The sequence below is a fragment of the Streptomyces sp. NPDC006430 genome (assembly GCF_040612395.1).
Classification (GTDB): Bacteria; Actinomycetota; Actinomycetes; order Streptomycetales; family Streptomycetaceae; genus Streptomyces.
This window is the reverse complement of the sequence record NZ_JBEXQA010000011.1, coordinates 1-46,969: the sequence shown is the minus strand read 5'-3', so window position 1 is coordinate 46,969 and position 46,969 is coordinate 1. Positions and strand designations below refer to the sequence as shown.

Below are 46,969 nucleotides of genomic sequence, written 5' to 3'. Positions count from 1 at the left end.
GCGCATGACGAGGCGGCCACGCAGTACATACCGCCCGTCACCGACGGGTTCGACGCCCTCTTCCGTGAGGACGCCGCCGACGCCGGTCACACGCAGCAGTTGCCTCCGGTACAGGAGCCGGTGCTGCGGCAGCCGCCGCCGCGGGGGTATCCGCCCCGCGGGCAGCGGCCCGTACCGGGCCAGGCGCAGCCCCAGCCCCAACAGTTCCAGCCGCACCTGCAGTACGCACCGCCGCCGCCCCCGCCCGAGACTCCGCGGCGGGTGCCGCCCGGCGTGATCGCCGCCGTCGTCATCGGCCTGGCCGTCGTCGGGCTCGGCGTCGGTGCCCTGCTCAGCGACGGCAAGGCGCAGAACAACGACCCCGCCGCCGTCGCCGCCACCCCCAGCGCCGGGAGTTCGGCCGCGGCCGGCGGCGAGGCTCCGGTGGATCCGGCCCGGTCCCAGGCCGTCCAGCTGGACAAGCTCCTCGCGGACAGCAACGACAGTCGCGCCTCCGTGATCCGTGCCGTCGACGACATCAAGGGCTGCCGCAACCTCGGCCAGGCGGCCAGCGATCTGCGCGACGCGGCCCGCCAGCGCGAGGAGCTCGTCACCCGCCTCCAGGACCTCAAGATGGACCAGCTTCCGGACAACGCGAAGTTGGCTGCCGCCCTCACCAAGGCCTGGCAGTCGTCCGCGGCGGCCGACAACAGCTACGCGTCCTGGGCGGACGACGTGGCTGGCGAGAAGAAGGGCTGCAAGGACGGGCAGGCCAAGTCCACCGGCAACGCGTCCGACGGCAACAAGGCGAGCGGCGAGGCGACCCGGGCGAAGGAGTCGGCCGCGACCATGTGGAACACGATCGCGGCCAAGTACGGCCTCACCAAGCGGGACAAGTCCCAGCTCTAGAAGGGGTAGGTACGGGGGCGGGGGTCATGCCGCGCGAGGGGCCTGTTCCAGGGTCTGGGTCATGTCCATCGACTGCTCGCCCTGCTGGGCGACGAGCCGGCCCGCCTGGACGACCTGGAAGGTGACCCGCCCGTTCACGATGCGCGGGAAACCGGCGACGGCGCGCATGTCCTTGTAGCGCCAGCTCAGGTCCGGGGTCAGGCCGCCGGTCTTGACGGGTTCCGACTGGTTCAGGGTGCGGGCCACCTTGCGCGCGGTGATCTCGTCTCCGGGCTTGAAGCGCTTCAGGGTCTCGTTCAGCACGGTGTACGCGATCCAGGTGGTCTGCGTGCCGCTGTCGTCCGGGTCCACGGAGTCGTTGCCGAAGGCGTACTCGGCGATCACCTTCCGCATCGGCTCCCACAGCGGATCGGCTGCCACCGGGTACCAGCTGGTGAGGTAGGCGCCCTCGAAGGGGCTCTCCTTGCCGCCGGTGCGGTCGACCAGTGCCTGGCTGACACTGCCCAGCACCGAGGAGATCTGCGGGTTCTTGTGCTTGTCGTCGGCCCGGCGGAAGGCGTCGAAGAACGTCTCCGTGCGCTGGCCGAGCACGGCCGTCACACAGCCCCGGTCCTTCCCGCCGGAGGACGTGGCGAGTGCCTCGCGGGCCTGCGGCACGTAGTCCGCGGAGTCTTCCGCGGCCTGGATGTCCTCGGCCTCGGGCATCTTGTTGGCCTTGAGTCCGGCATTGAGCAGGACGGGCAGGGAGTCGCCCGCGAGGGTGTCGGGGCGGACGATGGCCACCTGGCTGCAGGCCCGGCCCAACTGGTGTCCGGCGCCGGCGAGCAGCACGGGCTGGCCGCCGTTGACGGGGTAGGAGAGGGTGCTCTGGAACTCCTCGGAGGAGACCCCGTAGCCGCCGATGAAGGGGATGCCTTCGGACTCCAGCGGGGCCATGAAGGCGCGTCCGTGCTGGCTGTACGAGCCGACGACCGCGACGGCCTTCTCGGCGATGGCCTTGCGGGCGCATTCGGCTGCGCCGTTCGCCGTGTTCTTCTCGTTGCAGGTCAGGACGCGCAGCTTGCGGCCGTTGATGCCGCCCTTGGAGTTGACCCAGGCCTCGTAGGCTTTGGCCATGCCGGGCATTCCCGGCATGTTGGTCGCCTTGGTGTCCTGTGGTGCGAACGTCATGACCGTGATGGTGTCCCCGGGGCTCGTCGAGCCCCCGGGGAGCACCCCACATCCGACGAGGAGACATGCACCCATCGCCGTTGCCGTCACGGTGCGGGGGAAGCGTGCTGTGTGCCGTTCGGTCATGTTGATGCACGCTTCCGCCCCGCGGGTAACTGAGGTGTGAGGGAGGAGCAACAGTGGGTGACGGCCGGGTTAAATACTGGGGTCACTCGGGGCGGGGTCCGGGCGGGATGCGGTGACGCACAGGTGCTTCAAGATCACGCAAGTGGTGAACGTACGATCGAATGCGTGACATTCGCCCAAGGTTCGAAGAACTCTTCCCGCCGAGGTGGCCGCTCCTCCACCATGGGCGGCATGCCCCTGAACGACATGCCGTGGTGGCGCTGGCGCAGCAACGTGCGCTCGGCGCTCCACATGCTTTCCGATCCGGTCTTCCATGAGGAGACCTGGCTCGCCGGCGTCGAGGGATACGGGGACGTCACCGACGCCGTGTACCGGCTCGTCGAGGACACCTGGCTCGACAGCTGGTCCGCCGAGAAGTACGTCGGCACGATCTTCCGCGACTCCCAGGAGGCCACGCTCGTGGACCTCGCGGTGCTGCGGGTGCTGCGGATCCTGCACCAGGTCGGCCCCGACGCCGCAGTTTCGGCTTACCTGGAGCACCACGCCTGGCCCGAGGCGGTGCGCGCCGCGCGAGAGGCGCACGTACGGCTGGCGAGCGCGGACGGGGACGATCCGGACGCTGCCCCGCGGTCGCTGGAAGTGCTGAGGATCCTCACCCGCGCAGTATGAAAGGCTGTGGGGTCATGAGCGACGACCCGCAGCCCCAGGCCCCCGAACAGTACGTACTGACCCTGTCCTGCCCCGACAAGCAGGGCATCGTGCATGCCGTGTCCAGTTACCTCTTCATGACCGGATGCAACATCGAGGACAGCCGCCAGTTCGGCGACCACGACACCGGCCTCTTCTTCATGCGGGTCCACTTCTCGGCCGAGGCGACGGTGACCGTGGAGAAACTGCGGGCCAGCTTCGCCGCCATCGGTGACTCGTTCCGGATGGACTGGCAGATCCACCGCTCCGACGAGCGCATGCGCATCGTGCTGATGGTGTCGAAGTTCGGCCACTGCCTGAACGACCTGCTGTTCCGTACGCGGATCGGGGCGCTGCCGGTGGAGATCGCGGCGGTGGTCTCGAACCACACCGACTTCGAGGAACTCGTCCGCTCGTACGACATCCCCTTCCACTACATCCCGGTGACGAAGGAGACGAAGGCGCAGGCGGAGGCCCAGGTCCTGGAGCTGGTGCGCGCCGAGAACGTGGAGCTGGTGGTTCTGGCGCGGTACATGCAGGTGCTGTCGGACAACCTGTGCAAGGAGTTGAGCGGGCGGATCATCAACATCCACCACTCCTTCCTGCCGAGCTTCAAGGGCGCGAAGCCGTACCACCAGGCGCACGCGAGGGGCGTGAAGCTGATCGGTGCGACCGCGCACTACGTGACGGCCGACCTGGACGAGGGCCCGATCATCGAGCAGGAGGTCGAGCGGGTGGGCCACGAGGTGACGCCGGACCAGCTGGTGGCGATCGGGCGCGACGTGGAATGCCAGGCGCTGGCGCGAGCGGTGAAGTGGCACAGCGAGCACCGCGTGCTGCTGAACGGCGCCCGCACGGTCGTCTTCGCGTAGCCGCGCCCCGGGCCCCGGGCCTCCGCCCACCCCTTCCGGGCCCTGCTGTCGGCCCCGTCGGCGATCGCGGAAGAGGCCCGGCAGGGCCGGGCACCGGACGCCGCGGGCCCACCGGCAAAGCTCTCCGGCCCCAGCGCCTAGAGGCGGCTCAGGGAGGCTGCGGCGAAGAGGACGTCACGGATCGCCTCGCGGTCGCCGTGCTGGCCCACGGCCGCCTCCTCCGGCGAGATGTGGCCCGCCGCCAGCTGGCAGAACTCGGCGCCGTCCAGTGCGATCTGCGCCACCGTGTGTTCCGGTGAGGGCTTCGCCGCCGGGGAGTCCAGGGCGATGTCCCAGCTGCCGCCGCCCGCCCCCTCGATCTCCAGGTGCAGGGTCCGGCCGGGTGCGCCCGCCGCGACCAGTCCGCGGGCCGGGGCCGCGAGGCCCGCCCGGCGCCGGTGGGCCAGCGCGCTCGGCAGGAGCCGGGCCGCCAGGTCGATCATCTGGTTCAGATGGGGCCCGGAGGGCGGGTCGTACGGGTAGTGCACCGCCTCCGCGATGTCCCACGCGTGCACCCAGCACTCGAAGGCCCGTTCCAGGAAGGCGTCCCCGAGCGGCAGCGCGAAGGCCCCGTAGTGCACGGACAGTTCCGCCACGCCCCGACCGGCGAACGATACCGTCCGCACCAGCGTGTGGCCCTGTTCCCGCCACGGCTCACGGACCTGCCGGCTGATCGGTTGCCCGGCAGAGCTCCAGTAGCGCTCCGTACGGCTCGTGGCGTCCGTCGGCGCGTCCGGGCCCAGCGGGTCGTCGAGTCCCAGCGCCGCCGCGATCAGCCCGTCCACCGTGAGCAGGTGTCCGATCACACCGGCCACGGTGGTCCGGCGCGACCGCTGCCGTTCCTCCTCGAACCACTTCAGCGGCACCGGGGTCTGCCACTCCGCGTCGCCGAAGTCCCGCAGCAGCGCGTCCAGCCGCGCCGTCTCGGTGTCGTACGGGCTCGCCCACGCCGGCAGCGGGATGCGGGCCGGCCGCTTGCCGAGGCAGTCCTCCAGCACCCGCGACCGCAGCAGCGGCTTGAGGTCCAGGCTTTCCTCCGGGTGCAGCAGCCCCACGGCGTCGCGCAGCCGCAGTGCCTCCTCCGCGCAGGGCGCGCACTCGGTGAGGTGGTCCTCCACGGCCTGCGTCTCCTCGGCGGAGCACGCGGACAACGCCCACGCGCCGAGCAGGGACTTGAGCACCCCGTGGGACCGCGGAGGCGGCGCCGGCGCGGCAGGGGGCGGCGGGAGGGGCTGCGGCGCGTGCCGCGGGTCGAGGTCGTCGGCGGCCCCGCGCGGACCCGGTATGCGGGCCGAACGGCCGGGCGGCAGCTCCTCGTAACCGTCGTCGGGCGACTCGGCGGGACCGTTCATCGGGGCGTTCCGTATCCAGGGGGGCCGTATCCGGGCGCAGCGGTGTCCTCATGCGGGAGGACGTGGGCGCTCGACAGCAGCTGGAGCCCCAGGCGCAGTCGCCGCCGGGCCTCGTCCTCACTGATCTGGAGGTCGGCTGCGGCCTGCCGGTAGTCGCGGCGCTTGAAGTACGCGAGTTCCAGGGCGGCCCGCAGCGGCGCGGGCATGGACGTGACGATGTAGTCCGCGCGGGCGGCGGTACGGGCGCTGCGCACCTTCTGTTCGAGTTCCTCGTGCGAGCCGCGGCCCAGTTCTGCCTGGCGCAGTCGGGCCACGGCCTGGCCCTGGGCGATCCGGGCGACCCAGGAACGCATGGAGCCCTGTTTGGGGTCGTACGCGTCCGGGTTCTCCCAGATGTAGCCGAACACCTCGCGGGTGATCCGGTCCGCCGCCTTCTCGTCGCCGAGGACCCGGTGCGCCAGGCTGTGCACGAGCGAGGCGAAGCGGTCGTACAGCTCCCCGAGCGCGGCGGCTTCGCCGCGGGCGAGGCGCTGTTGCATGCGGCGGTCCCAGCGCGGTGGTACGTCCTTCGGCATAGCTGCCCCCAGCCGTGTGTTGACCCAACGAATGTAATGGCCACGGGGCGATCGCGCCCGTTTTGGGGGAAGCTCGCGCTGGGCGAGTGCCCTGCGTGATAGGGGCGTTGCGGGTTGTGCACCGTGGGGCGGTTCGCGGCACAGGGGTACGGGTGTACGCGCCCCGCCGCGCTTCCCGTGCGCGGGTTCGATGCGGCCACCTCCTTGATGACTTCGCTTAACGTGTCGGCCACGTAGGCCTTACGCTCCTGGCTTGTCTTGAACTGCACCCCACCGCACACGTGAAGGCGGAACGCCGAATATGGACAGCGCAGAATACGAGCGCAAGATCGCCGCCCGATTCGCCACCTTCGACCAGGACGGGAACGGCTATATCGACCGGGAGGACTTCAGCGTGGCTGCGAAGGCGGTGCTGGCCGAATTCGGCACCACCGCACGGTCGGACAAGGGCCAGGCCGTCTTCGCAGGCGCGGAGGCGTTCTGGCAGGGCATGGCCGGGATCGCCGACGTCGACGGGGACCAGCGGGTGACCCGCGAGGAGTTCATCACCGGGGCGGCGAAGCGACTGCGGGACAACCCGCAGCGGTTCGCCGAGATCGCGCGCCCGTTCCTGCGCGCGGTGATCGCGGTGGCGGACGAGGACGGCCGCGGTGCGACCCCGACGGCGGCGGCCCGTGTCCTGCGCGTCCTGGGCATCGCGCCGGAGACGGCCGGCCAGGTCGCGACGGCCCTGGACGGGGACGGCGACGGTCGCCTCTTGGAGGACGAGGTCCTGTCGGCCTTCGCGGGCTACTGCGGTGTGGAGGCCCCCGACGCGTAGCCTGCGCTCCAGGTCCTCGGAGCACCGTTCGGCCGGCGTGCCGCACGGTGCTCCGTCCCGCGATCGCAACCTCCTGCTGCCCACGGCACAAGGAGGCGGCGGCTTCGACGGGAGACCCTTCAGTCGACGTGCCGGCCCGGTCCGTGGCCCTGCGCGAAGCGTTCGCGGAGCTTGTACTTCAGGACCTTGCGCAGGGCGTCGTTGCGCGGGAGGGCGTCGACCAGCTCCAGTTGTTCCGGGAGTTTGTGGGGGGCCAGGCCCTGGGCGCGGAGATGGGACGTCAGCTGCGGCAGGGTCAGGGGCAGCGTGCCCGGGGGCTGTTCCACCACCGCGCAGACGCGTTCGCCGCGCTCCGGGTCCGGGAGTCCGATCACGGCCACGTCGCCGATGCCCGGGAGCAGGTGCAGGAGGTCCTCGATCTCCTTCGCAGAGATGTTCTCGCCCTTGCGGATGATGACGTCCTTGCTGCGGCCGGTGAGGACCAGGTAGCCGTCCTGCGTCAGGTGGCCGAGGTCGCCGGTGATCAGGTAGCCGTCGGCGTCGAAGACCTCCGCCGAGTGGTCCGGGTTCAGGTAGCCCCGGCAGACGGCCTCGCCGCGCAGCCGGACCTCGCCGTCCGTGTCCGGGGGCAGCGGAGTGCCGTCCGCGGTCGTGATGCGGATCGACATGCCCGCCGGTGGGCGGCCCTCGGTCGTGGCGAGTCGTTCGGGGGTGTCGTCCGGGGAGCCCATGGTGATCATCGGGACCTCGGTCATGCCATAGCCGTGGGTCAGCTGGCAGCCCATTTCGCGGACCACCGCGTGGTAGATCTCGGGCGGCTTCGGGGCCCCGCCGCCCGCGAGGAGGCGCAGGGTGGGGATGAGCGGGGTCGCGGGGGCCTTGCGCTGTTCCGCGAGGAACATCGAGTAGAAGGCCGTGGAGCCGCCCGCCACCGTGACCCCGTGGCGCCGGTAGCCGTCCAGTGCGTCCGGCATCGCGAACTTCTCGAACAGCACCGCCGGGAACCCGTAGAGCAGCAGCATCACCGTGTAGTCGGGGCCGGCGATGTGCGCGAAGGGGAAGGCCATCGAGCCGACGTCGGTCGGGCCCAGGTGTAGGGCGTGGGCCAGGCAGGAGCCGCCCGCGATCAGCGAGCGGTCGGAGTGCAGGACGCCCTTGGGGTCCGAGGTGGTGCCGGAGGTCCAGTAGATCCACCGTACTGAGGTTCCCTCGCCGGGCGGGTCCGGGAGCACGGCGGGGTCCCCGTCCGGGAGGTCCGCTGCCTCGTAGATGCGAAGGACGCCGCGCGCGCCGAGCCGTTCGGCCATCACCGTGTGGTCGAAGCCGCGCCAGAGGCCCGGTACGGCGAAGAACTCGGCCTTGGACTCCCGCAGGGCGAAGCCCACCTCACGGTCCCGGTAGAAGGGGATCACCGGCGTCTGGACGGCCCCGATCCGGGCCAGGGCGAGGGAGAACAGGACCGTCTCGATCCGGGTCGGCAGCTGCCAGGCGACGACCGTGCCCGGGCGCACGCCCCTCTCGTACAGGCCGGCCGCCGCGCGCTCCGCGCGCTCGCGCAGTTCCCCGAAGCTCAGCGTCCGGTCGTCGGCCGGGTCTTCGGCCGCCTGGACGAGCACGGGGGCGTCGGGGGTCAGTGCGGCGCGCCGGACGATCAGCTCCCACAGGGTGGGGGACTTGCTCAGCCGTATCGCCGTGCCCCTGGTGTCCGGCATCCCAAACCTCCCGTAGCTGACGGATAGTCAGATCACCGGCAGAGCGTAGGGCTCGGACGCTTGTCGGTCCAGGGGTCACGGGCTAGCTTGGAGCCGACGCGTTTCTGACGCACCATCAGATTTAGCGGATGCATTCGACTTGCGGCGAGGGGACACCATGGAACTGCCTCGGATCATCAGCGTCGACGACCACGTGATCGAGCCCGCACACCTCTTCGACGTGTGGCTGCCGGCCAAGTACCGCGACCGTGGGCCCAAGGCGCTCACCGCGGGCATCGGCGAGCTGGAGTACACGGGCGGCAAGTACGTGATCTCCATGGACCCCGCCGGCCCGCCCACCGACTGGTGGATCTACGAGGACCTGAAGTTCCCGTACAAGCGCAACATCGCCGCCGTCGGCTTCGACCGCGACGACATGACCCTGGAGGGCATCACCCGCGAGGAGATGCGGCGCGGCTGCTGGGACCCCAAGGCGCGGCTCGCCGACATGGACCTCAACCACGTCGAGGCCTCCCTGTGCTTCCCGACCTTCCCGCGCTTCTGCGGCCAGACCTTCGCCGAGGCGCACGACAAGGAGGTCGCCCTCGCCTGCGTGCGCGCGTACAACGACTGGATGGTCGAGGAGTGGTGCGGCGACAGCGGCGGCCGGCTCATCCCGCTGTGCATCATCCCGCTCTGGGACATCGACCTGGCGGTCGCGGAGATCCGGCGCAACGCCGCCCGCGGGGTCCGCGCCGTGACCTTCTCCGAGATCCCCACCTACCTGGGACTGCCGTCCATCCACTCCGGGTACTGGGACCCCTTCTTCGCCGCCTGCCAGGAGACCGGGACCGTCGTCAACATGCACATCGGGTCCAGCTCCCAGATGCCCGCCGCCTCCCCCGACGCACCGCCCGCCGTCCAGGCCTCGCTGAGCTTCAACAACGCCATGGCCTCGATGATGGACTTCCTCTTCTCCGGTGTGCTGGTCAAGTTCCCGACCCTCACACTCGCCTACAGCGAGGGCCAGATGGGCTGGATCCCGTACGCACTGGAGCGCGCCGACGACGTGTGGCAGGAGCACCGCGCCTGGGGCGGGGTCCGCGACCTGATCCCCGAGCCGCCGTCCACGTACTACTACCGGCAGATGTTCTGCTGCTTCTTCCGCGACAAGCACGGCATCGCCTCGCTCGACGTCGTCGGCCGCGACAACGCCACCTTCGAGACCGACTACCCCCACGTGGACTCGACCTTCCCGCACACCAAGGAAGTCGCCCTGGACCACGTCGCAGGCCTCGACGAGGAGACCGTCTACAAGCTGATGCGCGGCAACGCGATCCGCATGCTCGGCCTCGACCTGGACCGCGACCGGAAACTCGACCGGGACGGCAAGGACCTGCGGGCGGCCCGCTAGTGGACCTCACCTACACCGAGGAGGAACAGGGGTTCCGGGCCGGACTGCGCGCCTGGCTCGCCAAGACGTTGCCCGAGCTGCCCGCCAAGCCGTCCCCCGGCGACTGGCCGGGGCGGCGCGCGTACGACCTCGGCTGGCAGCGCAGGCTGTACGACGCCGGGTACGCCGGGCTCCACTGGCCCGTGGAGGCGGGCGGACGCGGTGCCACCCCCACCCAGCACCTGATCTTCCTGGAGGAGACCGAGCGCGCCGGGGCCCCGTACGTCGGCGCCAACTTCGTCGGGCTCCTGCACGCCGGCCCGACCATCGCCGCCGAGGGCACCGCCGCACAGCGGGCGCGCTGGCTGCCGCCCGTACTGCGTGGGGACGAGGTGTGGTGCCAGGGCTTCAGCGAGCCCGACGCCGGCTCCGACCTGGCCTCACTGCGTACGCGCGCCGTGCGCGACGGCGACGACTACGTGATCACCGGGGCGAAGATCTGGACCTCGCACGCGGAGGTCGCCGACTGGTGCGAACTGCTGGTGCGGACGCAGCCCGTCAGCGAGACCGTCCCCAAGCACCGGGGGATCTCCTGGCTCGCGCTGCCCATGGACGCCCCCGGCGTCACGGTCAGGCCGCTGCGCACCCTCGCGGGGTCCACGGAGTTCGCCGAGGTGTTCCTCGACGAGGTGCGAGTCCCGGTCGACCACCGGGTCGGCGCGGAGAACGACGGCTGGCGCGTCACCATGGTCACCCTCTCCTTCGAGCGGGGGACCGCCTTCGTCGGCGAGGTCGTCGCCTGCCGCCGCACCCTGGGCGAGCTCGCGCGCACCGCGAAGGAGAACGGCCGCTGGGACGACCCGGTGCTCCGGCGCAGGCTCGGCCGGCTGTACGGGGAGTTCGGCGCCCTGTGGCGGCTCACCCAGTGGAACGTCAGCGAGTCGGAGCGCTCCGGCGGGGTCCCCGGCACCGGCGGCTCCGTCTTCAAGCTGGCCTACTCGCACGCGCGGCAGGAGCTGTACGACACCGCGGCCGAGGTGCTGGGCGCGGACTCCCTCGCACTGGACGGGGCATGGGTGCAGGACCGGCTCTCGTCCCTCTCGTACACGATTGCCGCGGGCACCTCGCAGATCCAGCGGAACATCGTCGCCGAGCGGATCCTCGGCCTCCCGAAGGGCCGGTGAGCGCCGTGGACTTCCAACCGACCGAGGCGCAGCGGGACCTGCGGGCCGGCGTGCGCGACCTGCTGGCGGGCCGGTACGGGCGGGCGGCGCTGCGCGCCTCGGTGGACGCCGGGGCCGGTGTCGACCGGGAGCTGTGGCGGGAGCTCGGCGCGGCCGGGTTCTTCGCCCTGCGGCTCCCGGAGGCTCAGGGCGGAGTCGGACTCGGGCTGCCGGAGGCGGTCCTCGCCTTCGAGGAGGCCGGGCGGGCACTGCTGCCGGGGCCGTTGGTCGCGACGCACCTCGCGGCCGGGGTCGTTCCGGGAGCTGCCGAGGGGACCGCCGTGGTGACCGCCTTCGACCTGGGCGGGCCGCTGGTGGCCCATCTCGCGGAGGCGGACGCGGTGCTCGGCGTACCGCTGCTCCCCCCGGGCGACCCGGTGCGTTCCGTGGACCCGCTCACGCCGCTGCACCGGGTGGCGGCGGGGGCGGCGCGGTACGCATCGGGGGATTGCGGTGCGTACCGCGACGAGGGAGCGCTGCTCACGGCAGCCCTCCAGGTGGGCAGCGCGCTGCGCACGGTGGAACTGGCGGTGCGGTACGCGAAGGAGCGCGAGCAGTTCGGGCAGCCGATCGGGGCGTTCCAGGCGGTCAAGCACGTGTGCGCGCAGATGCTGGTGCGGGCGGAGGTGTCCCGTACGGCGGTCTACGCGGCGGCGGTCGTGGCGGAGGCGGCCGTGGCGGAGGCGGCCGAGGACGCCGGCCCCGGGGGGAGCGCGGGCGCGGCCCCGGGCGGGATCACGGGCGCCAATGCCGGCGGGATCACGGGTGAGATCGCCGCGGCCAAGCTGCTCGCCGACGAGGCCGCCGTGCACAACGCCCGGGATTGTCTCCAGGTGTACGGCGGAATGGGTTTCACCTGGGAGGCAGATGTCCATCTGTACCTCAAGCGGGCTTGGGTGCGGGCCGAGCAGTGGAGGACGGCGAGCGAGGCGGAGGAAGTGCTCGCGGAGGAGCTGCTCGCCGCTGCGCCGTAGCTGGCTGTCACGGAACGGGTACGGGAGGAACGGTGCGGGACGCATGTCCGATTACAGAGAGTTGATATCGGTTTGTGTCCTTGGCCCGGCCCCTTGCGGCCCGGACGCGGGGGCCTGCTCCGGTACGCTCCCGGGAATGCGAGCGGTTGAGCGGCGTGAGCGTCGCACAGTATGCAGCACGCCTACTCCTTCGCGCTGGAATATGCCCGAAGCGCTTGTTGTGGTGACTGTATGTCAACCATGCTGCTCCAGAAGGGGATCACACACGGTGATCCCGTCCTGTCGCGAGGCGAAGTGTCCGCCGGTTCGGATGGTGTGAGCGGTGCAGGTGCTTCAGGTTCAGCTGGAGGTAGGACCGGATCCCGCCGAGGTCGGCCGGGCCCGCCGCTGGGCGCGGTCACGGCTGGCGGGGTCGGGCATAGGGGACGACGAACCGCTCGCCGAGACGCTGATCTTGTTGATCTCCGAGCTGGTCACCAACGCGGTCGTGCACACCGGCTGCCCGGCCGTCCTGCGGATGCTGTTCGGCGGGCCCGGGGTACGGGTCGAGGTCGCCGACGCGAGCGACCGGGCCCCGGCCCGACGGCAGGCCGGCGGGGACGACACGGGCGGGCGCGGGCTGGAACTGGTGGACGGGCTGGCCGACCGCTGGGGCTGGCAGCGCGAGGGTGCGGGGAAGCGGATCTGGTGCGAGATCGACCGCGCCGGTAAGCCCGCGGACCGCGCGACGGACCGTCCTGACCGGCAGAACCGGGGCTGCGGGTCGACACGGGAACCGCGTGCTTACCTCTAACGAGGTGTTGACGGTTCGTCAACTATTGATCACCCTTGTCTTGAGCGATTCGTCGCGAGGGGACGCCAAGGGCAGACCTTGACGAGTGCGGGTCGTGGGGTGGCGGCTGCCGTGCCGCGCTCGGGGCGTGCACGACCGTACGCCGCCACCCGCTGGGGCCACGCCGCTGTCACTGCGGCGGCGTGACCAGCCCCATCTCGTAGGCCTTGATCACTAGCTGCACCCGGTCCCGGGCGTCCAGCTTCGTCAGCAGCCGCGCCACGTGCGACTTCGTCGTGGCCACCGTGATGAAGAGGTCCTGCGCGATCTCGCTGTTCGACCGGCCGCGCCCCACCAGCGTCAGAACCTCCTGCTCCCGACCCGTGATGCCCGTACAACGCTTCGGGGCCGGCGCCGCACCCCCGACGAAGTCCGCGATGAGGCGGCGCGTGACCCCCGGAGCGATCAGGGCGTCGCCTGCGGCGACCACGCGCACCGCCGCGAGGATGTCGTCCAGCGCCATGTCCTTGACGGCGAACCCGCTCGCACCGGCGCGCAGCGCCCCGTAGACGTGGTCGTCCTCGTCGAACGTGGTCAGGATCAGCACGCGGGTGGCGCCGGGCCCGGACGCGACCCGGCGGGTGGCCTCGATGCCGTCCATCTCCGGCATCCGGATGTCCATCACCACCACGTCGGGGGCGAGGGCGGCGGCCAGCCGGACCGCCTCGGCGCCGTTCGTGGCCTCGCCCACGACCTCCAGGTCCGGGGTGTCCGCCATCAGGACACGCAGCCCCGACCGGATCAGCGGCTGGTCGTCGGCGAGCAGGACGCGGATGTGGCTCATCGCTCCTCCGCCCGCACCGGAGCACCGTCCGAAGACCGTTCCTGTGCGCTCTGCTGTGCGCTCTGCTGTGCGCACTCCGACGGCAGCGGCAACGGCAGCACGGCCGCCACCCTGAAGCCGCCCTCCTGCCGCGGCCCCGCCTCCAGCCGTCCGTCCAGCAGGGCGGAGCGCTCCCGCATGCCGGTGAGGCCGAAGGTGGGCCCGGCTGGGGCTCCGCCCGCGGCGCCCCGCCCGTCGTCGGTGACCTCCAGGGTCAGTTCCTCCTGCCCGTACGCGATGCCCACCCGGCAGTTGTCGGCGTGCGCGTGCCGGACGACGTTGGTCAGGGCCTCCTGCACGATGCGGAACGCGGCCAGCTCGATGTCGGACGGGAGCGGCCGACGCTCCCCGGACCACACCACGTCCACGCGCACGCCCGTATCGCTCGTCGTGGTCGCGGCGAGCCGGTCGATGCCGTCCAGCCCCGGCGCGGGCGCCAGGGACGCGGGCTCGCTGCGGCGCAGGGCCACCAGCGTGCGGCGCAGACCGGCGAGGGTCTCGCGACTGGTGGCCTCGATGGCCCGCAACGCCGCACGGGCCTGCGCGGGTTGCGTCTCGATGACCCGGCTGCCCACCCCGGCCTGGATGGCGATGACGCCGATGCTGTGGGCGACCATGTCGTGCAACTCGCGGGCGATGCGCAGCCGCTCATCGGTCAGGGCCTGCTCGGTGGCGCGGGCGTGCGCCTGCGCGGCGGTCTCGCGGCCGCGCCGGACCGAGTCCCCGATCAGCCAGGCGAGCACGACGATCGGCAGCTGGCTCTGGCTGAGGACGAGGGCGGAGCCGCTCACGGGTTGGGCGAACTGGGCCGTGAGCAGCGCCAGGACGGTGAGGCACGCCGCGGTCGTGGCCACCCGGCGGGACCGGGTGGCCGCGACCGTGCCGAGCGCCACCGCGGCGGGCAGCACCACGGCGAGCGTGAGCCCGGGAGCGCGGCCGACGAAGATCACGAGGTAGACGCCGAGGAGCATCAGACCGAGGGTGGTCAGCGGGGCCCGCCGTACCAGCAGGGCTCCGGTGACCACTGCGAGGAGCACGAGGAGCGGCGCCACGCCGAAGATCCGGTTACCGAAGCCGAGCGGCACTTTCAGCGCGAGGTTCGACAGCGCGAGGGTGACCAGCCCGGCTCCCGCCCACAGTGCTGCGGTCCGCCACCGGTGCGCCGGCCGGCCCCCGGCCACGTGCTCTGATGAGGTGTCCATGCCGCGACCCTAACCACGGCCTACTGCCCGGGACATCGGTCCGCGGGATGCATCCCGCAGGTCAGGCGTGTCGGGCGCGATCGGGCTGTCCCGAGGCGGTGGGAGACGGCCGGCCGCCTCCCACCGCAGGATGAATGCGTGCCCGATGTCGACACTGCCTCCGTACGGGCACCGGCCTCCTGGACGCATCCTCTGGCCCGCACTGCAACGCCCGGCTGGATACGCTGGCCGGGGTCCTACCTGGAGGACAGCATGACTACACAGCCCGACCGCGGGGGCGAACTCGTTCCGCGTCCTGAGCGCACGCCCGACGCCGTCCGCGTTGCCTTGGCCCGCGTCGCCCCGCACCGCCTGGACGAGATGGACAAGAACCGAGCTCTTGCCGCAGCCATCAGCAGCAACAAGGCCGGCCACCTGCAGCACTGGCTCACCCATTGGGCCGCCGAGGTGGAGATCGAGCGCCGACCGGACCTGTCCGCACGCCGCGGCCGTGCCCTGGCGGCCATTCAGGGGACCGCCGGCCGCAACGACCCTGCTTTCAGACCGGCCATGGACGAACTCCGCGCTGTGGAGGAAGAGGCTGCTCGGGCGGTGTCGGAGTGAGCTGGAAGTGGGAGTACGACCCTGACGAGGAATACGTCCTCGGCGACTCACCACGGCCTTTGTCGTAGAGGTCGTGATGAAGGCCGATGAGCTGGTTCGGGCGGCCGAAGCCTTCTACCTCGACGGAACCAAGTACGAGGGGATGAGCCCGAGCGGCGACACGGCGCACGTCGGAGGCGGGTTCTTCGTATATCTCGTCGTGCCCCGCCACGAACGGGTCTACATCCGGCAAGTGACCTGGATCTGACCAGCGCCGCAGGCCCTGCCGAAGTGTCCCGGCCGTCACCCCCGACGCCGTGATCGACTTCTACCGGGCGTGGGGCGCCGGGCGACTGCTGGGTCCAGAGGGCGGCTGCTGGATCTATAGGACGGCCACCGGGGCGACCGGGGTGCCCACGCCTCCGACGAAGGGTTCCGGCATGGCCGAGAGCAGGAAGCCGTAACGGTTCTCTTCTGCACAGGCTGTGGACAACTTTTCCAGGTTCCAGTTCTGGCCCTGGTGCATGCCCATCTCGACCAGGTCCAGTGCGTGCACCGGCAGCCACAGGTTGTCGATCTCCGGCGGGAAGATCTCGAAGGTCAGGGTGTCATTGGCGACGGCCGCCACGTCCCGCGCGTGGAACCATTCGGGCGTACGGACGGACAGTCCGGGCGAGGGGAAGCCGTAGCCGTGTTTGTCGCCCGCCAGGTAGACCTGGATCTGGCCGGTGCGGACCACTACGACGTCTCCCGGTCGGACCGTGACCCCGCCGAACTCCTCCGCCTCCGACAGGTCTTCGGGGGTCACCGCGTGCCCTGCGGGCAGCCGGTCCAGCCCCTTCGCGCGGGCCACGTCCAGCAGGACGCCCCGCGAGACGATGTGCCCGGCCTTGTCGATGCCGCTGAACTCGGCCCGCCCGTGCGCCGTGACGGTGCCGGCCGGGCGGCCGTTGTAGATCTTCCCCGAGTGTGAAACGTGCGTGAGGGCGTCCCAGTGCGTCCCTGCCTGGAGGCCCATGGTCACGGCGTCGTCGCTGCACGCCACCGTGCCCGGCCCGAAGAGCTCCTGGTTGATCTGCACCATCGTGTGCAACGGATTGATCCGGCCGGGGATCAGGCCGACCTGGACCCCGTCCTCCTTGAGCGGGAGCGCGAGCGGGATCCGGCGGCCCGAACGGACCTCGGCCGCAGCCGCCCGGACGACCTCGTCGGTGATCAGGTTCAGGGTGCCGATCTCGTCGCCGGCGCCCCAGCGGCCCCAGTTGTTGACGCGCTTGGCGATGTCGTGGAACTCGGGGGGCATGCCCATGGCCTCATCAGCTCCTTGCAGCAGGCGGCGAGCGACGGAAGTGAACGGGGGCTTGTGCAGCCGTGTCGGGCTGCCCCTAGAATCTAACGGTCCGTCAGAAAACGCGGAAAGGGGTCGGCGTGGGGAACTTCTTGGCAGGCAAGGTCGTGGCCGTCACCGGCGCGGGCCGGGGCATCGGACGGGCCGTGGCGCTCGCCGCAGCCGCCGAGGGCGCCAAGGTCGTCGTCAACGACTACGGAGTCGGCATCGAGGGCGGCGAGCCCACCAGCGAGATCGCCGAAGCCGTGGTGAAGGAGATCGTCGCGGCGGGCGGCGAGGCCGTCGCCGTCGCCGACGACATCTCGACCATGGCGGGCGGCCAGCGCATCGTCGACACCGCCCTCGCGCAGTACGGCCGCATCGACGGCGTCGTGTGCGTCGCCGGCATCCTGCGCGAGCGGATGCTGTTCAACATGTCCGAGGAGGAGTGGGACCCGGTCGTCGCCACCCACCTCAAGGGCACCTTCACCGTCTTCCGCGCCGCGTCCGCCGTCATGCGCCGCCAGGGCTCCGGCACCCTCATCGGCTTCACCAGCGGCAACCACCAGGGCTCCGTCGCCCAGGCCAACTACAGCGCCGCCAAGGGCGGGATCATCTCCCTCGTCCGCTCGGCCGCCCTCGGGTTGGCCAAGTACGGGGTCACCGCCAACGCCGTCGCCCCCGTCGCCCGGACCCGGATGTCCGCCAACGTCCCCATGGAGCTCAAGGAGATCGGCGAGCCCGAGGACGTGGCGGCCCTGGTGACCTACCTCCTCTCCGACCGGGCCGTAGCCGTCGACGGCGAGAGGATCACCGGGCAGGTCTACACGATCGCCGGCCCGAAGATCGCCGTCTGGGCGCAGCCGCGCGAGCTGCGCGCCGGCTACGCCGAGGGCTCCTGGACCCCCGAGAAGATCGCCGACTTCCTGCCCGGGACGGTGGGCACCGACCCGATGCCGATGCTCGCGCAGTTGGCGGCCATGGCCAAGGCGGCGGCCGCCAAGGACCGCCCCAACGCGTAGGGGCGGGGCGGCCATGGACTTCAGCTTCGGGGCCGAGGACGAGGAGCTGCGCTCCCGTGCCCGGGCCTGGCTCGCCGAGCACCTCACGGGCCCGTACGCACAGGCCGTCGGCCTCGGTGGGCCCGGCAGCGAGCACGAAGCGGTCGCGGCCCGGCGCGCGTGGGAGCGCGAGCTCGGCCGCGGCGGCTGGATCGGCCAGGGCTGGGAGGTGGAGGGGTACGGGAACCGGCGGCTCTCCCTCACCGGCCAGGTGGTCTGGGCCGAGGAGTACGCGGCGCTGCGCGCCCCCGGCCGGGTGGGCCACATCGGGGAGAACCTCCTCGCGCCGACCCTCATCGCGTACGGCTCCCGGGAGCAGCAGGGACGCTATCTGCCCGGCATCGCGCGGGGCGAGGAGCTGTGGTGCCAGGGGTACAGCGAGCCGGGCGCCGGATCCGACCTCGCGGGCATCCGTACGACGGCGGTACGGGAACCCCGTCCTGGAACGGGCGGGCTGCTGCGGGTCACCGGGCAGAAGATCTGGACCTCGCTGGCCCGGGACGCCGACTGGTGCTTCGTCCTGGCCCGGACCGAGCCCGGGTCCCGGCGCCACCGCGGGCTGTCCTTCCTGCTCGTACGGATGGACCAGCCGGGGCGGGTGGACGTGCGGCCGATCCGTCAGATGTCGGGGACCTCGGAGTTCAACGAGGTGTTCTTCGACGGGGCGGTGGCCGCGGAGGTCGTCGGCGGGGAGGGCAACGGCTGGGCCGTGGCCATGGGGCTGCTCGCCCTGGAACGCGGGGTCTCCACTCTGGTCCAGCAGATCGGCTTCGCTGCGGAACTGGAACGCGTCCTGGCCTCCCACACTGCCTCGGGCGCGGGGGACCCCGTCCTGCACGACCGTCTCGTGCGGCTTTGGGCCGAACTGCGCACCATGCGCTGGAACGCCCTGCGGACCCTGGGAACCACCGGAGATCCGGGGGCGCCGAGCGTGGCCAAACTGCTGTGGGGCGGCTGGCACCGGCGACTCGGCGAGCTGGCGGTGGCGGTCCGCGGAGCCGCGGCCTCGGCCGGGCCGGCGGACTGGGTGCCCGACCTGCCGTACGAGCGCGGACTCGACGAGGAGCAGCGCCTGTTCCTGTTCACCCGTGCCGACACGATCTACGGCGGCTCGGACGAGATCCAGCGGAACATCATCGCCGAGCGTGTGCTCGGCCTGCCTAAGGAGCCCAGGTGAGAGGCGTCGTGTTCGACGGCAAGCAGGCCCAGGTGGTCGATGACCTGGAGGTCCGGGAGCCGGGGCCGGGGGAGGTGCTGGTCGCGATCGCGGCGGCCGGGCTGTGCCACAGCGACCTGTCGGTGCTCGACGGGACGATCCCGTTCCCGCCGCCGGTGGTGCTGGGGCACGAAGGCGCGGGCGTGGTCGAGGCGGTGGGCGCGGGCGTCACGCACGTGGCTCCCGGGGACCACGTGTCACTGTCCACGCTCGCCAACTGCGGGGCCTGCGCGGACTGCGACCGGGGCCGGCCGACCATGTGCCGCAAGGCGATCGGGATGCCGGGGCAGCCCTTCTCGCGGGGCGGGAAGCCGCTGTTCCAGTTCGCCTCCAACTCGGCGTTCGCGGAGCGGACCATCGTCAAGGCCGTCCAGGCGGTGAAGATCCCGGACGACATTCCGCTGACGTCGGCGGCCCTGATCGGCTGCGGCGTCCTGACCGGCGTGGGGGCCGTACTGAACCGGGCGCGGGTGGACCACGGCGATTCGGTGCTCGTCATCGGTACCGGCGGCATCGGGCTCAACGTGATCCAGGGCGCCCGGATCGCGGGCGCGAGGACCATCGTGGCGGTGGACGCGAACCCGGCGAAGGAAGCGGTGGCCCGGCAGTTCGGGGCCACGCACTTCATCGACGCCTCGGTCCGTGCGGATTCCTCGCCCGGCTCCCCTCCCGACTCCTCGGCGGCGGTCCGCGAGGTCCTCCCCACCGGTGCCGACCACGCCTTCGAGTGCGTGGGCAACGTCAAGCTGATCCGCCAGGCCGTCGACCTCCTGGACCGGCACGGGCAGGCGATCCTGCTGGGCGTGCCCGGGTTCAAGGAGGAGGCCTCCTTCACGGTCTCCTCCATGTACCTGGACAAGACCATCATGGGCTGCCGGTACGGGTCCTCCCGCCCGCAACGGGACATCGCGCTGTACGCCGAGCTCTACCGGCAGGGCAGGCTGCTGCTCGACGAACTGGTCACGGAGGTCTACCCGGTCGAGGACTTCGCCAAGGCCGTGGACGACGCCCGGCACGGGCGGGTGGCGCGGGGGGTGCTCACCTTCTGACGGGGGTAGCCGGAAGGGGCCCCGCCACCGCGGGGCCCTTCCGGCAGCCGCGGCGGCGCGTCAGCCGGTGAAGCGGCCGAAGCGTCCCTTGTGGAAGAGGAGCGGGTCGCCCTCGCCGGCCGCGCCCATGGCCTCGACCCGGCCGACCACGATCAGGTGGTCCCCGCCGGTGTGCACGGCGTGGATGCGGCAGTCGATCCAGGCGGGCACGGCGTCGAGCTGCGGCGATCCGGTCGCGGGGGCGGGGGTGTGGCCGACCCCGGCGAACTTGTCGGCGCCGCTGACGGCGAAGGTCCGGCACAACGCGCCCTGCTCGGCGCCCAGGATGTTGACGCAGAACACCCCGGCGCGGGCGATCCGCGGCCAGGTGGTCGACGTACGGGCCACCATGAAGGTGACCAGGGGCGGGTCCAGGGAGAGCGAGGCGAAGGACTGGCAGGCGAAGCCGGCCGGCGCGTCCTCGCCCTCGGCCGGCGGGGCGGTGATGACCGTGACACCGCTGGCGAAGTGCCCGAGCACGGTCCGGAATTCGGCGGAGCTGACGGGAGCGCGTTCGCCCTCGCCGACGGCCCGCAGATCGGGGCGTGGCAGCACTTCGACGTGGCCCGGGTCCGGCTCCGACGAGGCGGACGTGGGGGAGCCGACCGACCTGAGGTATCGGACGACGGTGGCCGCCATCCCTGCGTGTCCCATCACGCTCCCGATTGAAGCTGACGGTGCGTCAGATGGGAAGGGGCGCGGGACGAGCGACCCGGGAAGGTGTATCGTCCGCATCGATTGAACATGTTCAATTGCGGGGTGGGGGTCATGGGGACGACAGAGGCGTACGGGCCGGAGCCGGTTCCGAAACGGGCTGCGGAACCGGCTCCGGCCGCGACGCGCGGCGGCAGGTGGTCACACCTGGCGACCGGGGCGGAGCTGGCCTTCATGGCGCAGCTCGTCGTGGCGGGAGCGGTCTTCCTCGCTACTGCCGGCATGCGCGATGACCACGGCACGGGCTTCGCGGGTGGCGCCCTCTCCTGGGCTCCCCGGGTGCTCCTCCTGGTGGTCCTGGCCGGGTACCTGCACTGGCTGCTGTTCACCCTGCCGGCGATGGCGCTGGCGCGGCTCCTGGGAGACCGGCGGTGGGCGGCGGTCCGGGCGGCGCTCGCAGCCGCCACGGTTTCCGCCGCCTACGCGTGGGGGGCCGTCTCCCTGTGGGACGTCCCGTTCGGCTGGTCGGTGGCCTGGGTCGCGGGCACCGGGGTGCTGCCGGTGACGGCGGCGTGGTACGCGCGCCACCGGTTCCTGCGGTGGGGCGCGATGGCGGCCCGGATCGGCGCCGTCACCGGGGCGGCCCTGCTCCTCACCGTGGTCGGCGGGCTCCTCCAGGAGCGGACCCGCTGGCACGCGTACGAGCCGCCCCGACTGGAGCGGAGCCGGTACGTCGGGGACTGGATCGGCGCCGGCGGCGCGTACCGGCTGCGGCTGGGCGAGAACGGCGAGGCGGTGGCCGAGAACCTGCCGCTGGTCGACGAGAACTCCGCGCTGTGGGACACGTGCTCGGGGACCGGGACGTGGACCTTCGAGCCGCGGCGCGAGAGCGGCCACCCGGCCTCCGGCGGGCCGCGGGACCGGGTCACGCTCACGGTCGCGGGCTGTGGCCGCCTCCGCGACTGGCAGGTCGCCGGCACGGCCGTCCGGCCCGAGCTGTTCGTCCTCACCGGCGATCCGGACGCCCTCTCGGTCATCACCATGCACCGCCCGTAGCGCGGGCCGCCGTTCGCCCGTACGGGTGAACCACTGCCCCGGCAGGACCGGTACGCCGGACAGCCCCGGGAGAGGTCGGCATCGTGGCCCCCGGCCCGATCCACCCGATCCACCGTCATCCAGGAGGACCCCCATGCTCGGCACCGATTTCCGCACCGGATCGCCCAACTGGCTCGACCTGGGAAGTCCCGACACCGACGCCGCCGCTGCGTTCTACGGCGCCCTCTTCGGCTGGCAGTTCGTCTCCGCCGGACCGGACACGGGCGGCTACGGATTCTTCCAGCTCGACGGCAAGACCGTGGCCGCGCTCGGCCCGCTCACCGAGGACGGCGCGAAGTCGGCGTGGATGGTGCACTTCAACAGCCCTGACATCCACAGCACCGTCCAGGCCGTCAAGAACGGCGGAGGCACGATCCGCATGGAGCCCATGGACGTCATGGGCGAGGGCTGGCTGGCCCAGGCCACCGACCCGCAGGGCGCTCAGTTCGCGATCTGGCAGCCGGGCAAGACCGCCGGGCTGGGACTGGCCTCCGCCGAGAACTCGCTGGTGTGGGCGGAACTGCACGTCCCCGACCCCGTCGCGGACATCGCGTTCTACAACGGACTGTTCGGGTGGCGCAGCCAGGAGATGCCGGCGCCCGGGATGACGTACCGGGTGCTCAGCATCGCTGACGGGGACCAGCAGGAAGGCTCCTTCGGCGGTGTCGCGCCGGCCCGGGGCGAGGGGCCCAAGGGCTGGGTGCCGTACTTCAACGTCCCGGACGTCGACGCCACCGTCTCGGCCGCCACCGCGAACGGCGGGTCGGTGCTGATGCCGGCGGCGGACGTGCCCCAGGTCGGCCGGATCGCCTTCCTCGCGGACCCGGCGGGGGCGATGTTCGCCCTGCTGAAGCCCGACCCGCGCATGTGAGTCCCCGCCGGGTCCGCGGCCGGCGGCCCGCGGCCTCGCGGCCCCGCACCCGCAGGCCCCGCAGCCGTACGGCCCCGCGGGCTGACGGCAGGGCCCGAGCGGGTCCCGGGTGGGTCAGGGCGGCGTCGCGGGCCGATGCCGTCGCCCGCGGCCCGCTCCTTCCCCCACCCGGCCCCACCCGGCCTACCCGGGCCTACCCGGCCCCGCTCAGCGGCCCGTGTACTTGGGCGACCGGCGTTCCACGAAGCTCGCCACCCCCTCGTTCGCATCGGCCGTGGTCATGTTGATCTCCTGAGCGGTGGCCTCGGCGGCCAGGGCGGCTGCCAGGTCGCCGTCCAGGGAGGCGTTGACCAGCTGCTTCGTCAGGGCCAGGGCGCGGGTCGGGCCCTCCGCGAGACGCTGTGCCCACTCCCGGGCGACGGCCGTCAGCTCCTCGTCGGGCACCACCTTGTTGACCAGACCGAGCCGCTCGGCCTCGACCGCCGCGAGGGCATCACCGAAGAACATCAGCTCCTTGGCCTTCTGCGGGCCGACCAGGCGCGGCAGGAGGTACGCGCCCCCGCCGTCCGGGACCAGGCCGCGGCGGACGAAGACCTCGATGAAGCGGGCGGATTCGGCCGCGACGACCAGGTCGCAGGCGAGCGCGAGGTGGGCGCCGATGCCGGCGGCCGTGCCGTTGACGGCTGCGACGACCGGCTTCTCGCAGTCCAGGACCGCCGTGATCAGGCGCTGCGCACCGAGGCGGATCATGCGGGCCACGTCACCGGCGATGCGTTCACCACCGACGGCGGGGCCCCCGCGCAGGTCGGCGCCCGCGCAGAAGCCCTTGCCGGTGGCGGTGATGACGACGGCCCGCACGGCGGGGTCGGCGGAGGCCTCTCCCAGGAGTGCGATGACACGCTCGCGCTGGTCCCAGGTCACGGCGTTCATGGCCTCGGGACGGTTCAGGGTGATCCACGAGACGCCGTGGTCGATGCGGTGCAGTACCGCCGCATCACGGTGATCCGGGGCGGGTTCGACACGGGGGGAGTCGGCCATGGACGTACTGCTCCAGTCAGGGACGGGGACGGGACGGTCACGGGGTGGTTCGGGCCGCGCGGGAGACGGTGACCGCCGGGGCCGGGGACCTGGCGGTCGTGGCCCGGGTCGGCCGCGGGGCCGCGGACCGAGGCCCGGGGGGCGTACCCCGAGGCCCGGGAGGCGAGTCGCCGAGCGGCAGCGTCACCGGCAGATCGCCAGCGCGTCCAGCGCCACCGCCCCCTGCCCCCGCGGGAGGACCATCAGCGGGTTGACGTCCAGTTCCGACAGCGAGTCGCCGAGTTCCAGCGCCATCCGCTGCACCCGCAGGACGACCTCGACCAGTGCGTCGACATCCGCCGGAGGCGCCCCGCGGACCCCCTCCAACAGGGCGTGGCCGCGCAGTTCGGTCAGCATCGCCCGGGCCTGCTCCTCGCCGAAGGGCGGGACGCGCACGGCCGCGTCGTGGAGCACCTCCACCAGGACCCCGCCCAGTCCCACCGTGACGGTCGGGCCGAAGAGGTCGTCCTGGGTCACGCCGACGACCATCTCCACCCCGCGCTCGATCATCTGGCAGACCAGGATGCCGTCGAGCGGAACGTTCTCGTAGCGCGCGATGTCCGTGAGCTCGCGGTACGCGTCCCGGATCTGGCTCGCGGAGGTCAGGCCGATCTTCACCAGGCCCAGTTCGGTCTTGTGGCCGAGCTGCGGTCCCGAGGCCTTCATCACCACCGGGTAGCCGACCAGGCCGGCGGCCCGGACCGCAGCCGCGGCGCTGGTCACCAGCTGCTCGCGCGGGACCCGTATCCCGTAGGCCCGCAGCAGCTGTTTCGCCGCGTGCTCGCTGAGCTGCTGGCCCGGGCGCATGAGCGCCTGCGCCTTGCGGTACGAGGGGGACGGGCTCCGCGGTGCGTCCTCGAAGGGGGAGCGGTACCCGGCGGTGAAGCGGTGGTGGCCGAGGTAGGCGCGGACGGCGGTGATGCAGTTGCCGAAGGTGCGGAAGGTGGCCACTCGGGAGGAGCCGAGCAGGGTGGTGCGGTAGGCCTCCTCGGTGCCGACCGGGGAGCCCCAGATCACGCAGATCAGCTTGTCGCTCTGCTCGGCCGCGTCCACCAGGTCTTGGGCGAGCTTGTCGCTCATGGGCGGGAAGGGGCCGGTGATCGGGCAGATCAGCACGCCCACCGAGGGGTCGGCGAGGATCGCGTCGATGATCTTCCGGCCGCGCCAGTCACCGACCGGGTGGCCGCCGTTGTCCACGGGGTTGGCGACGCTCAGGTACTCCGGGATCCACTGGTGGAGCTGGTCCTGCTTGGCCTGCGAGAGGGTGGGCAGGCGGAGTCCGGCCTCGGTCGCCAGGTCGGAGAAGTGGGCGCCGGTGCCGCCGGAGATGGAGTAGACGACGACCCCGTCGGCCAGCGGCTTGCGGGCCCGGGCGAGCAGGGCGGCGGTGTCCTGGAGCTCGTCCAGACCGTCCACGCGGATGACGCCGAACTGTCGCATCGCGGCGTCCACGACGGTGTCGGCGCCGGTCAGCTTCCCGGTGTGGGAGGCGGCCATCCTGGCCCCGGTCTCGGTGCGGCCCACCTTGACGGCGACGACGGGCACCCCGTTGCGGGCCGCCCGGTCGGCGGCGAGCAGGAAGGACCGGCCGTCCTTGAGGCCCTCCACGTAGCAGGCGATGGCACCGACCTCGGGCTGCTCGGCGAAGTAGGAGAGGAAGTCGGAGGTTTCGAGGTCGGCCTCGTTGCCCGTGGGAGCCCAGTGGGAGAGCCGGATGCCCAGCTCCTGGAGGGAGTAGACGGGCCGCCCCTGGTGGCCGGACTGGGTGATCAGCGCGATGGCCGGGCCGTCGAGGTCGTCCCGGAACTCCTGGAATGCGTTGAGGTTGGTGTTGGGGCCGAGGAGGCGGAGACCCGATCGCCGGACCGCGCTGGCGAGCCGGGCCTGGGCGGCGGCGCCCGCGTCGCCGGTCTCGGCGAAGCCGGAGGCGAAGGCGACGGCGAACTTCACCTTGGCCTCGGCCAGTTCTTCGACCACCGGCAGCGGGTCGGCGACGAGGAGGACGGCGAGGTCCACCTGTTCGGGCAGGTCGGCCACGGACGCGTGGCAGTCCAGCCCGAAGACGGTGGTGCGGGTGGGGTGCACGGGGTGGATCCGGGCGCCGACGCGCTCGGCCCAGGCGATGAGCTGGCGGGTGATGCCGGTGTTCGGTCTGCCCTCGGCGTCGGAGGCGCCGATGACGGCCACCGATTCGGGCCGGAAGAACCGGTCCAGGTCCGGCACATCGGCGTGCAGGGGCCGTCCGCTGACGTCCACCGCGACCGTGTCAGCATCGGACGGAGCCGCCGTGGAGTGGACGGCCGCCCTGGGGGTCTCCCCGCAGGCCTCGACACGTGCGCGGAAGTCGGTGGTGAGGGTGCCGTGAGTAGATCCAAGCATCGCTTCGCCCGCTCCTGCTCGATGAACCTCAATAACTGACGCTTAGTCAGATTACTGAACTGACGTGCCGTCAGGAACACTGCTGCGCAGGAAAGCTGGTGGAGGTGATGTGTGGAACGGTGACAGATCCCTTCCGGGCCGGTCCAGGCCCGGATTCGGCCTCATCTGCGGCGGACCGGAAGACCAGCAGACCGGCCGGCAGGCAGGCCGGAAGACCGGCAGGCCAGCAGGCCGGGCCCGGACGCCAACGGTCCGGTGCTGTGATCGGAAAGGTGCGGCGGGCCGGTGAACCCCTCCGGTCACACCACTGAGCGGTCTCCCCGAGCCCGCTTAGGCCAGGGGGTCGACCGGGCGCAGGCCGATGTCCGGCAGGTGGTCGGCTGCCGACCGGTCGGGCCGGACATCGAGGCGACGGGACAGGGACTTGGCGATCTTCTCCGCGTCCAGGGCCATCTCCCGGAACATGCCGCTGATGGGGTTGGAGAAACCGGTGAAGTACAGGCCGGGGGCCTGCGCGGGCGTACGGGCGCCGTGGGTGCGGGGCCGCCCGCGCCCGTCGAGCACGTCCAGGTGTCCGACGAGGCCCTCCAGGGCGCGGCGGTATCCGGTGGCCGCGACCACCGCCTCCGGTTCGATCCGCGAGCCGTCCGCGAGCACCACCTCGGAGCCCTCGAAGGAAGCGACGGCGGCGACCGGTTCCACCCGGCCGGCGCGCACCGCGTCGATCAGGCCGACGTCCTGCACGGGGATCGCGCCCTCCTTGACCCTGCTGTACAGGCCGGTGGTGGGGCGGGGGAGCCCGTACGGCGCCAGGTCGGGGACCGAGGCCTTGGCGACGAGCGCGCCGAGCCGGTCCACGAGCCGTACGGGCAGCCGCCGCACCAGGATTCCGGTGCGCTGGGCGGGCCAGCCCGCGGTGGAGCGGCGTACCACGTGCGGGGCGGTGCGCACGGCCAGCCGCACCCGCGCCGCCCCGCCCTCGGCCAGGTCGACGGCTATCTCGGCGCCGGTGTTGCCGGCGCCCACGACGAGCACGTCCCGACCTTCGTACGGCCGGGCGTTGCGGTAGTCGCGGGCGTGCAGCAGTCGGCCGGCGTACGTGTCCAGGCCCGGCCAGTCGGGCAGCGCGGGCGTGTGGTTGAACCCGGTGGCCACGACGACGGCCCGGGCGTCGAGCACCCGACCGCCGGTCGCGTGCAGGAGCCAGCCGTCCCCTCCGGGGGCGGGGTCCACCCGGGTCACCTCGACGCCGGTGACGAGCTCCAGCTCGTGGAACTCGGCGTACTTCTCCAGGTAGCGCACCACGTCGTCCCGCGAGACCCACCGGCCGAACCGACGCGGCATGGCCAGCCCCGGAAGGGCAGAGAGCCGGCGCGTGGTGTGCAGGTGGAGGCGGTCGTAGTGGTTGCGCCAGGAGGAGCCGACCGCGTCGGACTTCTCCACGACCACCGCGCGGACCCCGCGGGCGCGCAGCGCGGCGGCGGCGGCGAGACCGCCGGGTCCGGCGCCGATCACGTACACGGGGCGGGGTTGGGTGGTGGTCAGGTCGGGGGGTGTGGGGACTCCGGGCATGAAGTGTGAGCGTATCGACACACAGCGTTCATGGGTCTCGGACGAGGAGGGAATCGATTGCGGATCGATCACGACGGGCGGTCCGGGGTTCCGCGGGGCCTTGCGGGATCGTCCGCGATCCGCTGAACTGACGTACCGTCAGATCAATGGGTGAGGGTAGGTGGAGGCCGCCGATGCAGACCGTCTGGCTCAGTGGGGCCGAGTGGCTCGCCGTGCTCCGCATAGGCCTCGGCCTGTGGTGGCTGGAGAGCTGGCGGCACAAGGACAAGAAGGGCTGGTTCCAGCGCGGCACCGGCATCGCATGGGCGGCCGACGTCGCCGGCAAGCACCGCTGGGCCTTCGTCAAGGGCGGCTTCGAGAAGGTCGTGCAGCCACGCCCGCGGCTGATGGCGTACGTCGTCGTGTACGCGGAACTCGCCATCGGGCTGGGCCTGGTCGTGGGCTTCCTGACCCCGGTCGCGCTGGTCGGCGGACTGCTGCTGAACCTGCTCTACCTCGTGCTGATGATCCACGACTGGGCCGAACAGGGACAGAACGCGATGATGGCGCTCATCTCGCTCGTCGCGCTCCTCGCCATGGGCTGGCAGGCATGGTCCCTCGACGCGGCGACGGGACTGTTCCGGTGAGCGGCGCCGCGCGGTACGACCTGCCCGAGGCCGACGAGTTCACCCGCCCCTACTGGGACGCGACCGCCGAAGGACGGTTGCTGCTGCGCCGCTGCGCGGAGTGCGGGCGCGCCCACCACTACCCGCGGGAGTTCTGCCCCTTCTGCTGGGCGGGCGAGGACCGGGTGGTCTGGGAGCCGGCGAGCGGTCGCGCCACCCTCTACACCTGGTCGGTGGTCCACCGGAACGACCTCCCGCCGTTCGGGACGCGGGTCCCTTACACGGCGGCGGTGGTCGACCTCGCGGAAGGGCCGCGGATGATGACCGAGGTGGTGGACTGCGCCCCGGCCGACCTGCGCATCGGCATGCCGCTGGAGGTGACCTTCCGCGAGGTGGCGGCGGGCGTGTGCGTGGCGGTCTTCCGCCCGCAGTGAGCCGCCGCGGTCAGGGCCAGAGCAACTCGCGGGTCCAACCGGCGCCGTCCGGGGTGCGGCGGTAGCGCAGCCGGACGTGACGGCGCGCGGAGTCGCCCTGGAAGAACTCGACCTCGGCAGGCTCCAGCACGTACCGCGTCCACGTCGGGGCCGGGGCGTCCGGCTCGGCCCCGGCCCGTTCCCAGGCCGCCGCCGAGGCCCGTGCCAGCTCCTGCACGGAGCCGAGCACCTCGCTCTGCCGGCCGGTGAGCGCCGCCGCGAGCGCGCCGCGCGAGCGGACCGCCAGATCGGCCCGGCTCTCTTCCGGTCCACAGGCGGTGACCCGGCCGCGGATCCGGATCTGCCGGGCCACGGCCGACCAGTAGAACCCCAGCGCGGCGTCCGGGTGCCCGGCCAACTGCCGGCCCTTGGCGCTGGTGGCGTGCGAGGCGAAGTGCCAGCCGCGCGCGTCGGCGTCGTGCAGCATCAGGGTGCGTACGTCGGGTCGCCCGTCGGCGTCCACCGTGGCCAGGCTCATCGTGTGCGGCTCCGGTTGCCCCACCTCGGCGGCGTGCAGGAACCACTCCCGGAACAGCGCCAGCGGCTCGGCCGGCGCGGCCCCGGTGTCGAAGGCGGGGAGCGGGACGTCCCACACCCGCAGGGCGTGCAGGGTGGCCCGGAACGCGTCGGGTCCGTCCACGGCGAGGCTGCCGGTCTCCTGGGTCATGGCCCCAGGCTAATGCTGTGACCGGATCGGCAACCGGCTGCGCCCTCCCGCGTGCCAGCACGCGGGAGGGCGCAGCCGGCCCGGAGCCGGGGTCTACGAGCAGGCTCCGACGGACGGTCCGCTGAAGCCCCAGCCGGCGGCGATGGCGCTCACCTGGCGGGCACGGAGATCGGGGCGGGCGAGTTCGGCGCGGCACTCTTCGAGGCGGCGTCGGCGTATCCGGGCGTGGACGCTCTCCTCCTGGCCGTGAAAGAGGTGGTGGAGGGTGCGCACGGATATGTTGTGGTGGGCGGCGACCACCGAAGTAGCGCTCGGCCCCGGCCGTCCGGATCCGTCGATTCGGCCGAAACCCGGTGCAGCCGCACTGCCGTTCATATGATGTGCCTCCGTTTACCGGCTCATACCGGCTCACAGGTGGGGGCACCGATGCGCAGCGCCACGAGCAAGAGCGGCAGATCCATTCGGCGGGCGCTGGTTGCCCTGCTGGTGGCGGGGGTGGCCGTCGCGTGCGGCCCGGCCGAGAACGGCGGCCCGGCGCCTTCGCTGCCGCCGCCTTCCGCTTCCGCTCCGGTGGCGCCCGCGGAGCCGTCGCCCGCCGTGTCCGCCTCCCCGACCGTACCGGTCTCCGCATCGCCGACCCCGTCGGTTCCCCCGTCGGCCCCCGTATCGCCGACCGCGCAGGTGCCCACGCACGGGGCCGCCCCGACCGGTGGTCAGGAGTCGCCCGACGCCGAACCGTCCGCCCGGCCGAGGAGCGAGGCGCCCACCCAGCCCGAGGCCGTCGCCTGCGAGATCGTCTCCAACGCCGGGAACTGCTACAACGCCGGCCAGTTCTGCCGCAAGGCCGACCTGGGCCGGTCCACCCACGCCGCGAACGGCCGCCTCATCCACTGTCGCCTGGACGGCACCCAACCGCGCTGGCAGTACTGAGGCCCGGCGCGATCCGAAGGGGCGCGGGGGCGGTGCGGGGCGGCGCCGCCCCGTCCGCCCTCGCCCCGCTCGGCTACCCCGGCCCGCTCGGCCACCTCGCCCCGCCGCCTCGTCAGCTCCGCGACCGGCGCCGCGCCCCGCGGGAGTGCGCTACTCCCGACCCAGGATCACCGTCCCCGACGAGCAGAACCACCCTCCGGTGCCCGATGCCAGGGCCACCTGCGGTAGTCGGCCGCCCGGCTTCGTGACCTGGCCCGCACCGGCCTCGCCGCGGAGCTGGCGGACCGCCTCGACCAGCAGGAACAGGCCGCGCATGCCCGGGTGGCAGGCCGAGAGGCCACCGCCGTCCGTGTTGACCGGTAGTTCCCCGTCCCGCAGGAGGCGGCCCTTCTCCACGAAGGCCCCGCCCTCGCCCTTCGCGCAGAAGCCGAGGTCCTCCAGGGTGACCAGGGTCATGTACGTGAAGGCGTCGTAGACCTCCGCGACGTCCACGTCCGCCGGGGTGAGCCCGGCCCGTTCGAAGGCCAGCCGGCCCGACGTCGCGGCCGGGGACACCGTGAAGTCGTCCCATTCGGACATGGTGGTGTGCGAGACGGAGGTGCCGGAGCCCAGGATCCACACCGGGGCCTTGGCGGTGTCGGGGACGTAGTCCTCGGCCGCGAGCAGCACCGCGCAGCCGCCGTCCGAGCGGATGCAGCAGTGCAGCTTGGTGAAGGGGTCCGCGATCATCTCCCCGGAGAGCACTTCCTCCACCGTGATCGGGTCGCGGAACATCGCGTCCGGGTTGGTCGCGGCGTTCGCCCGGGCCTGGACGGCCACGGAGGCGAGTTGTTCGAGGGTCGTCCCGTACTCGTGCATGTGGCGCCGGGCGGCCATCGCGTACTTGGAGATCAGCGTGTGTCCGTAAGGGACTTCGAACTGCAGCGGGCCCCGCGCGCCGAACGAGAGGTTCGCGGTGCGTCGCCGCGCCTTGATGTCGGCGCGCGCCGTCGATCCGTACACCAGCAGGACGGCGTTGGCGTGGCCGGCCGCGATCGCGTCCGCCGCGTGGGCCGCCATGACCTCCCAGGTCGAGCCGCCCACCGAGGTGGAGTCGACCCAGGTGGGGCGCAGCCCCAGGTAGTCGGCCACCTCGACCGGGGCGAGCGTGCCGAGGCCGGCCGAGGCGAAGCCGTCGATGGCGGAGCGGTCCAGGCCGGAGTCGGCCAGTGCGCGCCGGGCGGCCTGCGCGTGCAGGGCGTACGGGGTGGGGCCGTCCACCCGGCCGCAGTCCGAGAGGGCGATGCCGACGACCGCGACCCTGCGGCGCCGGTCACGGGGCTCGGGCGGCGGTCCGGCCAAGGGTCCGGGGAGCGGTCCGGTCGCGGGTCCGGGCAGGGGGCCCGGGAGGGGTCCGGGCAGAGGTCCAGGCATGGGGCGACCGTACATCTGACGCTCTGTCAGTTTCTAGTGCGCGTGCGCCGGCCTCCCGGACCCCGGGCCCTCCACCCCCTGTGCATCTGACGTCCCCCGGCCTAACATGACGGCCCGTCAGATACGGGAGGAGCCCGACGATGGATGCCGCCTTCACCGCGGAGCAGGACGAAATGCGCCGCACCCTGCGCGAGATCCTGGGCAAACGCTGCGGCCCGGCCGAGGTCAAGGCCGCCGTACGCACCGCCGCCGGATACGACCCCGAGCTGTGGCAGCAGCTCTCCCGACAGCTCGGCCTACCGGGCATCGCCATCGCCGAGGAGTACGGGGGCGTCGGCTGTACCCCCGCCGACCTGGCGCTGGCCTGTGAGGAGACCGGACGGGCGTTGCTTCCCTCACCACTGCTGGCCACCGCCGTACTCGCCGCGCCGCTGATCGCCGCCCTCGGCACCGCAGCCCAGCGCTCCGAACTGCTGCCGCCCCTCGCTGCCGGCGGGCTCACCGCAGCCCTCGCGGTCCCCGGCCCGGCGCTGTCCACCGCGCTCGCGCTGACCGGCGAGAACGCTCCGGGGGAGTGGGCCGGCGGGGGCCGCGCCGGCGGGGTGCAGGCCCGTACCGGGGAGGACGGCGGCTGGCGGCTGTACGGGGAGGTCGCCCAGGTGCTCGACGGCCACAGCGCCTCCCTGCTGCTGGTCGCCGCGCACACCGGCGGGTTCGCCCGGAGCCGGACCCTGCTGTTCGTCGTACAGGGGGACGCCCCCGGTCTGGTCCGGTCGCGGCAGGCCACCCTGGACGAGACCCGGCCGCAGGCCAGGATCCAACTGCGCGACACCCCGGCTGCCCTGCTCGGCGCCGACCGGGCCAGCGCGGACGTGCTGGGCGCGCTCGCCGCGACCGGGTGCACGACGGCCGCCGTGCTCGCCGCCGAGGCGGTCGGCGCGGCCGGCCGGGCATTGGACCGCACCGTGGAGTACGTGTGCCAGCGCGAGCAGTTCGGCAGGCCCCTCGGCTCGTTCCAGGCGGTCAAGCACCGGCTCGCCGACCTCTACGTACAGCTACAGGCGGCCCGCTCGGCGGCCTACTACGCCGCCTGGGACCCGCAGCAGGGCGGCCTCGCGCTCGCCCAGGCCCTGGAGGCCCTGCGGGTGACGGCGGGCGAGGCGATCCAGTTGCACGGTGGCATCGGGTTCACCTGGGAGCACGACGCGCACCTGTACTTCAAGCGTGCGGCGGCCGATGAGCTGCTGTTCGGTCCCGTCCACCGGCTGCGGGCGCACGCCGCCCACCGCGCGGGCCTGTTCACCACCCCACAAGAGAAGGTGGCCGTCTGATGGTTCCCGGCGTCAAGCTGATGCAGAAGGTCTCCTCGACCGTGCTGTTCGCCAAGATCGCACCGCACTTCATCCCCGCCTTGGACAAGGCGGTGCACAAGCTGACCCGCGGCAAGGTCCTGCTGAGCGCCCAGATGCTCCCCGGCCTGATCCTCACCGCCAGGGGCGCCAAGACGGGCGAACCGCGTACCACGCCCCTCGCTTGCATGCCGGAGGAGGGAGACGTCAGCTGGCTCCTGATCGGCTCCAACTTCGGCCGCCCCGGGCACCCGGCCTGGACCGGAAACCTGCTCAAACATCCTGATGCGGAGGTGAGCTGGAAGGGCTGGGACATCGCCGTACGGGCCCGACTACTGGAGGGCGAGGAGCGCGCGGCGGCGTGGCAAGCGGTGCTGAGGTTCTGGCCGCCGTACGCGACGTACCAGGCGCGCATCGAGCGCGAGATCCGGCTGTTCCGCCTGGAGCGTCGCTGATCGCGGCGGAGGGCCGGTAGGGAACGGGGAACGGGGAACGCGAAGAGGTGGGAAGGGGACGAGGTCGAAGAAGGACGGGGAAGAGCGGGGAAGGGCGGGGGACGAGCAGCCTGCGGGGCTGCGGGGGCGGCGGACCCGGGCGGGTCCGCCGTTACTTGGTCGGCTTCTTGCCGGTGATGCCCAGGTGGACGAGCAGCGCCAGGTTCGGCTTGAGCTCGGCCTGCTTGACGCCCCAGGTCTGGAAGCCCTTCTGGTGCGAGGCGACCGCGGCCAGCATCGCGACCAGCGATCCCGCCATGGCCGCCGGGCTGAGGTCCTTGTCGACCTTGCCCTTGGCCTGGAGCTCCTTCATCGACTCCGTGAGGGAGTTGGTGACGGAGTTCAGGATCTTCATGCGGATCTTGTAGAAGCGCTTGTCGCCCTCGGCCGCTCCGAGGTCGACGACCCGCAGGATCGCGTCGTTGCGCCGCCAGAAGTCCAAGAAACCCTCGACGAGTTCCTCGGCCGCTTGCCAGCCGGCCTTGCCGACCCAGCTGCGGCCCTGGACGAGCGCCGTCAACTGCGCGCCCTCCGTGGCCATTTCTTCGGCGATCTCCAGGACGGCGCCCTCGACGTCCGGGAAGTACTGGTAGAAGGTCGCGGGGGAGGTGCCGGCCTTGCGGGCGACGTCGATCACCTTGACGTCGCGGTACGGCGAGGAGCTGAGCATTTCGCTGAGGCAGTCAAGCAGCTTCTGCCGCGTCGCCTGACCGCGTCGGCCGGCCACGCGGCCGTCGACGGTGCGTACTTGTCCTGTCATGCCGTCAGCTTACCGAGGGGTGATCTGCGCGCGATTCGGCCGCCTGCAAATGGGGTTACGGAAGGCCTGGCCTGGGCGAACGTCACTTCGGGGGCTTTGCGAGTGGCTGGTTCCTGCTGGTCAGGTGCAGGTTCCGGGTGCATCTGGGGCGGACGGGGTGCGAATACCGGGTGGATTCGGTGCGGATCCCGGCTCGGGGCCGCCCCGGTCACCTCTTTGCGGTGGGGTGCCCGCTTCCTCGCAATATCCCCCGATTAGTCTTATCAACAGGCTGTGGACAAGTTTTCGGGCAGATCATGGCCCGAGGGGGGCATCGCCGACAGCGCTGCGGGAGCGTACGGAGGGTACACACCCCCGCACAACGGAAGGAAACGGGCCATGGCCGCATTCGCGGAAGGCACACCCTGCTGGGTGGATGCCTCGCTTCCGGACGTCGAGGCGGGCAAGCGCTTCTACGGCGAGCTCTTCGGGTGGACCTTCGGGGACAGCGCGGGCGCCGAGTACGGCCACTACACCCAGGCCTACAGTCGTGGCCGCAACGTCGCCGCCCTCGCCCCCAAGCCCGACGGCCGCATGCCCACCGTCTGGGGCGTCTACCTCTACACCTCGGACGCCTACGCGTGCGCCGCCCGCATCCGCGCCTCCGGCGGCCAGATGGTGATGGACCCGCAGCCCGTGGGCCCGTACGGCGCGGCCGGGCTGGCCGCCGACCCCGGTGGGGCCGTCTTCGGCCTGTGGCAGCCCGGCACCCACCACGGCTTCGAGGCCCAGCAGGAGCCTTACACGTACTGCTGGACCGAGCTGTACACACGGGCCCGCGACGCGGTCGACGTGTTCTACGCCAACGTCTTCGGCTACGTCCCCGAGGACCAGGACGACGCCGGCACGGGCGTGGAGTACCGACTGTGGTCCCCGCCCGGCAGCGCGCCCGGAGCCGCCACCGCCATCATGGGGCGCAGCCTCATCACCGACGCGTTCCCGGAGATCATGCCGGCGCACTTCCTCGTGTACTTCGCCGTCCCGGACGTCGACCAGTCCATCGCGGTCGTGCGGCGGCTCGGCGGCCGGGTCACCGAGGATCCCTTCAACACGACGTACGGGAGGATCGCGGTCGTCGCGGACAATCAGGGAGCGGTGTTCGCGCTGCTGTCGGAGTCCCGTACGAAGCCGGTGGGGTAGCGGACCGCCGGGCCACGGGCATCGCAGGTCCGGCCGCCCGGCGCGGACTGTGACGACACGGCCTCGGCGCGGGCCTGACAGAATCGGGGTTGCGCGACCCCGGGCGGCGCCCGGGGTGAGACGCTGCACGGGGCCGACCGCCGTGCCGGCGCGCGTGCAGGTGGAAACGGGCCGGGCAACGGCCCGTACGGGGAGGTGTAGGCGAGTGGTGGAGCAGCTGACGCAGCACGACCCGAGACGGATCGGCCCCTTCGAGGTGCTGGGACGTCTCGGCGCCGGCGGCATGGGGCTGGTCTATCTCGCACGGTCGGCATCCGGACGCCGGGTGGCGATCAAGACGGTGCGGACCGAGCTCGCCGAGGACCAGTTGTTCCGGGTGCGTTTCACCCGTGAGGTGGAGGCGGCGCGCGCGGTGTCCGGCTTCTACACGGCTGCCGTGGTCGATGCTGACCCACGGGCCGCCGTGCCGTGGCTGGCGACCGCGTACGTACCGGCGCCCTCCCTGGAGGAGATCGTCAACGAGTGCGGGCCGATGCCCGCCCAGGCCGTACGGTGGCTCGCCGCCGGCATCGCCGAGGCGCTGCAGTCCATCCACGGCGCCGGCCTGGTCCACCGCGACCTGAAGCCGTCCAACGTGCTCGTCGTCGAGGACGGTCCGCGCGTGATCGACTTCGGCATCGCGAGCGGTGTCTCCAACACCCGCCTGACCATGACGAACGTCGCCGTCGGCACGCCCGCGTACATGTCGCCCGAGCAGGCCAAGGACTCGCGCAGCGTCAAGGGCGCCAGCGACGTCTTCTCGCTCGGCTCGACGCTGGTCTTCGCCGCGACCGGGCATCCGCCGTACCACGGGGCGAACCCGGTGGAGACGGTGTTCATGCTGCTGCGGGACGAGCCCAACCTGGAGGGGCTGCCCGACGAACTGCGGCCCTTGATCGACTCCTGCATGCAGATGGAGGCCACTCAGCGCCCGACCCCGGCCGACCTCCAGGCGCAGCTGGCCCCGCACCTCTTCGACGGCGGTGACGACAGCGGCACCGCCTCGGCATGGCTGCCCGGCCGGGCCGTCGCGATGATCGAGGCCCGCCGGGCGGGGCAGCGCACGCCGGCCGCCCCGGTCCCGTCGCCCGGCCGCCCCGCCGGCCGCCCGGCCGAACCCGCCACGCACCGCCGCGAGCCCCGCGGGGGCGTCGACCCCTGGATCGACCCGCGGACCGGTCAGGCCGTACCGCAGCGCCCGCACCACCCGCCGAGGCCGGTGTCCCCCGCGCCCTCCGGCGAGCCGGTCCGCCTCGGCGGTTCCCCGGTGCCGATCGGGCCCGGGCCGCGCGCGACCGCGTCGGCCCCTGCCGCGCACACCCCGGCAGTGGATTCGGCGACCGGCTGGGTCCGCCCGCCGGGCGGCTCCGCTGCGGCCCCGCAGGCTCCGGGCGCCTCGGCCTCGCCGTCGTCGGTGGTGCCGACCCCCGGCACCGGCCCGGACAGCGGTCGCTGGCGTCCCTGGCGCTTCCGCATGTCGAACGAGGTGTGGGGGACGCCGACCGTTGCCGGCGACCTGCTCTACGTGACTTCCTTCGAGGTGCACGCCCTGGACGTGGCCAGTGGCCGCCGCCAGTTCAAGACCCGCGACGTCGCCTGGTCCATGGCCGTCGCGGACGGCCGCATCCACGCCTCGGACGGCCCTTCCCTCTACGCGCTCGACGCCACCGACGGCGCCGAGCGGTGGCGGTTGTCCACCGAGGCCTGGGTGTACGCGCTGCGCGCCGACCGGGGCACAGTCGTCACCGCCACGCGCGGGGGCGGCGTACAGGGCTGGGAGGCGTCGAGCGGCCAGAAGCTGTGGGAGCTGACCGGCGCCCAGAGCGACTTCGAGACCCCGGAAGGTGCCCCGGTCCTGCACGAGGGCACGGTGTACGTGTGGCAGGACGCGCGGCTGCGCGCCCTGGACGCCCGTACCGGTCGCGAGGCCTGGTCGTACCCGGTCGGTGACGCCGCCTCCTGCGGCAACGTCCCGGTCCGTGTCACCCCGGCCCCGGACGGCAACGTCTATGTCGCCGCCGGCACCCGCGTGCTGTCCGTGGACCGGGCCTCGGGTCGGGTCCGCTGGCACTTCGAGGCCCCCGCGGTCTTCTTGGCCGCCCCGGCCTTCGCCCCGGGCGCGGCGGTCACCGGCGGCGGTGTCTACCTCGCGGACTACCTGGGCACCGTCTACGCCCTGGACGCCGTCACCGGCAACGACCGCTGGCGCATCGCCACCGAGCCGCGGCCGTCCGCGGACCCGGTGATGGTCGCCCACGGCAACGTCCACCTGGGCGCGGGCAGTGCCCTGTACACGCTCGACGCGGTCACCGGTACCCCGAAGTGGCGCTTCGCCGCGGGCGGCGAGATCACCGGCCCGCCGGCGGTCGCGGACGGCCGGGTGCACTTCGGCTCCGCCGACCACTGTCTGTACACCCTGGACGCGGCGGGTGGCCAGCTCCGCTGGAAGCTGGCCACCGGCGGGGAGATCACGGGCGCGCCGGTGGCCGAGGCGGGCGTGGTCTACGCATGCAGCAAGGACCGCTGCGTGTACGCCTTGGACGCGGCCAAGGGCACGGGGACCCGTACGTCCGGCTGAGCGCGATTTCGGCCCCGCCGAGTCGCGCACGGCACCGGGAGTGACAGGATGGACCCCATGAGCAACGTTTACTTCGACATCAACATCGACGGCCAGCCCGCCGGCCGCATCGTCTTCAACCTCTTCGACGAGGTCGTCCCGAAGACCGCGCAGAACTTCCGCGAGCTGGCCACCGGTCAGCACGGCTTCGGCTACGCGGGCTCGCCGTTCCACCGCGTCATCCCCCAGTTCATGCTCCAGGGTGGCGACTTCACCAACCAGAACGGCACCGGCGGCAAGAGCATCTACGGCGAGAAGTTCGCCGACGAGAACTTCACGCTGAAGCACGACCGCCCGTACCTGCTGTCGATGGCGAACGCCGGCCGCAACACCAACGGCTCGCAGTTCTTCATCACCACCGTCGTCACCCCGTGGCTGGACGGCAAGCACGTCGTCTTCGGCGAGGTCGTCGAGGGCCAGGACATCGTGGACCAGATCGAGAAGCTCGGCACCCCCTCGGGCGCCACTCGCGGCAAGATCGAGGTTGCGGCCTCGGGCGTCGTCGAGGCCTGATCCCACCCCCGCCCGCACACGGCTGGCCGGCCCCGCCCCCTTCACGGGGGCCGGGGCCGCCGCCATGTGGGCCACAGCCGTGCCACCGTCCACCGCTGCGTCACGGCCGGTTGTCCGGTGGATCCGGTGGCTATGGTCCGTCGGGAGGGACCTCGGGAGGGACCTCGGGAGCCACCCGTTGCGGAGAGCTGCGGGTGGGACGGCCGCTCATGACGGCCGCCCCGAGCAGGATGAGGGCGCCGGCGCCGTAGGCGCTGGCGACGCCGTCCCCGATGCCCTGGCCTTCGCTGCCGACCGCGATGCTGCCCGCGGCCTGGCCCTGCCGGACCGTCCAGAGCACGGTGAACCCGAGGACGACGATTCCGGCACAGGCCATGAGCAGCCGGGAGCGCACCACGATCGCGCCGAGGACGAGTAGGGCGGCGACGAGGAACGGCAGCAGGATCGAGCCCAGCAGCGCGGCGCCGGCGTCGGTGACGCCGGCGCCGGTGAACAGGTCCTGGATGCGGTAGTCGCGTCCGGGACGGCCGTCGTACCAGGCACGGAAGGGGCTCCGGACGGCGGCCGCCGCTCCGATGAGACCCAGGACGGAGCCGAGTACGTTGCGCATCATGCCCGGACCTCCGGGTAGGGGCCTTGACCCCGACGCTACGCCGGGGCGGTCACCTGCACCAGCGCGGGGCTCCTGCCGGACGTACTGAACCGATTGGTTCATTCGTGTGGTGGTAGCGTGGCGCGCCGTTGTCCAGGGGAGGGGTTCGGGCCATGGTGGCTGGACGTCGTATCAGGTTCACCGCGGTGCTCGTCACCGTCGTCTTCGCGCTCACCGGTTTCTCGTCCGGCGGCCACGGCGGGAAGAGCAGCAGCAGCGGCAGCGGCGGCGGTGGTTGCTCCAGCTCGAAGAAGAAGAGCCACAGCAGCAACGGCAACAGCAACGGCAGCTCGACGTCGTCGCCCAGCAAGAGCGCCGGACCGCCCGCGCACGCCCAGGTCGTCACCTGCGCCGGCCCCGGCAGCCCGAAGGCCGTCCTCAAGGTGACCTCCGACGTGGACGTGCAGCGCACCGTCGACGTCCCGCTGACCTTCGAAGGGGCGTCCGGTGTCGTCGACCGGACCTCCGTCCGGGTCACCCTCAAGGCCCGCGAGACCCAGACCGTCACCGCCACGATGGTCCACGGCGACAAGGCCGCGGACGTGAAGACCTGCACCGTCGGCCGGATCGGCTAGCGCGTACGCACCAGCCGCACCGGACCTACCGCACCCGGGGATCCGGCGCCCGCCGGCGCCCGGCGAACAGCTCCGCCTGCCGCTCCGGCGGCAGGTTCCCCAGCGTGATCAGCGCAGGGGCCTGGGCCAGCGCCTGCTGCAGTGCGGCCTGTTTCGCCGACCACAGGGCCCGGACGGTGCCCTGCACCGCCTCCGTCGGATACCCGGCCAGGGTCTGCGCCGCCCGCAGGGCCGCCGGGAGCAGCTCCTCGGGCGCCGCGAGTTCCGAGACCAGGCCGATCTCGTACGCCCGCCGTGCGGAGAGCCGTTCGGCCGTCCCCATCAGGGACATCCGGGCGACCTCCCCGAACGGCATCCGCTGCGCCATGTACACGGCCTCGTAGGCGCTGACCATCCCGTACGTCGTGTGCGGGTCGAAGTACGTGGCGGTCGAGGAGGAGATGATGAACTCCGACTCGCCCAGCAGGTAGAAGGCCCCGCCGCACGCCATGCCGTTGACGGCGGCGACCACGGGCTTCCACAGGTCGTTCGCCTTCGGGCCGATCGAGAGCAGCGGATCGTCGACCGAGTACGGGGACGTCGGCTGCGCGACCGTGACGCCACGGTCGATGCCCGTGCAGAAGGCGGCCGTGCCCGCCCCCGTCAGGACCACTGCGCGGACGTCTTCGGCATGCCGGAACTCCCGCCACGTCTCGATCAGTTCGGCGGCCGTCGCCAGGTCGATCGCATTGTGCCGGTGCTCCCGGTCCAGGGCGACGACCGCGACCCCGCTCGCCTCGTCCCGCTCCACCCGTACGGTCAAGACTTCTCCAGGATCCAGCGCGGCACGGTGATCCCGCCCGTCTCGGTGAACACCACCTGGACCCGGGCGCCGATGCGCAACCGGGCCGGGTCCGTCGAGTCCAGCGGGGCGTCGGCCGAGGCGACCAGGTTCCCGACGAGGCGGATGTGGGGGGCGTCGGTGAGCTCCACGAGGATCACGTTGTACGGGGCTTGCGCGGCGTACGCGGGGAGCAGTGGCGGATGCGGCCGGACGTACGACCAGATGCGGCCTCGGCCGCTCGTCAACCGCCACTCGGAGTCGAAGGACTGGCAGTGCGGGCAGCAGGGTCTCGGCGGGAAGCGGAGCCGGCCGCACGCGGCGCAGGCCTGGACGCGGAGTTCGCCCCGGGCGGCGTACTCCCAGAACGGTGCGCCGTCCTCGTCCGGGACGGGCAGGAGCAGGCCGTCCGCGGCGGCATCCGGGTCGGCACCGGCACCGGCGTCGGCATGGGCATGGGCGTGGGCATCGGCGGTAGTGGCCATGGTCGCTCGCTCCTCAGGCTCGCAGCAGGATCGCGGACGTCGGGACACCTTCGCCCGCGGTCACCAGACAGGTGGCGGCGTCCGGCACCTGGGCGGTGGAGGTGCCGCGCAGCTGCTTGACGCCCTCGGTGATCAGGTTGAAGCCGTGCACGTAGGCCTCCGACAGGCCGCCGCCGCCGGTGTTGATCGGGAGCCGGCCGCCGATCTCCAGGGCTCCGCCCTCGGTGAAGGCGGCGCCCTCGCCGCGTCCGCAGAAGCCGTAGCCCTCCAGGGACAGCGGGATCAGCGGGGTGAAGGCGTCGTAGATCTGGGCCACGTCCACGTCCTCGGGTCCGAGGTCGGACTGCTTCCACAGGTGGCGGGCTGCGGTCCAGGCCGGACCGGACAGCGGGTCGTCGTTCCAGTAGTTGACCATGCCGTGGTGCTGGGCGGGCAGGCCCTGGGCGACGGAGTGGATGTACACGGGCCGTTGGCGGCAGTCCCGGGCCCGCTCGGCGCTCACGATCACACAGGCCAATGCCCCGTCGGTCTCCAGGCAGTTGTCGAAGAGGCAGAGCGGATCGCTGATCATGCGGGAGGTCATGTACATCTCGCGGGTCAGCGGGCGCTCGTACATCATCGCGGCCGGGTTCTCGTTGGCCCGGTTGCGGCAGGCCATGGCGATGTTGAAGAGGTGCTCGCGGGTGGCGCCGTACTCGTGCATGTAGCGGCGCGCCAGCATGCCGATCTCGTCGGCGGGGCGCAGCAGGCCGAAGGGGCGCGTCCACTGGCCGGGGGTGGGCAGCTGGACGGTGGTGTTCTTCCAGGGGCGCGGGCCGGAGCCGCGTTTGCGCGAGCGCCAGGCGACGCCGACGCTCGCCTGCCCGGTGGCGACGGCGGCGGCGAGATGGCCGACGGTGGCGCAGGAACCCCCGCCGCCGTAGCCGATCTTGGAGAAGAAGGTGACGTCTCCGGCACCGATGGCCTTGGCGACCTCGACCTCATCGGTCTCCTCCATCGTGTACGAGGAGAAGGCGTCCACTTCGGAGGGGGCGATCCCGGCGTCCGCGAGGGCGGCGAGAACGGCGCGGCAGGCCAGTTCCTTCTCGGACTGGGGGAGTCTTTTGGCAAAGGCGGTCTGGCCGATCCCGACTATCGCCGTAGCGTCCTTGAGTGTTGCCGCCATCGCCACCTCCGGGATTGCGCCAGTGCTGACAGCCGCGAAGGCTACAGCTAATCTGACGGTTAGTCAGCTACTGGGAGGGGTGTGCGATGACGCAAGACGTGCGGGGGGATCTGCGCTGGGGCACCATCGCGGGACTGGTGCGTGCGGCTGCCGTGCAGTACGCCGACCGCGAGGCCGTCGTCGAGGGGCGTGTCCGGATCAGCTACGCGCAGCTCGGCGAACGCGTCGAACGAGCCGCCGCCGCAGCCATCGCCGCCGGGGTCGAGCCGGGGGACCGGGTCGCCGTCTGGGCCCCCAACACCCTGGACTGGATCGTCTCCGCGCTCGGAGCCGTCTCAGCAGGAGCCGTCCTCGTCCCCCTCAACACGCGTTTCAAGGGATCGGAGGCGGCGTACGTCCTGCGGCGCAGCCGGGCCAAGCTCCTGTTCGTCACCGGCACCTTCCTGGGCACCTCGTACGTCGCCTCCCTGCGCCGGGCCGCAGCCGAAGGGGAGGGCCGTGGTCCGCTGCCGGGGCTGCCGCACCTCGACCAGGTCGTGGTCCTGGCCGAGGACGCCCCGCAGTCCTTCCGCACCTGGAAGGACTTCCTGGCCGGAGGGGACGGCGTCAGCGCCGGGACCGTACGCGAGCGCGCCGAGTCGATCCGCCCCGACGCCCCCTCCGACATCATCTTCACCTCCGGCACCACCGGCAGCCCCAAGGGCGCCGTCATCACCCACGCCCAGTCCCTGCGCTGCTACGCCGTCTGGAGCGAGCTCGCCGGCCTGCGCGAAGGCGACCGCTACCTGATCGTGAACCCCTTCTTCCACACCTTCGGCTACAAGGCCGGCATCATCGCCTGCCTGATGCGCGGCGCCACGATGGTCCCGCAGCCCGTCTTCGACGTGGACACCGTCCTCGCGAACATCGCCGCCGAGCGGATCTCCGTACTTCCCGGACCTCCCACCCTCCACCAGTCGCTCCTCGACCACCCCCAACGCGACCACCACGACCTGTCCGCCCTCCGCCTGGTCGTCACCGGCGCGGCCGTGGTCCCGCTCAGCCTCGTCGAACGGCTGCGCGGCGAACTGCACATCACCACCGTCCTCACGGCGTACGGGCTGTCCGAAGCCGGCGGCATCGTGACGATGTGCCGGCGCAGCGATCCCGCCGAGGTCATCGCCTCGACCTCGGGACGGGCCATCCCGGACACCGAGGTGATCGTCGCCGACCAGGACGGACGCGCCCGGCCCACCGGCACGACCGGCGAGGTGTGGGTCCGCGGCCACCACGTCATGCAGGGGTACTTCGAGGACCCGGCCGAGACCGCCGGGGCGATCACCCCCGAGGGCTGGCTGCGCACCGGCGACGTAGGGGTCCTCGACGCCGACGGCAACCTGCGCATCACCGACCGGATCAAGGACATGTACATCGTCGGAGGCTTCAACGCCTACCCCGCCGAGATCGAGCAACTCCTCGGCCTGCACCCGGACATCGCGGACGTCGCCGTCGTCGGCGTGCCCGACCCGCGCCTCGGCGAGGTCGGCAAGGCGTACGCGGTGCGCCGCCCCGGCGCCACCCTCACCGCAGACGACCTGATCGCCTGGTCCCGCCGGGAAATGGCCAACTACAAGGTCCCGCGCTCCGTGGAGTTCGTCGCCGAGCTGCCGCGCAACGCGAGCGGAAAGGTTCTGAAACGGGAGCTGCGCAGCGGACAGTAGGCCCGGAGGGGGAAGTGCCGGCACGGCACGTCGGGTTCACCAACAGCGGAGCGGCCGATACCCACGGCCCGGCCGGCCCCGGCCCGGCCCCGGTGCGCCTGGCCGGCGTACGTCAGTGCAGCCGCCTGGCCAGGACCAGCCGCCAGCGCGGGGTCCCGTCGTCGCGGCGGCCGAAGTGCTCCAGCGGGACGGTCTCCACCGTGAAGCCGGCCGCCCGCAGGTCCGCGCGTACCCCGCCCAGCGGGAAGGTCCGGTAGTACATGACGAAAGGCGGACGCCACACGGCGTTCCGCACCCGCATCACGGCGTCGAAGCCCGCTGCTGCCCACCACACGGGGGAGGTCGGCGGGATCGGCGCCCCGATCGGGAAGGCGAACAGCCCGCCCGGGTGCAGGGCGCGGTGGACTCCGGAGAAGAGGGCGGGCCGCTCGGCCGGGAGGAAGTGCCCGAAGGCGCCGAAGCTGACGGCCAGGTCGTACGTGTCCGTGAGTGCGGGTGGGAGCGCCCGCGCATCGGCACGCAGGAGATCGACGCGGGCGAGGCCCGCGCGGTCCTCGCCGTGCGCCCGCTCGGCCTCGGCCAGCATCCCCGCGCTCAGGTCCACTCCGGTCACCCGGTCCCGGCACAGCCGCCGCAGCATGCCGAGTCCGGCGCCGGTACCGCAGCACACGTCCAGTCCGGACCCGAAGGACCCCTCGTACTGGGCGAGCGTCTCCTCGACGGAGTCGAGCATGCGGTCGGGCGTACGGAAGGGGGTCTGGTCGAACGTGGGCGAGAGCAGGTCGTAACCGCGCTCGACGGACGAGAGGGCCTGTACGGCGAGCTCGCGGAGGCTCGGTCCCTGTGAGGTGAACACGGTCTCAGCCTAGTGAGTGGACGGCCGGCGGCGTTCCCGTAGCGCGCCCGCGCCCGCGCCGGGGCGCGGGCATGCGACGGCGGTCGCGGTGGCTCCCCCTCCGGGCCACCGCGACCGCCGTCCTTGTTGTGCTCCCCCGTGGTCCCCCCCGTGGTCCCCCGTGACCCCCGTTGGTTCCCCCGTATCCCCCGTGTCCCCCCGTGGGACCGTCCCCCGTATCCCCCCGTTGGTCCCCCGTGTCCCCCCGTGGGACCGTCCCCCGTATCCCCCGTGGGACGTCCTACGGACGCGGGCCGGACGCGTGGTTGTCCAGCGTCACGATCTCCTCGCCCGAGGTCTGGTTGTCGAGCGGCTTGATCTCGATGCCGGAGGCGTGGTTGTCCATCGGCGTGATGTCGACGCCCGTGCTGCCCGCCTGGTTGTCGAGCGGCTTGATCTCGATGCCCGAAGCGTGGTTGTCGAGCGGCCTGATGTCGCCGTCGTTCGGCAGGATGTTCTCGTTCGTCGTCATCGGTTCTCCTGATGGATGGGTCGGGCCCGTTCGGCGATTCCCCCGCGGACCGCCGAACGGGTGGTCCTCCAGCCGACTCTCGCGCCCCCCGACGCGGTGAGTCGATGTCCCTATGGTGGACGCCGGCGATAAACGAACGATGAATGCCTCGTTCATCGGCCCGTCGGTGCAGCTCAGGCCGCTATTTCTGAGGCCAACAGGGCTTGTACCTCGGTCAGTTCGGCCGATTTCAGCTGGACGAAGATGGTCTCCGCATCGCGCCAGCACACCCGTGCCCGGTCCCGCTGCCCCAGTCGCCGCAAGGCCTTGCCGAGCACCGTCAGTACGGTCGCCCGCCGCCATTCCCCGCCGATGCCGCGCAGCGCGATGGCCTGCTCGGCGTGCGCGGCGGCCAGCGTTGGCCGGTGGGCGGCCAGGTGGGCGACCGCGAGCCGGAAGTGCGTCACGCCCTCCCACAGCGGCTGCCGGTTGTCGCGGAAGAGCGTCAGCGCCTCGGTGAGTTGGGACTGCGCCTCGGCGAGCCGGCCGGCCTGGGTGAGGGCGATGCCCAGCGCGTAACGGCCGTTGGCCAGGCGCAGGGTCAGGCCCATCCGGTCGTATATGGCGATGCCCTGCTCCGCCAGGTCGATGGCGCTGCTCAGCCGCCCCAACTCCACATGGATCCGGGAGAGGTTGCACAGGGCGCTGGCCTCGCCGATGTGGTTGCCGTCGGCGCGGAAGTTCTCGATGGCCTGGAGCAGGTACTGCTCCCCGTCTGCGTACCGGCCCTGGTAGAGCGCGATGATCCCGCGGTCGTTGGGTGCCCAGCAGCTGGGCAGCGGGTCGCCGGCCTCACGGGCGAGCAGCGTGGCCTGCCGCGCCTCGTCGTCGGCCTCGGTGAACCGGCCGGCGACCAGGTGGACGTTGGTGAGGGCGGTACGGGCCCGGCCCTCCGCGTGCGGGTCCTTCACGGCGTGCGCGGCGTCGCGCAGGGTCACTGCGGAGGACTCGTACTGCTTGGAGTTGGCCCCGGACTCGGCGAGGTCCTTCGCCGCCCACAGCAGGTCCACGGCCCGACGCAGTACGTCCGCCTGCCCGCTCCCGCGGACGGCGGCCTGCCGGACGCAGGCCAGCAGCGGGTCCGCCTCGGCGTAGAGCCAGTCCAGGGCCGCCCGCGGCTCGGTGAACCGCAGGCCGGGGTAGTGGGTGGTGGACAGGTGCGCGGGAAGCCGGTCGCCGGGCCGTTCCACCGCGTACACGGCGGAGGCGGTGGCGAGGTAGAAGTCCAGGAGGCGGTCCAGGGCGGCGTCGCGCTCGCTCGGCGGCTGCTCGTCGCGCTCGGCGCAGGCACGCGCGTAGAGGCGTACCAGGTCGTGGAAGCGGTAGCGGCCCGGCGCCGCCGATTCGAGGAGGGAGCAGTCGACTAAAGCTTCGAGGAGGTCCTCGGTGTCGTGCTCGGGCCGGTCGAGTACGGCGGCTGCCGCAGTCAGCGAGACGTCGGGCCCGTCGGCGAGGCCGAGGAGGCGGAACGCGCGCTGCTGGGCGGGTTCCAGTTGGCCGTAGCCGAGCTCGAAGGTGGCCTTGACGGCGAGGTCGCC

Annotated in this window: 46 protein-coding genes and 1 pseudogene; 25 read left to right on the top strand and 22 right to left on the bottom strand. The window is 72.3% G+C overall.

The genetic code is table 11. From position 1 onward, the window contains the following. Positions 1-888: pseudogene (locus tag ABZZ20_RS18165) on the top strand (hypothetical protein); the annotation flags it as partial. Between the two features lie 24 nt (positions 889-912). On the opposite strand, the gene ABZZ20_RS18160 reads toward ABZZ20_RS18165, so the two are convergent. Next, on the bottom strand, positions 913-2,184 hold the full coding sequence (locus ABZZ20_RS18160) for an ABC transporter substrate-binding protein (RefSeq protein WP_356870576.1): 1,272 nt from the start codon (positions 2,182-2,184) through the stop codon (positions 913-915). A 222-nt stretch (positions 2,185-2,406) separates the two neighbouring features. Here ABZZ20_RS18160 and ABZZ20_RS18155 point away from each other — a divergent pair, with 222 nt between their 5' ends. After that, positions 2,407-2,853, top strand: a complete 447-nt coding sequence (locus tag ABZZ20_RS18155; RefSeq protein WP_356870898.1) for a hypothetical protein — start codon at positions 2,407-2,409, stop codon at positions 2,851-2,853. 14 nt (positions 2,854-2,867) lie between these two features. Continuing rightward, positions 2,868-3,743, top strand: coding sequence for a formyltetrahydrofolate deformylase (gene purU, locus ABZZ20_RS18150; RefSeq protein WP_356870574.1), 876 nt, complete (start codon positions 2,868-2,870; stop codon positions 3,741-3,743). Positions 3,744-3,880: 137 nt separating this feature from the next. Here purU and ABZZ20_RS18145 read toward each other — a convergent pair whose 3' ends face one another. Together ABZZ20_RS18145 and ABZZ20_RS18140 are read right to left on the bottom strand one after the other, a co-directional pair. Further along, positions 3,881-5,134 carry a maleylpyruvate isomerase N-terminal domain-containing protein gene (locus ABZZ20_RS18145; protein ID WP_356870572.1) on the bottom strand — a complete coding sequence of 418 codons (1,254 nt, stop codon included), beginning with the start codon at positions 5,132-5,134 and terminating at the stop codon, positions 3,881-3,883. Further along, positions 5,131-5,709, bottom strand: a complete 579-nt coding sequence (locus ABZZ20_RS18140; protein WP_356870570.1) for a sigma-70 family RNA polymerase sigma factor — start codon at positions 5,707-5,709, stop codon at positions 5,131-5,133. Before ABZZ20_RS18140 ends, ABZZ20_RS18145 begins: the two co-directional genes overlap by 4 nt. A gap of 301 nt (positions 5,710-6,010) precedes the next feature. Between ABZZ20_RS18140 and ABZZ20_RS18135 the strand changes: the two genes are divergently transcribed. Further along, positions 6,011-6,529 (top strand): EF-hand domain-containing protein, encoded by a 519-nt coding sequence (locus tag ABZZ20_RS18135; protein WP_356870568.1) that lies wholly within the window; start codon positions 6,011-6,013, stop codon positions 6,527-6,529. Positions 6,530-6,648: 119 nt separating this feature from the next. Here the strand turns inward: ABZZ20_RS18135 and ABZZ20_RS18130 are convergent, their stop codons facing one another. Continuing rightward, positions 6,649-8,241 carry an AMP-binding protein gene (locus tag ABZZ20_RS18130; RefSeq protein ID WP_356870566.1) on the bottom strand — a complete coding sequence of 531 codons (1,593 nt, stop codon included), beginning with the start codon at positions 8,239-8,241 and terminating at the stop codon, positions 6,649-6,651. Between the two features lie 157 nt (positions 8,242-8,398). Here ABZZ20_RS18130 and ABZZ20_RS18125 point away from each other — a divergent pair, with 157 nt between their 5' ends. The 4 genes from ABZZ20_RS18125 (at position 8,399) to ABZZ20_RS18110 (ending at position 12,603) form a co-directional block, all read left to right on the top strand. Beyond that, the gene (locus ABZZ20_RS18125) at positions 8,399-9,634 is read left to right on the top strand and encodes an amidohydrolase family protein (RefSeq protein WP_356870563.1); all 1,236 of its coding nucleotides are present in this window, start codon (positions 8,399-8,401) and stop codon (positions 9,632-9,634) included. Next, positions 9,634-10,797, top strand: a complete 1,164-nt coding sequence (locus ABZZ20_RS18120) for an acyl-CoA dehydrogenase (protein ID WP_356870561.1) — start codon at positions 9,634-9,636, stop codon at positions 10,795-10,797. The genes ABZZ20_RS18125 and ABZZ20_RS18120 overlap by 1 nt, the downstream gene beginning before the upstream one ends. 5 nt (positions 10,798-10,802) lie before the next feature. Further along, entirely contained in the window at positions 10,803-11,810 is a 1,008-nt protein-coding gene (locus ABZZ20_RS18115; RefSeq protein WP_356870559.1) for an acyl-CoA dehydrogenase family protein, read from the top strand. A gap of 322 nt (positions 11,811-12,132) precedes the next feature. Further along, positions 12,133-12,603 carry an ATP-binding protein gene (locus tag ABZZ20_RS18110; protein WP_356870557.1) on the top strand — a complete coding sequence of 157 codons (471 nt, stop codon included), beginning with the start codon at positions 12,133-12,135 and terminating at the stop codon, positions 12,601-12,603. 169 nt (positions 12,604-12,772) lie between these two features. Here ABZZ20_RS18110 and ABZZ20_RS18105 read toward each other — a convergent pair whose 3' ends face one another. Further along, positions 12,773-13,426, bottom strand: coding sequence for a response regulator transcription factor (locus ABZZ20_RS18105; protein WP_356870555.1), 654 nt, complete (start codon positions 13,424-13,426; stop codon positions 12,773-12,775). Further along, on the bottom strand, positions 13,423-14,667 hold the full coding sequence (locus tag ABZZ20_RS18100) for a sensor histidine kinase (protein WP_356870553.1): 1,245 nt from the start codon (positions 14,665-14,667) through the stop codon (positions 13,423-13,425). Before ABZZ20_RS18100 ends, ABZZ20_RS18105 begins: the two co-directional genes overlap by 4 nt. A 252-nt stretch (positions 14,668-14,919) precedes the next feature. Between ABZZ20_RS18100 and ABZZ20_RS18095 the strand changes: the two genes are divergently transcribed. Together ABZZ20_RS18095 and ABZZ20_RS18090 are read left to right on the top strand one after the other, a co-directional pair. Continuing rightward, a complete protein-coding gene (locus tag ABZZ20_RS18095) occupies positions 14,920-15,270 on the top strand; it encodes a hypothetical protein (RefSeq protein ID WP_356870551.1) in 351 nt (116 codons plus the stop codon). Between the two features lie 76 nt (positions 15,271-15,346). After that, positions 15,347-15,517 (top strand): hypothetical protein, encoded by a 171-nt coding sequence (locus tag ABZZ20_RS18090; protein WP_356870549.1) that lies wholly within the window; start codon positions 15,347-15,349, stop codon positions 15,515-15,517. Positions 15,518-15,631: 114 nt separating this feature from the next. Here the strand turns inward: ABZZ20_RS18090 and ABZZ20_RS18085 are convergent, their stop codons facing one another. Next, positions 15,632-16,558 (bottom strand): cyclase family protein, encoded by a 927-nt coding sequence (locus ABZZ20_RS18085; RefSeq protein ID WP_356870547.1) that lies wholly within the window; start codon positions 16,556-16,558, stop codon positions 15,632-15,634. Positions 16,559-16,677: 119 nt separating this feature from the next. On the opposite strand from ABZZ20_RS18085, the gene ABZZ20_RS18080 reads away from it, so the two are divergent. The 3 genes from ABZZ20_RS18080 to ABZZ20_RS18070 are packed head-to-tail and all read left to right on the top strand — an operon-like array spanning position 16,678 to position 19,902. Further along, positions 16,678-17,598 (top strand): SDR family NAD(P)-dependent oxidoreductase, encoded by a 921-nt coding sequence (locus ABZZ20_RS18080; protein WP_356870545.1) that lies wholly within the window; start codon positions 16,678-16,680, stop codon positions 17,596-17,598. Positions 17,599-17,611: 13 nt separating this feature from the next. Then, a complete protein-coding gene (locus ABZZ20_RS18075; protein WP_356870543.1) occupies positions 17,612-18,814 on the top strand; it encodes an acyl-CoA dehydrogenase family protein in 1,203 nt (400 codons plus the stop codon). Further along, positions 18,811-19,902 (top strand): Zn-dependent alcohol dehydrogenase, encoded by a 1,092-nt coding sequence (locus ABZZ20_RS18070; protein ID WP_356870541.1) that lies wholly within the window; start codon positions 18,811-18,813, stop codon positions 19,900-19,902. Before ABZZ20_RS18075 ends, ABZZ20_RS18070 begins: the two co-directional genes overlap by 4 nt. A 60-nt stretch (positions 19,903-19,962) precedes the next feature. Here the strand turns inward: ABZZ20_RS18070 and ABZZ20_RS18065 are convergent, their stop codons facing one another. Beyond that, entirely contained in the window at positions 19,963-20,580 is a 618-nt protein-coding gene (locus ABZZ20_RS18065) for a flavin reductase family protein (protein WP_356870896.1), read from the bottom strand. 129 nt (positions 20,581-20,709) lie between these two features. On the opposite strand from ABZZ20_RS18065, the gene ABZZ20_RS18060 reads away from it, so the two are divergent. Both ABZZ20_RS18060 and ABZZ20_RS18055 read left to right on the top strand, forming a co-directional pair. Further along, complete coding sequence (locus tag ABZZ20_RS18060) at positions 20,710-21,651, top strand: hypothetical protein (RefSeq protein WP_356870539.1); 942 nt, start codon at positions 20,710-20,712, stop codon at positions 21,649-21,651. 133 nt (positions 21,652-21,784) lie between these two features. Continuing rightward, positions 21,785-22,561: a VOC family protein gene (locus ABZZ20_RS18055; RefSeq protein ID WP_356870537.1), complete on the top strand. Its 777-nt coding sequence runs from the start codon at positions 21,785-21,787 to the stop codon at positions 22,559-22,561. A 207-nt stretch (positions 22,562-22,768) separates the two neighbouring features. Here the strand turns inward: ABZZ20_RS18055 and ABZZ20_RS18050 are convergent, their stop codons facing one another. The 3 genes from ABZZ20_RS18050 to ABZZ20_RS18040 form a co-directional block, all read right to left on the bottom strand. Next, positions 22,769-23,599: an enoyl-CoA hydratase-related protein gene (locus ABZZ20_RS18050; RefSeq protein WP_356870535.1), complete on the bottom strand. Its 831-nt coding sequence runs from the start codon at positions 23,597-23,599 to the stop codon at positions 22,769-22,771. Positions 23,600-23,782: 183 nt separating this feature from the next. Beyond that, a complete protein-coding gene (locus ABZZ20_RS18045) occupies positions 23,783-26,017 on the bottom strand; it encodes an acetate--CoA ligase family protein (protein ID WP_356870533.1) in 2,235 nt (744 codons plus the stop codon). A 330-nt stretch (positions 26,018-26,347) separates the two neighbouring features. Further along, a complete protein-coding gene (locus tag ABZZ20_RS18040; RefSeq protein WP_356870531.1) occupies positions 26,348-27,589 on the bottom strand; it encodes an NAD(P)/FAD-dependent oxidoreductase in 1,242 nt (413 codons plus the stop codon). Between the two features lie 173 nt (positions 27,590-27,762). Here ABZZ20_RS18040 and ABZZ20_RS18035 point away from each other — a divergent pair, with 173 nt between their 5' ends. Further along, positions 27,763-28,215, top strand: coding sequence for a DoxX family membrane protein (locus ABZZ20_RS18035; RefSeq protein ID WP_356870529.1), 453 nt, complete (start codon positions 27,763-27,765; stop codon positions 28,213-28,215). Next, positions 28,179-28,628 (top strand): Zn-ribbon domain-containing OB-fold protein, encoded by a 450-nt coding sequence (locus tag ABZZ20_RS18030; protein WP_356870527.1) that lies wholly within the window; start codon positions 28,179-28,181, stop codon positions 28,626-28,628. Before ABZZ20_RS18035 ends, ABZZ20_RS18030 begins: the two co-directional genes overlap by 37 nt. A gap of 10 nt (positions 28,629-28,638) precedes the next feature. On the opposite strand, the gene ABZZ20_RS18025 is transcribed toward ABZZ20_RS18030, so the two are convergent. Together ABZZ20_RS18025 and ABZZ20_RS18020 are read right to left on the bottom strand one after the other, a co-directional pair. After that, positions 28,639-29,334 carry a pyridoxal 5'-phosphate synthase gene (locus ABZZ20_RS18025; protein WP_356870525.1) on the bottom strand — a complete coding sequence of 232 codons (696 nt, stop codon included), beginning with the start codon at positions 29,332-29,334 and terminating at the stop codon, positions 28,639-28,641. Between the two features lie 93 nt (positions 29,335-29,427). Beyond that, on the bottom strand, positions 29,428-29,709 hold the full coding sequence (locus tag ABZZ20_RS18020; RefSeq protein WP_356870523.1) for a helix-turn-helix domain-containing protein: 282 nt from the start codon (positions 29,707-29,709) through the stop codon (positions 29,428-29,430). Positions 29,710-29,760: 51 nt separating this feature from the next. Between ABZZ20_RS18020 and ABZZ20_RS18015 the strand changes: the two genes are divergently transcribed. Continuing rightward, positions 29,761-30,264, top strand: a complete 504-nt coding sequence (locus tag ABZZ20_RS18015; protein ID WP_356870521.1) for a hypothetical protein — start codon at positions 29,761-29,763, stop codon at positions 30,262-30,264. 150 nt (positions 30,265-30,414) lie between these two features. Here ABZZ20_RS18015 and ABZZ20_RS18010 read toward each other — a convergent pair whose 3' ends face one another. Further along, the gene (locus tag ABZZ20_RS18010) at positions 30,415-31,677 is read right to left on the bottom strand and encodes an acetyl-CoA acetyltransferase (RefSeq protein WP_356870519.1); all 1,263 of its coding nucleotides are present in this window, start codon (positions 31,675-31,677) and stop codon (positions 30,415-30,417) included. 140 nt (positions 31,678-31,817) lie between these two features. Between ABZZ20_RS18010 and ABZZ20_RS18005 the strand changes: the two genes are divergently transcribed. Both ABZZ20_RS18005 and ABZZ20_RS18000 read left to right on the top strand, forming a co-directional pair. After that, the gene (locus tag ABZZ20_RS18005) at positions 31,818-33,008 is read left to right on the top strand and encodes an acyl-CoA dehydrogenase family protein (protein WP_356870517.1); all 1,191 of its coding nucleotides are present in this window, start codon (positions 31,818-31,820) and stop codon (positions 33,006-33,008) included. Beyond that, positions 33,008-33,481 carry a nitroreductase family deazaflavin-dependent oxidoreductase gene (locus ABZZ20_RS18000; protein ID WP_356870515.1) on the top strand — a complete coding sequence of 158 codons (474 nt, stop codon included), beginning with the start codon at positions 33,008-33,010 and terminating at the stop codon, positions 33,479-33,481. The genes ABZZ20_RS18005 and ABZZ20_RS18000 overlap by 1 nt, the downstream gene beginning before the upstream one ends. Before the next feature lie 151 nt (positions 33,482-33,632). Here the strand turns inward: ABZZ20_RS18000 and ABZZ20_RS17995 are convergent, their stop codons facing one another. Beyond that, on the bottom strand, positions 33,633-34,280 hold the full coding sequence (locus ABZZ20_RS17995) for a TetR family transcriptional regulator (protein ID WP_356870513.1): 648 nt from the start codon (positions 34,278-34,280) through the stop codon (positions 33,633-33,635). Positions 34,281-34,658: 378 nt separating this feature from the next. On the opposite strand from ABZZ20_RS17995, the gene ABZZ20_RS17990 reads away from it, so the two are divergent. The 3 genes from ABZZ20_RS17990 (at position 34,659) to ABZZ20_RS17980 (ending at position 38,628) form a co-directional block, all read left to right on the top strand. Next, a complete protein-coding gene (locus tag ABZZ20_RS17990; protein ID WP_356870511.1) occupies positions 34,659-35,459 on the top strand; it encodes a VOC family protein in 801 nt (266 codons plus the stop codon). A gap of 205 nt (positions 35,460-35,664) precedes the next feature. Further along, positions 35,665-38,076, top strand: coding sequence for a PQQ-binding-like beta-propeller repeat protein (locus ABZZ20_RS17985; RefSeq protein WP_356870509.1), 2,412 nt, complete (start codon positions 35,665-35,667; stop codon positions 38,074-38,076). A 57-nt stretch (positions 38,077-38,133) separates the two neighbouring features. Then, a complete protein-coding gene (locus ABZZ20_RS17980; RefSeq protein WP_356870507.1) occupies positions 38,134-38,628 on the top strand; it encodes a peptidylprolyl isomerase in 495 nt (164 codons plus the stop codon). A gap of 130 nt (positions 38,629-38,758) precedes the next feature. Here the strand turns inward: ABZZ20_RS17980 and ABZZ20_RS17975 are convergent, their stop codons facing one another. Further along, positions 38,759-39,241 (bottom strand): hypothetical protein, encoded by a 483-nt coding sequence (locus ABZZ20_RS17975; protein ID WP_356870505.1) that lies wholly within the window; start codon positions 39,239-39,241, stop codon positions 38,759-38,761. Between the two features lie 152 nt (positions 39,242-39,393). On the opposite strand from ABZZ20_RS17975, the gene ABZZ20_RS17970 reads away from it, so the two are divergent. Further along, positions 39,394-39,855 carry a hypothetical protein gene (locus tag ABZZ20_RS17970; RefSeq protein WP_356870503.1) on the top strand — a complete coding sequence of 154 codons (462 nt, stop codon included), beginning with the start codon at positions 39,394-39,396 and terminating at the stop codon, positions 39,853-39,855. Between the two features lie 25 nt (positions 39,856-39,880). On the opposite strand, the gene ABZZ20_RS17965 is transcribed toward ABZZ20_RS17970, so the two are convergent. The 3 genes from ABZZ20_RS17965 to ABZZ20_RS17955 form a co-directional block, all read right to left on the bottom strand. Further along, entirely contained in the window at positions 39,881-40,657 is a 777-nt protein-coding gene (locus tag ABZZ20_RS17965; RefSeq protein ID WP_356870501.1) for an enoyl-CoA hydratase/isomerase family protein, read from the bottom strand. Continuing rightward, positions 40,654-41,079, bottom strand: coding sequence for an OB-fold domain-containing protein (locus ABZZ20_RS17960; RefSeq protein ID WP_356870894.1), 426 nt, complete (start codon positions 41,077-41,079; stop codon positions 40,654-40,656). Before ABZZ20_RS17960 ends, ABZZ20_RS17965 begins: the two co-directional genes overlap by 4 nt. 94 nt (positions 41,080-41,173) lie before the next feature. Then, positions 41,174-42,325 carry a lipid-transfer protein gene (locus tag ABZZ20_RS17955; RefSeq protein ID WP_356870499.1) on the bottom strand — a complete coding sequence of 384 codons (1,152 nt, stop codon included), beginning with the start codon at positions 42,323-42,325 and terminating at the stop codon, positions 41,174-41,176. Between the two features lie 86 nt (positions 42,326-42,411). Between ABZZ20_RS17955 and ABZZ20_RS17950 the strand changes: the two genes are divergently transcribed. Further along, positions 42,412-44,025: a FadD3 family acyl-CoA ligase gene (locus ABZZ20_RS17950; protein WP_356870497.1), complete on the top strand. Its 1,614-nt coding sequence runs from the start codon at positions 42,412-42,414 to the stop codon at positions 44,023-44,025. 112 nt (positions 44,026-44,137) lie between these two features. On the opposite strand, the gene ABZZ20_RS17945 is transcribed toward ABZZ20_RS17950, so the two are convergent. The 3 genes from ABZZ20_RS17945 to ABZZ20_RS17935 form a co-directional block, all read right to left on the bottom strand. Continuing rightward, complete coding sequence (locus ABZZ20_RS17945) at positions 44,138-44,881, bottom strand: class I SAM-dependent methyltransferase (RefSeq protein ID WP_356870495.1); 744 nt, start codon at positions 44,879-44,881, stop codon at positions 44,138-44,140. A 280-nt stretch (positions 44,882-45,161) separates the two neighbouring features. Next, complete coding sequence (locus ABZZ20_RS17940; protein WP_356870493.1) at positions 45,162-45,392, bottom strand: hypothetical protein; 231 nt, start codon at positions 45,390-45,392, stop codon at positions 45,162-45,164. Positions 45,393-45,565: 173 nt separating this feature from the next. Then, positions 45,566-46,969: tetratricopeptide repeat protein (locus ABZZ20_RS17935; RefSeq protein ID WP_356870491.1), on the bottom strand; the 1,404-nt coding region annotated here is incomplete at its 5' end.

Excerpts from the sequence above, each read along its gene's own strand:
- ABZZ20_RS18160 (WP_356870576.1), bottom strand. The coding sequence starts at position 2,184 with ATGACCGAACGGCACACAGCACGCTTCCCCCGCACCGTGACGGCAACG.
- ABZZ20_RS18155 (WP_356870898.1), top strand. The coding sequence starts at position 2,407 with ATGGGCGGCATGCCCCTGAACGACATGCCGTGGTGGCGCTGGCGCAGC.
- purU (WP_356870574.1), top strand. The coding sequence starts at position 2,868 with ATGAGCGACGACCCGCAGCCCCAGGCCCCCGAACAGTACGTACTGACC.
- ABZZ20_RS18145 (WP_356870572.1), bottom strand. The coding sequence starts at position 5,134 with ATGAACGGTCCCGCCGAGTCGCCCGACGACGGTTACGAGGAGCTGCCG.
- ABZZ20_RS18140 (WP_356870570.1), bottom strand. The coding sequence starts at position 5,709 with ATGCCGAAGGACGTACCACCGCGCTGGGACCGCCGCATGCAACAGCGC.
- ABZZ20_RS18135 (WP_356870568.1), top strand. The coding sequence starts at position 6,011 with ATGGACAGCGCAGAATACGAGCGCAAGATCGCCGCCCGATTCGCCACC.
- ABZZ20_RS18130 (WP_356870566.1), bottom strand. The coding sequence starts at position 8,241 with ATGCCGGACACCAGGGGCACGGCGATACGGCTGAGCAAGTCCCCCACC.
- ABZZ20_RS18125 (WP_356870563.1), top strand. The coding sequence starts at position 8,399 with ATGGAACTGCCTCGGATCATCAGCGTCGACGACCACGTGATCGAGCCC.
- ABZZ20_RS18105 (WP_356870555.1), bottom strand. The coding sequence starts at position 13,426 with ATGAGCCACATCCGCGTCCTGCTCGCCGACGACCAGCCGCTGATCCGG.
- ABZZ20_RS18100 (WP_356870553.1), bottom strand. The coding sequence starts at position 14,667 with ATGGACACCTCATCAGAGCACGTGGCCGGGGGCCGGCCGGCGCACCGG.
- ABZZ20_RS18095 (WP_356870551.1), top strand. The coding sequence starts at position 14,920 with ATGACTACACAGCCCGACCGCGGGGGCGAACTCGTTCCGCGTCCTGAG.
- ABZZ20_RS18090 (WP_356870549.1), top strand. The coding sequence starts at position 15,347 with ATGAAGGCCGATGAGCTGGTTCGGGCGGCCGAAGCCTTCTACCTCGAC.
- ABZZ20_RS18085 (WP_356870547.1), bottom strand. The coding sequence starts at position 16,558 with ATGGGCATGCCCCCCGAGTTCCACGACATCGCCAAGCGCGTCAACAAC.
- ABZZ20_RS18075 (WP_356870543.1), top strand. The coding sequence starts at position 17,612 with ATGGACTTCAGCTTCGGGGCCGAGGACGAGGAGCTGCGCTCCCGTGCC.
- ABZZ20_RS18065 (WP_356870896.1), bottom strand. The coding sequence starts at position 20,580 with ATGGCGGCCACCGTCGTCCGATACCTCAGGTCGGTCGGCTCCCCCACG.
- ABZZ20_RS18060 (WP_356870539.1), top strand. The coding sequence starts at position 20,710 with ATGGGGACGACAGAGGCGTACGGGCCGGAGCCGGTTCCGAAACGGGCT.
- ABZZ20_RS18055 (WP_356870537.1), top strand. The coding sequence starts at position 21,785 with ATGCTCGGCACCGATTTCCGCACCGGATCGCCCAACTGGCTCGACCTG.
- ABZZ20_RS18050 (WP_356870535.1), bottom strand. The coding sequence starts at position 23,599 with ATGGCCGACTCCCCCCGTGTCGAACCCGCCCCGGATCACCGTGATGCG.
- ABZZ20_RS18045 (WP_356870533.1), bottom strand. The coding sequence starts at position 26,017 with ATGCTTGGATCTACTCACGGCACCCTCACCACCGACTTCCGCGCACGT.
- ABZZ20_RS18040 (WP_356870531.1), bottom strand. The coding sequence starts at position 27,589 with ATGCCCGGAGTCCCCACACCCCCCGACCTGACCACCACCCAACCCCGC.
- ABZZ20_RS18035 (WP_356870529.1), top strand. The coding sequence starts at position 27,763 with ATGCAGACCGTCTGGCTCAGTGGGGCCGAGTGGCTCGCCGTGCTCCGC.
- ABZZ20_RS18030 (WP_356870527.1), top strand. The coding sequence starts at position 28,179 with ATGGTCCCTCGACGCGGCGACGGGACTGTTCCGGTGAGCGGCGCCGCG.
- ABZZ20_RS18025 (WP_356870525.1), bottom strand. The coding sequence starts at position 29,334 with ATGACCCAGGAGACCGGCAGCCTCGCCGTGGACGGACCCGACGCGTTC.
- ABZZ20_RS18020 (WP_356870523.1), bottom strand. The coding sequence starts at position 29,709 with ATGAACGGCAGTGCGGCTGCACCGGGTTTCGGCCGAATCGACGGATCC.
- ABZZ20_RS18015 (WP_356870521.1), top strand. The coding sequence starts at position 29,761 with ATGCGCAGCGCCACGAGCAAGAGCGGCAGATCCATTCGGCGGGCGCTG.
- ABZZ20_RS18010 (WP_356870519.1), bottom strand. The coding sequence starts at position 31,677 with ATGCCTGGACCTCTGCCCGGACCCCTCCCGGGCCCCCTGCCCGGACCC.
- ABZZ20_RS18005 (WP_356870517.1), top strand. The coding sequence starts at position 31,818 with ATGGATGCCGCCTTCACCGCGGAGCAGGACGAAATGCGCCGCACCCTG.
- ABZZ20_RS18000 (WP_356870515.1), top strand. The coding sequence starts at position 33,008 with ATGGTTCCCGGCGTCAAGCTGATGCAGAAGGTCTCCTCGACCGTGCTG.
- ABZZ20_RS17995 (WP_356870513.1), bottom strand. The coding sequence starts at position 34,280 with ATGACAGGACAAGTACGCACCGTCGACGGCCGCGTGGCCGGCCGACGC.
- ABZZ20_RS17990 (WP_356870511.1), top strand. The coding sequence starts at position 34,659 with ATGGCCGCATTCGCGGAAGGCACACCCTGCTGGGTGGATGCCTCGCTT.
- ABZZ20_RS17980 (WP_356870507.1), top strand. The coding sequence starts at position 38,134 with ATGAGCAACGTTTACTTCGACATCAACATCGACGGCCAGCCCGCCGGC.
- ABZZ20_RS17975 (WP_356870505.1), bottom strand. The coding sequence starts at position 39,241 with ATGATGCGCAACGTACTCGGCTCCGTCCTGGGTCTCATCGGAGCGGCG.
- ABZZ20_RS17970 (WP_356870503.1), top strand. The coding sequence starts at position 39,394 with ATGGTGGCTGGACGTCGTATCAGGTTCACCGCGGTGCTCGTCACCGTC.
- ABZZ20_RS17955 (WP_356870499.1), bottom strand. The coding sequence starts at position 42,325 with ATGGCGGCAACACTCAAGGACGCTACGGCGATAGTCGGGATCGGCCAG.
- ABZZ20_RS17950 (WP_356870497.1), top strand. The coding sequence starts at position 42,412 with ATGACGCAAGACGTGCGGGGGGATCTGCGCTGGGGCACCATCGCGGGA.
- ABZZ20_RS17940 (WP_356870493.1), bottom strand. The coding sequence starts at position 45,392 with ATGACGACGAACGAGAACATCCTGCCGAACGACGGCGACATCAGGCCG.